Genomic DNA, 57,671 nt, shown 5'->3' on the forward strand with positions numbered 1-57,671 from the left:
CTGCTCGGCGTCACCGACGACGTCACCGAGCGGGCCACCACCATCCGGGTGCTGATGATGGAGCTGAACCGGATCTCCTCGCACCTGGTCTGGCTGGCCACCACCGGCATGGAGCTGGGCGCGATCAACATGATGTTGTACGGCTTCCGCGAGCGGGAGTACATCCTCGACATCTTCGAGACCATCACCGGCCTGCGGATGAACCACGCGTACGTGCGGCCGGGCGGGGTGGCGCAGGACGTGCCGGACGATGCGATCCGCAAGATCCGCGACTTCCTGGTGCTGATGCCGAAGAAGCTCAAGGAGTACGAGAACCTGCTCTCCGGGCAGCCGATCTGGATCGAGCGCACCACTAACGTCGCGGTGCTCGACGTGACCGCCTGCGTGGCGCTCGGCATCACCGGCCCGGTGCTCCGCTCGGCGGGGCTCGCCTGGGACCTGCGCAAGACCATGCCGTACTGCGGGTACGAGACGTACGAGTTCGACGTGCCGACCCACACCGACGGCGACGTGTGGGGCCGCTACCTGGTCCGGCTGGCCGAGATCCGGGAGTCGCTGAAGCTGGTCGAGCAGGCGCTGGACCGGTTGAAGCCGGGCCCGGTGATGGTCGCCGACAAGAAGATCGCCTGGCCGGCGCAGCTCGCCATCGGCGTCGACGGCATGGGCAACTCGCTGGAGCACGTCGCCAAGATCATGGGTCAGTCGATGGAGTCGCTGATCCACCACTTCAAGCTCGTCACCGAGGGCTTCCGGGTCCCGCCCGGCCAGGTCTACGTCGGCATCGAGTCGCCCCGCGGCGAGCTGGGCGTGCACGCGGTCTCCGACGGCGGCACCCGGCCGTACCGGGTGCACTACCGGGAGCCGAGCTTCGTCAACCTCCAGGCCCTCCCGGCGATGGCCGAGGGCGGCCTGATCGCCGACGTGATCGCCGGTGGCGCCTCGCTGGACCCCGTGATGGGTGGTTGTGACCGATGAGCACCACGTTTACCGAAGAGACCCGGCTGCGGGCGCGGGAGATCATCGCCCGGTACCCGGCGGACCGGTCCCGTTCGGCGCTGCTGCCGCTGCTGCACCTGGTGCAGTCCGAGGAGGGGTACGTCTCCCCGGCCGGCGTCGAGTTCTGCGCCGAGGTGCTCGGGCTGAACAAGGCCCAGGTCGGCGCCGTCGCCACCTTCTACACCATGTACAAGCGCAAGCCGACCGGTGACTACCTGGTCAGCGTCTGCACCAACACGATGTGCGACGTGCTGGGCGGCCAGGCGGTGTACGACACGCTCGCCGAGCACCTGGGCGTCGGGCACGAGGAGACCACCGCCGACGGGAAGATCACCCTGGAGCACGCCGAGTGCCTGGCGGCGTGCGACTACGGCCCGGTGATGACCGTCAACTACGACTTCTTCGACAACGTGGAGCCGCAGGGCGCGCTCGGCGTGGTGCAGGAGTTGCAGGCCGGCGGCCGGCCGATGCCGACCCGGGGCGCGCGGCTCTGCACGCTCAAGGAGATGGCGGTCCAGCTCGCCGGCTTCGCCGACGAGCGGGACGGCGCGGTGGCCGACGGCGGGCCGGGCGAGCCGAGCCTGCGCGGCCTGCGCCTGGCCGAGCAGCACGGCATCTCGGTGCCGGGCTTCGACCCGAGGACGCCGATCCGCAGCAAGGCCGAGGCCGACCGGGCCGCCGCCGAGGCGAAGGCGAAGGCCGAGGCCGGGAAGCCGGCCCCCGCGCCGGCCAAGGCAGTCGAGCCGGCGAAGGCCGACACCACGGCGAAGGCCGACACCCCGGGCAACGCGGGCGCGGCCGAGCCGGCGACGCCGGCGGCGGCCAGCGGCACCACCGCGCCGGACGTGAAGGCGCCGGACGACAAGTCGCCGCAGGTGCGCACCGCCGAGACCCGGCAGCCGGACGCGCGGACCCCGGTCGCGGACGCGCCCGGCACCAAGGTCCCGACGGACGGCCCGGCCCCGGCGCCCCGCGACGCGCGGGCGGCGGAGGCGGCCGGCGCGGCGGCGAACCCGCCGGCCGGTGACGGCAAGCCCGCCGGCGACGCGGCCGGCGCCCAGGAGCGCAACCTCAAGGACGCCGAAGCCGGTACGGACGCCGACGGCGCCGACCCGGCGGACGCGAGCGGAACGGGGGTCCGGAAGTGACCACTCCTCGGCCGGAGACGCTGGCCAAGCTCACGCCGGTGCTCACCAAGCGCTGGCTGTCGCCGGACGCCTGGCGGCTCGGCACCTACGAGAAGCTGGACGGCTACGCCGCCCTGCGCAAGGCGCTCAAGGCGCACCCGGACGACCTGATCCAGCTCATCAAGGACTCCGGGCTGCGCGGCCGGGGCGGCGCGGGCTTCCCGACCGGGCTCAAGTGGGGCTTCATCCCGCAGGGCGACGGGAAGCCGCACTACCTGGTGGTGAACGCCGACGAGGGCGAGCCGGGCACCTGCAAGGACCTGCCGCTGATGACCCACGACCCGCACTCGCTGGTCGAGGGCGTCATCATCGCCTCGTACGCGATCCGGGCCAACCGGGCCTACATCTACATCCGCGGCGAGGCCGTGCACGCCGCCCGCCGGCTGCGCAGCGCGGTCGCCGAGGCGTACGCCAAGGGCTACCTCGGCCGGAACGTCCTCGGCTCGGGCTTCGACCTGGACCTGGTGGTGCACTCCGGCGCCGGGGCGTACATCTGCGGTGAGGAGACCGCGCTGCTGGACTCGCTGGAGGGCTTCCGGGGCCAGCCCCGGCTGCGCCCGCCGTTCCCGGCGACCCACGGCCTGTACGCCAGCCCGACCGTGGTCAACAACGTCGGCACCATCGCCAGCGTGCCGTACATCGTGCTGGGCGGCGCGGAGTGGTGGAAGACCATGGGCACGGAGAAGTCGTCCGGCCCGATGATCTACTCGCTCTCCGGCCGGATCGCCAACCCCGGCCAGTACGAGGCGTCGATGGGCATCACGCTGCGCGAGCTGATCGAGCTGGCCGGCGGCATGCAGCCCGGGCACGAGCTGAAGTTCTGGACCCCGGGCGGCTCGTCGACGCCGCTGCTGACCGCCGAGCACCTGGACGTGCCGCTGGACTTCGAGGGGGTGGCGGCGGCCGGCTCGATCCTGGGCACCACGGCCACCCAGATCTTCTCGGACCAGGACTGCCCGGTGTACGCGACCTACCGGTGGCTGGAGTTCTACCACCACGAGTCGTGCGGCAAGTGCACCCCGTGCCGGGAGGGCAACTACTGGATGGTCCGGGTCTACCGGCGCATCCTGGCCGGCCAGGGCACCCACGAGGACCTGGACACCCTGCTCGACACCTGCGACAACATCCTCGGCCGTTCGTTCTGCGGTCTGGGTGACGGCGCGACCAGCTCGGTGACCTCGTCGCTGAAGTACTTCAAGCAGGACTACCTCGACTACATCGAGGGACGTACCGCACCGAAGCTGTCGGAGAAGACCCTGGTAGGGGCGCACTGATGACGGACGTAGCCAAGCAGACCGAGACCGTCACGCTGACCATCGACGGCGTCGAGGTCACCGCGCCGAAGGGGGCGCTGCTGATCCGGGTCGCCGAGCAGTTGGGCACCGAGATCCCGCGCTTCTGCGACCACCCGCTGCTGGCCCCGGCCGGCGCCTGCCGGCAGTGCCTGGTGGAGGTGGAGGGCCAGCGCAAGCCGGTCGCCTCCTGCACCCAGACCGTCGCCGACGGCATGGTGGTGCGGACCCAGCTCACCTCGCCGGTCGCGAAGAAGGCCCAGGAGGGGGTGATGGAGCTGCTGCTCCTGAACCACCCGCTGGACTGCCCGATGTGCGACAAGGGCGGCGAGTGCCCGCTCCAGAACCAGGCGATGTCCACCGGCCGGACGGACTCGCGCTTCCACGAGCACAAGCGGGAGTACCCGAAGCCGCTGCCGATCAGCACCCAGGTGCTGCTCGACCGCGAGCGCTGCGTGCTCTGCCAGCGGTGCACCCGATTCTCCGAGGAGATCGCCGGCGACAAGTTCATCGACCTGATGGGCCGCTCCTCGCACGAGGAGATCAACATCTACCGGGACGACGCGTACGGTGAGGAGGGCGACGAGGGAGACGTCCCCTTCAACTCCTACTTCTCCGGCAACACCGTGCAGATCTGCCCGGTGGGCGCGCTGACCGGCTCGCAGTACCGCTTCCGCTCCCGCCCGTTCGACCTGGTCTCCTCGCCCAGCGTCTGCGAGCACTGCTCGGCCGGCTGCGCGCAGCGCACCGACTGGCGGCGGGGCAAGGTGCTGCGCCGGCTGGCCGGCGACGACCCGGCGGTGAACGAGGAGTGGAACTGCGACAAGGGTCGCTGGGGCTTCCAGTACGCCCGCGCGTTCGACCGCCTCACCACCCCGCTGGTGCGCGACGAGAAGACCGGTGAGCTGCGCGAGGCGTCCTGGAGCGAGGCGTTCACCCGGGCCGCCGAGGGGCTGCGCGCGGCCCGCGACGACGCGACCGGCACGGCGGTGCTCACCGGCGGCCGGCTCACCGTCGAGGACGCCTACGCGTACGCCAAGTTCGCCCGGGTCGCGTTGCACACCAACGACATCGACTTCCGGGCCCGTCCGGTCTCCCGCGAGGAGGCCGACTTCCTGGCCAGCAACGTCGCCGGGGTCACCGACGTGACCTACGCGGACGTGGAGAACGCGCCCGCCGTGGTGCTGGTCGGCCTGGAGCCGGAGGAGGAGTGCCCGATCCTCTTCCTGCGGCTGCGCAAGGCGTACCTGAAGAAGACGCTCACCGTGTACGCGATCGCGCCGTTCGCGACCCGCGGCCTGGAGAAGCTCGGGGCCAAGCTGGCCCGGGTGGTGCCGGGCGAGGAGGCCAGCGTGCTGGCCGAGCACGCCACGGTGGCCGAGGCGCTGGGGCAGCCGGGCGCGATCCTGATCGTCGGCGAGCGGCTGGGCGCGGTGCCCGGCGGCCTGTCGGCGGCGGCGGACGTGGCCCGGCGTACCGGCGCCCGGCTGGCCTGGGTGCCGCGGCGCGCGGGTGACCGCGGCGCGGTCGACGCGGGCTGCCTGCCGAACCTGCTGCCCGGCGGACGGGTGGTCACCGAGCCGGCCGCCCGCGCGGAGCTGGGCGAGACGTGGGACCTGCCGGCCGGGGTGATCCCGAGCCAGGCGGGCCGCGACACCGACGGCATCCTCGCCGCGGCGGCCGACGGCAAGCTCGGCGCGCTGGTGGTGGCCGGCGTCGACCCGGCCGACCTGGCCGATCCGCGCCGGGCCGAGGCGGCCCTGGACGCGGTGCCGTTCCTGGTCAGCCTGGAACTGCGGATGAGCGCGGTGGCCCGCCGGGCCGACGTGGTCTTCCCGGTCGCCCCGGTGGTCGAGAAGGCCGGCAGCTTCCTGGACTGGGAGGGCCGGCTGCGGACCTTCGAGCGGGTGCTGGACACCGGCGCGATGACCGACGGCCGGGTGTTGGACGCGATCGCCGCGCAGCTCGACGTGCGGCTCGGCACCGGCGACGTGCTGAGCGTGCGCCGCGAGCTGGGCGCGCTGCCCCGGACCCGCACCGAGCGGCCGTCCGCCCCCTCGGTCGAGCCGGCCGCCGTGCCGCAGCCCGGACCGGGCGAGGCCGTGCTGGCGACCTGGCACCAACTGCTCGACCTGGGCAGCCTCACCGACGGCGACGAGCACCTCGCCGGCACCGCCCGCCTGCCGGTCGTCCGGCTGGGCAAGGGCACCGCCGAGACGCTCGGCGTGGCCGACGGCGACCCGGTCACGGTCGGCACCGACCGCGGCGCGGTCACCCTGCCGGCGGCGATCACCGAGATGCCGGACGGTGTCGTCTGGTTGCCGACCAACTCACCCGGTTCGACCGTGCGGCGCAGCCTCGGCGCGACGTCCGGTCACGTCGTCAAGGTGACCGCGGCGCCCGTCGCCGCGGATGCCGCCGCACGGCCGGGTCCGCTCCTCAACGCAGGGGGTGCACACCAGTGAACGCGGTCTACCTCGCGGCGCAGGACCCGACGCTGGCCGACTTCGGCAAGGACCCATGGTGGCTGGTCCTCGGGAAGATCGTCTTCGCGTTCGCGTTCGGCCTGCTGGCCACGCTGCTCGGCGTCTGGTTCGAGCGGCGGGTGGTCGGCCGGATGGCGGTGCGACCCGGCCCGAACCAGGTCGGCCCGTTCGGCCTGCTCCAGACGCTCGCGGACGGCCTGAAGATGGCGTTCAAGGAGGACATCCTCCCGCGCGCCGCCGACAAGGTGGTCTTCTTCTTCGCGCCGACCATCTCGGTGATCTCCGCGGTCACCGCGCTGTCGGTGATCCCGTTCGGCCCGAAGGTGAGCATCTTCGGCCACTGGACGCCGCTCCAGGTCACCGACGTGTCGGTGGCGGTGCTGGTGATCCTGGCCTGCTCCTCGATGGGCGTCTACGGGATCGTGCTCGGTGGCTGGGCCTCCGGCTCGACGTACCCGCTGCTCGGCGGTCTCCGCTCCAGCGCCCAGATGATCTCGTACGAGGTCGCCATGGGGCTGAGCATCGTGGCGGTCTTCATGACCGCCGGCACGATGTCGACCAGCGGGATCGTCGCCAAGCAGGCCGACGGCACGCAGCTCAGCATCGGTGGCTTCGACCTGCCCACCCCGGGCTGGTACGCGATCCTGCTGCTGCCCAGCTTCATCATCTTCTTCATCGCCATGGTCGGCGAGACCAACCGGGCCCCGTTCGACCTGCCGGAGGCGGAGTCGGAGCTGGTCGCGGGCTTCATGACGGAGTACAGCTCGCTGAAGTTCGCGCTGTTCATGCTCTCCGAGTACGTCGCCATGGTGACCATGTCCGCGGTCACCACGACGCTGTTCCTCGGCGGCTGGCGGGCCCCCTGGCCGATCACGCTGTGGTCGGGCGCCAACGAGGGTTGGTGGCCGATGCTGTGGTTCTTCGGCAAGGTGATCCTGCTGGTCTTCGTGTTCGTCTGGCTGCGCGGCACGCTGCCCCGGCTCCGGTACGACCAGTTCATGCGCTTCGGTTGGAAGGTGCTGCTGCCGATCAACCTGGTCTGGATCCTGGTGCTCGCCGGGCTCCGCTCGATCGAGGACTGGCAGACCCGGGACCGGTTGCTCGTCACCGCCATCGGCGCGGGCGTGCTGCTGCTGGCCACGCTCTTCTGGCCGAGCCGGAAGAAGCAGCCGAAGCCGTCGCCCCAGGAGCAGGTGGACAGCCGGCCGTACGGCAGCTTCCCGCTGCCACCGATGGATCTTCAGGTTCCGCCGAGCCCGCGTACCAAGCGCGTGGTCGCCGAGCGGGAGCCGGCCAACGTCGTCGCCGGCTCCGAGTCCAGGGAGGTGTGACGTGGGCGCGATCACCGGAACGTTCAAGGGCTTCGGGGTCACCTTCTCGCACATGTTCAAGAAGGTCGTCACCACCGACTACCCGTTCAAGCCGCCGGTCTCGGCGCCGCGCTACCACGGGCGGCACATCCTCAACCGGCACCCGGACGGGCTGGAGAAGTGCATCGGCTGCGAGCTGTGCGCCTGGGCCTGCCCGGCCGACGCGATCTACGTGGAGGGTGGCGACAACACCGAGGAGCAGCGTTTCTCCCCGGGTGAGCGGTACGCCAGCAACTACCAGATCAACTACGCCCGGTGCATCTTCTGCGGGCTCTGCATCGAGGCCTGCCCGACCCGTTCACTCACCATGAGCAACGAGTACGAGCTGGCCCGGGACAACCGGCAGGACCTGATCTTCACGAAGGAGCAGCTGCTCGCGCCGCTGCTCGAAGGCATGGAGCAGCCGCCGCACCCGATGCGGCTGGGCGACAGCGAGAAGGACTACTACGTCGGTGCGCTGGAGAATCCGGGCACCTCGGCCGGTGCCGAGCACTCGTCGATGGGCCCCGGCCGGTACCAGGTGGAGGAGCACCCCGGCGTGACCTTCCCCGGCGCCGAGCAGGCCGCGCAGCGGTCCGAGGCGGGCAAGGGAGCAGGGGTATGACCACTTCTACGGTGCTCGCCGCGGCGGGCGACGTGACCGGGGGTGAGGAGGTCACGTTCTGGATCCTCGCCCCGCTGGCCCTGATCGGGGCGCTCGGCATGGTGTGGGCCCGCAACGCGGTGCACTCCGCGCTCTGGCTGGTGCTGACCATGCTCTGCCTGGGCGTGTTCTACGTGCTCCAGGCCGGCCCGTTCATCGGCATGGTGCAGATCATCGTCTACACCGGCGCGATCATGATGCTCTTCCTGTTCGTGCTGATGCTCGTCGGCCGGGACGCGTCCGACTCGCTGATCGAGACGTTGCGCGGCCAGCGGGTCGCCGCGGTGGTGCTCGGGCTCGGCTTCGCCGGCCTGGTCGGCACCGGTCTCTACCGCGCGCTCGACGGCGTGCAGGCGGTCGGGCTCGACCAGGCGAACGCCGAGGGCAACGTGCAGGGCATCGCCCGGCTGCTGTTCACCAAGTACGTCTTCGCCTTCGAGCTGACCTCGGCGCTGCTGATCACCGCCGCGGTGGGCGCGATGGTGCTGGCGCACGTGGAGCGGCGCAAGGAGGACCGGATGGACCAGGTCGCCACCATGAAGGCGCGGTTCCGGCCCGGTAACTACCCCGGCCCGAAGCCCGGCCCGGGCGTCTTCGCCACCTCCTCCTCGGTGGCCACGCCGGCCCGCCTGCCGGACGGCCGGCTGACCGACCGTGGCATCCCGGAGATCATGCCGGTGCGCGACATGACGTCGGAGGAGACCGCACTGAAGGGCACTGACAAATGACGCCGGACTACTACCTGATCCTCGCGGCGGTGCTGTTCACCATCGGCGCCGTGGGCGTGCTGGTCCGGCGCAACGCGATCGTGCTGTTCATGTGCGTCGAACTGATGCTCAACGCGGCCAACCTGACCCTGGTCACGTTCAGCCGGATCAACGGTGACCTGAACGGCCAGATCATGGCGTTCTTCGTGATGGTGGTGGCGGCGGCCGAGGTCGTGGTCGGGCTCGCGATCATCATGGCGATCTTCCGGACCCGGCGCTCGGCCAGCGTCGACGACGCCAACCTGCTGAAGTACTGAGGGGCCAGTCGTGGAACAGACTGTGGAATTCGCTACGGCGGATGGGCTGCTGGGCAGTGTCTGGCTGCTGGTGGCGATCCCGCTGGTCAGCGCGGCGGTCCTGCTGCTGCTCGGCAAGCGGGCGGACCGCTGGGGCCACTGGCTGGGCGTGGCGGCCATCGGCGCCGCGTTCGTGCTCGGCCTGACCTACTTCTTCCAGCTCCGAGGCCTGGAGAACAAGCAGGTCCAGTCAAGCCTCTGGCAGTTCATCACGGTCGGCGACCTGAAGGTGGACTTCGGTCTGCTCTTCGACCCGCTGGCCGCGGTGTTCGTGCTGCTGATCACCGGGGTGGGCTTCCTGATCCACCTCTACGCCGTGGAGTACATGGCGCACGACGAGGGCCGGCGACGGTTCTTCGGGTACTTCAACCTGTTCGTCGCCGCGATGCTGCTGCTGGTGCTCGGCAACAACTACGTGATGCTCTACTTCGGCTGGGAGGGCGTCGGCCTGGCGTCGTACCTGCTGATCTCCTTCTGGTACGGCCGGCCGAGCGCGGCCACCGCCGGCAAGAAGGCGTTCCTGATGAACCGGGTCGGCGACGCCGGCCTGGCCATCGGCATCTTCGTCATGTTCGCCATGCTCGGCACCACTCAGTACGACGAGGTGTTCAACGGGGTCGGCTCGCTGACCTCCACCACCGTGCTCGTGCTCGGCCTGCTGCTGCTCCTCGGCGCGGCCGGCAAGTCCGGCCAGTTCCCGCTCCAGGCGTGGCTGCCGGACGCGATGGAGGGCCCGACCCCGGTCTCCGCGCTCATCCACGCCGCCACCATGGTCACCGCCGGCGTCTACCTGATCGCCCGCTCCAACCCGATCTTCTCGGCGAACGAGACGCTCCAGCTCGTGGTGGTCAGCGTCGGTGCGCTCACGCTGCTGATGGGTTGCGTCATCGGCGCGGCGAAGGACGACATCAAGCGGGTGCTGGCCTGGTCCACGGTCAGCCAGATCGGCTACATGTTCCTCGGCGTCGGCCTGGGTGGCGGCGCGTACGCGCTGGCCATCATCCACCTGCTGGCGCACGGCTTCTTCAAGGCCAACATGTTCCTCGGCGCCGGCTCCGTCATGCACGGGATGAACGACCAGGTGGACATCCGCCGCTTCGGCGGCCTGTCGAAGTACATGAAGGTCACCTGGCTGACGTTCATGATGGGCTGGCTGGCCATCATCGGCATCCCGCCGCTCTCCGGCTACTTCTCCAAGGAGCCGATCATCGCGTCCGCGTTCGAGCGGGAGGGCTGGACGGCCTGGCTGTTCGGCATGGCCGCGCTGCTCGGCGCCGGGCTCACCGCGTTCTACATGACCCGGCTCTTCGTGCTCACGTTCCACGGCCCGAAGCGGTGGACCGAGGACATCGAGCACCCGCACGAGTCGCCGAAGCTCATGACGATCCCGCTGATCCTGCTCGCCGCCGGCTCGGTGGTGGCCGGTGGTCTGATGACGCTGAACGACAGCGTGGTGTCCTGGCTGACCCCGGTGCTCGGCGAGGAGGCGGGTGGCGAGGCGCACGGCGTGCTCTCGCACACCGTGATCACCATCCTCTCCATCCTGATCACCGTGCTCGGTGCCGGGCTGGCCTGGTTCCTGTTCCGCAACGGCACGGCCACCGAGCCGCAGCCGGCCGGCGTGCTGGTCACCGCCGCCCGCAAGAACCTCTACACGGACACCGTCAACGAGGCGGTCTTCGAGAAGCCGGGCATCTTCCTCACCCGGGCGCTCGTCTTCCTCGACAACCGGGGCGTCGACGGGCTGGTCAACGGCCTGGCCGCCGCGGTGGGCGGGGGCTCCGGCCGGCTCCGGCGGCTCCAGACCGGCTTCGTGCGGTCGTACGCGACCTCGATCCTGACCGGCGCGCTGCTCGTGGTGGCGGCGTTCCTGGCGGTACAGGCGGGGTGGCTGGCGTGATCGACCTCAACGCGGCCGCCCCCGCCGGCGGGCCACGCAGTCACGACGGAGGTAAGGCCGAATAATGTCCAACTTCCCGTTCCTCTCGGTGCTGACCGTGGCGCCGCTGGTCGGCGCGCTGGTGGTGGCGCTGCTGCCACGTCGGCGGCCGGACCTGGCCAAGCTGGTGGCGTTCGGCTGGTCGCTGTTGGTGCTGGTGCTGTCGGTGGTGATGTGGTTCGCCTTCTCCGCCGACGGTGACCGGTTCCAGTTCCGCGAGTCGTACGCGTGGATCCCGAACTGGGGGGTGCGGTTCACCTTCGAGGTGGACGGCATCGCGCTGGTCATGCTGATGCTGATCGCGATCCTGGTGCCGCTGGTGATCCTGGCGTCGTGGCACGACGCCGAGCAGTCGAAGCGTTCGGTTCCTGTCTACTTCGCGCTGCTGCTCGTCCTCGAGTGCACGATGATCGGCGTCTTCGCCGCCGCCGACGTCTTCCTGTTCTACGTGTTCTTCGAGGTCATGCTCGTCCCGATGTACTTCCTGATCGGCAGCTACGGCGGCCACCAGCGGCAGTACGCGGCGGTGAAGTTCTTCCTCTACTCGCTGGTCGGCGGCCTGTTCATGCTGGCCGCGGTGATCGGTCTCTGGGTGGTCGGCGGGAAGACGTTCGACTGGCAGGCGTTGAGCCAGGCCGAGTTCGCCACCAACACCGCCCGCTGGCTGTTCCTCGGCTTCTTCCTCGCGTTCGCGATCAAGGCGCCGTTCTTCCCGTTCCACACCTGGCTGCCGGACGCCGGTGGCGCCGCGCCGGCCGGTGCGGCGGCGCTGCTGGTCGGTGTGCTGGACAAGGTCGGCACGTTCGGCATCCTGCGCTACTGCCTCCCGCTGTTCCCGGAGGCGTCCCGCTGGTTCGCGCCGTACGCGCTGGCGCTCGGCGTGATCGGCATCATCTACGCGGCGCTGCTGGCGGTCGGGCAGAACGACCTGAAGCGGCTGGTGTCGTACACCTCGATCGCGCACTTCGGCTTCATCGGGGTGGGCATCTTCGCGTTCACCACCCAGGCCGGCACCGGCGCGGTGCTCTACATGCTCAACCACGGTCTCGCCACCGGCCTGCTCTTCCTGGTGGTCGGCATGCTGATCGCCCGGCGTGGCTCGGCGCTGATCAGCGACTTCGGCGGCGCGGGCAAGCTGGTGCCGGTGCTGGCCGGCGTGCTCTTCTTCGCCGGTCTGGCGTCGCTGGCGCTGCCCGGCACCGCGCCGTTCGTCTCCGAGTTCCTGGTGCTGATCGGCACGTTCACCGTCAACAAGCCGGTCGCGGTGATCGCCACGCTCGGCATCATCCTGGCGGCGGCGTACGTGCTGTGGATGGTGCAGCGCACCACCCAGGGCACGCTGAACCCGGCGCTGACCGAGGTCGAGGGCATGCGTCGGGACCTCAGCCTGCGCGAGAAGGTCGTCGTCGCGCCGTTGATCGCGCTGATCGTGCTGCTCGGCTTCTATCCCAAGCCGGTCACCGATGTCATCAACCCCGCCGTCCAGGCGACCATGCAGGACGTCGGCAAGTCCGATCCCGCCCCTGAGGTCGGCAGCGTCCAGGAGGCTTCAAAGTGAGTGAACTGAAGCTGCCGTCGATCGACTACGCGGCGCTCGCTCCCATCCTGATCATGTTGGGCGCCGCCCTGCTGGGCGTCCTGGTCGAGGCGTTCGTGCCGCGCCGGCTGCGCAACGCGGTGCAGCTCGCGCTCGCCCTGGTGGCGGCGCTGGCCGCGATCACCATGGTGATCGTGAAGTCCGACGCCCGGCTGGTCACCGCCGGCGGTGCGATCGCGGTGGACGGGCCGACGCTCTTCCTCCAGGGCGCCATCCTGGTGCTGGCCGTGATGGCGCTGCTGCTGGTCGGCGAGCGCACGGTGGAGCGGGGCGGCGCCTTCGTGGCGCACGCGGCGGTCACCGCCGAGTCGCCCGAGGACCGGAAGCAGGCCGACGGCGTCGGCGGGGCCACCGAGGTCTACCCGCTGATCTCGTTCGCGATCGGCGGCATGCTGATCTTCGTGGCGGCGAACGACCTGCTGACCATGTTCATCTCGCTCGAGGTCTTCTCGCTGCCGCTCTACCTGCTCTGCGCGCTGGCCCGCCGCCGGCGGCTGCTGAGCCAGGAGGCGGCGATGAAGTACTTCCTGCTCGGCGCGTACGCCTCGGCGTTCTTCCTGTTCGGTGTGGCCCTGATCTACGGCTTCACGTCGGGCATCCCGGGCCGGGGCGCCGGTGTCGACTTCGCCACCGTGCACGCCGCGGTCGGCGAGTCCTCGTCCAGCCAGGTGCTGCTCTTCGCCGGCATGGCGCTGCTCGCCATCGGTCTGCTCTTCAAGGCCGCCGCCGCGCCGTTCCACGTCTGGACGCCGGACGTCTACCAGGGCGCGCCGACGCCGGTGACCGGCTTCATGGCGGCCTGCACGAAGGTCGCCGCGTTCGGTGCGCTGCTGCGGGTGTTCCACGTCGCGTTCGCCGGGGCCTCCTGGGACTTCACGCCGGTGATCGGTGTGGTGGCGGTGCTGACCATGCTGGTCGGCGCCGTGCTGGCGGTCACCCAGACGGACATCAAGCGCCTGTTGGCGTACTCGTCGATCGCGAACGCCGGTTACCTGCTGGTGGGTGTGCTGGCCCCCAGCAAGGAGGGGCTGTCGGGCACGATGTTCTACCTGGCCGCGTACGGCTTCTCGGTGCTCGCCGCGTTCGCCGTGGTGACGCTGGTGCGGGACGCGGACGGCGAGGCCACCCACCTGTCCCGCTGGGCCGGGCTGGGCCGCCGCTCGCCGTTCTTCGCGGCGATCTTCACGTTCATCCTGCTGGCGTTCGCCGGCATCCCGCTCACCAGCGGCTTCACCAGCAAGTTCGCGGTCTTCGGCCCGGCGCTGGAGGCCGACCAGGCCTGGCTGGTGATCGCCGGCGTGCTGACCAGCATGGTGCTGGCCTTCCCGTACCTGCGGGTCGTGGTGATGATGTGGCTGTCGGAGCCGGGCGAGGCGACTCCGACGGTGACCGTGCCGGGCGCGCTCACCTCGGCCGCCCTGATGATCGGCGTGCTCGCCACGCTCGTCCTCGGTGTGGTCCCCGGGCCCCTGCTGGACCTGACCACCGGTGCCGCCGAATTCGTCCGATGACGGAAGTGGTTCCACCCGGGGGCCGGTACGCCGTGGCGTACCGGCCCCCGGTCCGTATCCCCCTCACCGAGCAGGTCGAACGGGTGTGGCATGGTTGAAGACGTGGTGAACCCGGCTGGCGAGCGTTCAGGTCAGTTCGGCGCGCTCGGCCTGCACCTCGCCGACCCGCGCGTCGAAGCGTCCGTGCTGGGCGTCCTCGACCGGGTCGAGGCACAACTGTGGTCCGGCGTGGCCAGCGCGGACCCGCTGGTGGCCGACGCGGCCCGGCACCTCATGGAGGCCGGCGGCAAGCGGTTCCGGCCGCTGCTGGTGGCGTTGGGCGCCCAGTTCGGCGATCCGGAGGCCGCCCAGGTGGTCCCGGCCGCGGTGGTGATGGAACTCACCCATTTGGCCACGCTCTACCACGACGACGTGATGGACGAGGCGGCCGTGCGGCGGGGCGCGCCGAGCGCCAACTCCCGCTGGAGCAACTCGGTGGCCATCCTGGTCGGCGACTTCCTCTTCGCGCGGGCCGCGGACATCGCGGCCGACCTGGGCCCGGAGGCGGTCCGGTTGCAGGCGCGCACGTTCGCCCGCCTGGTGCACGGTCAGATCGCCGAGACGGTCGGCCCGCGCGGCACCGACCCGGTCGCGCACTACCTGCATGTGATCGCTGAGAAGACCGGTTCGCTGATCGCCACCTCGGCCCGCTTCGGCGGCATGTTCGGTGGCGCGTCCGCCGCGCACATCGAGGCCCTGGCCGGGTACGGCGAGGTCATCGGCGTCGCGTTCCAACTCTCCGACGACCTGCTGGACATCGCCAGCGAGTCGGTGCAGTCCGGCAAGACGCCCGGCACCGACCTGCGCGAGGGCGTGCCCACCCTGCCGGTGCTCTACGCGCTCGCCGGCGACGACTCGGACGCGGCCAGCGTCCGGCTGCGGGAGATCCTGGCCACCGGCCCGCTCGTCGACGACGCGCTGCACGCCGAGGCGCTCACGCTGCTCCGTGAGTCCCCGGCGCTCAAGCGTGCCCGGGAGACGGTGCGCAGCTATGCCGAGGATGCCCGCGCCCACCTGGCTCCGCTCCCGGAGGGCCCGGCCCGCCGCGCCCTCGAATCCCTCTGCGACTACATCGCCGACCGCACCAGCTGACCCGCTCCGGTCGTCAGGCGGTCGATTACCCCGATGCGTCCGGACCGCGGACGCTCGGTGCCGTTACCGGCCGTTACCGAGCGTGATCTGCGCCGGGGACAAGTTCGCAGCGGAGTCATATACCACACGGTCATAAATATGACCCCTGGTCATAGCCGTCCGAGGCAGTATGGCCCGGTGGCCCGGTGGCCCGGTGGCCCGGTGGCCCGGTGGCCCGGTGGCCCGGTGGCCCGGTGGCCCGGTGGCCCGGTGGCCCGGTGGCCCGGCGGAACAGCGGAACAGCGGAAGGGTGCGGCGCGCCGGCAGGGCGGGGTGTGTCGGGACGGACGGGCTCAGGCGGGGCGGGACAGCAGGCGGGCGCCGAGGAGCATGAGCAGGGCCGCGAGGAGCATGGCGCCGGCCGCGGTCAGCCACATCACCGGATAGCCGGCCGTGCCGGCCAGTGCGCCGAGACCGAGCGGGCCCAGGCAGCCGCCCGCGTACACGCCGGTCTGGGTGATCGAGGTGGCGGCGGCCGGGGCCCGCGGGTGGAGCCGGACCACCGCGAAGGTCAGCAGCCCCGGCCAGGCCCAGCCGAGCCCGAAGCCGAGCACCACGCCGGCGACCAGCGGCACCGGGCCGGCCACGGAGAGCAGGACCAGCCCCACCGAGCCGGTCACCAGCAGCGCGGCGACGACGCCGACGTGCCCGCCGGCCCGCCGGTCGGCCAGCCACCCCACGCCGACGCGGGCGGACACGCACACCGCGCTGCCCAGGGTGAGCGTCAGGCCGGCCAGGCCGGGGGAGAGCCCTCGCGCGGCCGACGAGTCGACCAGGAACGTGCCCAGCGCGTTCGCCGCGCCGGCCGCGAGCGTCGCGGCCAGCCCGACCACCACCAGCGCGGCCCGGCCGCCGCCCCGGGCGGTGGAGGCGGACCGGGTACGCCGGTCCCGACCGGACCGGGGTACGGCTGGCAGCGCGGCCAACGCTGCCCCGGCTGCCGCCACGAACGCCCAGCGCCAGCCGGCGGTCAGCGCGACGGTGGGGACCGCCGCGCCGGCCAGCAGCGTGGAGAGCGGGATGGCGGCCTGCTTCACGCCGAAGGAGAGCCCCTGCCGGTGGGTGGGCACGTGCTCGGCCAGCGCGGCGTTGCTGGCGAGCTGGCCGAGCGCGTTGCCGGCGGCGCTGAGCGCGAGCAGCGCCACCAGCGTGGGGTACGACCGGGCGAGGCCGGCCACGGCCAGCAGCGAGCCGGCGGAGAGCACGATGGCGACGCGGGCCACCGGCGCCGGCCCGTACCGCTCGACCAGGGCGCCGGACGGCACCGAGGCGAGGGCGCTGATACCGAAGTAGACCGAGACGGCCAGGCCCAGCCCGGCCGGACTGAAGCCCAACTCGTCGCCGAGCTGCACGGCGAGGCCGCCGACCAGGAAGACCGGCAGGACGCAGGCGATCGTGGTGACGGTGGCGCCGGCACCGACCCGGACCGGTCGCCCGGCCGTTGGCCGACCGGTTCGCGAAATAGTTTCAATCATTGTCGGTCAACCTACGCCGACCGCGTTTTCGCTGCTGATCGTGTCTGTCGATGCACGTTCTGTGCCCGGTGATCTGACATCCTCGACCCGAACAGGCATTTCGCACCCGGACCTTTTTTCATATGGTGTAAGCCCCGGCGGCGGAGGTGGTTGTGCGCGACCCTCTGGCGGAGCCTTCGGACCTGATCCGCAGCGTCTCCCGCGCGCTTCGAGTGCTCGAGTCGGTCGGCCGTGCGCCGAAGGGCCTCACCGTGAAGCAGATCGCCCGCCGCTGCGAACTGACAGTGGCCACCACCTACCATCTGGTGCGCACGCTCGCGTACGAGGGCTACGTGATTCGGCGCGAGGACGGGACGTACATCGTCGGGCTGGAGATCGCCGACCGCTACCGTGAGCTGGTCACCGCGTTCCGGGGCCCGCCCGCGGTCGGCGAGGCGTTGCGCCGGGCCGCCGCGGAGACCGGCTGGAGCCACTACCTCGGCCGTTTCGTCGGCGGGCAGGTGGCGGTGACCGCGTGTGCCGAGGGGCCGCGCTCGCCGTACCTGGAGGATCTGGTGCCGGGCTTCGCCGAGGGCGCGCACGCCACCGCGCTCGGCAAGAGCCTGCTCGCCACGCTCACCGCCGAGCAGCGCTTCCGCTACCTGCGGGAGTACGGCATGCGGCCGTTCACCACCGCCACCCTCACCACGGTCGAGGCGTTCGAGGCCGACCTGGCCGCCGGCGACCGGCGCGGCATGCAGTTGGAACTGGGCCAGTTCCGGCAGGGCGTGGCGTGCGCCGCGGTGCTCGTCGCCCCGGACAAGGACATCGAGCGGCGGGTGGTGCTGGCCTGCGCGTTGCCGGCCAGCGAGATGATGACCTCGGCACGGGTGGTGCGGGCGAAACTGCTCACCGCCGCGCGGGCGATCGCCGACGGGATCGCCACCGAGAACTGAAAGGGCCACCATCCCGGCCGGATGGTGGCCCTCCAGCGGGCGGTCCAGCGCCGGACCGCCCAGAGGTTGGCTCAGCTGCCGACCGGGCCCCCGTCGAGGCGCCAGGTGACCACCACGCCGGGCTTGGCGAAGTCACCGTCCGGCCAGGTGGAGGCCGGGTTCTCCACGGACGCGCCGGAGATTTCACCCGGGTGCTGCACGGCCACGAACACCGACCGGTTGTCCCGGGTGATGAACGGGCCGCAGGTCTCCGCGCCGAGCGGCACGGTGAGGAACTGCTTCAGGTGGCCGCGCTCCGGGCCCTCGACGGCGGTGGCGAACAGGCCGTCGTTGCCGCCCAGCGCGTTGCCGTCGGTCGAGATCCAGAGGTTGCCGGTGGCGTCGAACGCGACGTTGTCCGGGCAGGAGATCGGCGACACCTTCGTCTTGTCGTACCCGGCGAAGTACGTCGAGGCGTCGGTCGGGTCACCGCAGACGATCGGCAGCGACCAGGTGAACGTCTCGGCGGTGTTGTCGCCGCGCTCCTCGACCAGCTCCAGGATCTGCCCGTGCTTGTTGGCGTTACGCGGGTTCGCCTCGTCGGCCGGCGCCTTGCCGACCTTGCCCCGGTCGCTGTTGTTGGTCAACGCCACGTAGACCTTGCCGGTGAGCAGGCTCGGCTCGACGTCCTCGGGACGGTCCATCTTGGTCGCGCCGACCTTGTCGCCGGCCAGCCGGGTGAACGTCAGCACGTCGGCGGCGGTCATCCCGTCCACGTACGAGCGGTTGCCGCTGACCAGCTTGATCCATCGGCCCCGGCCGCCGAAGCCGCCGTCGGCGGGGAGCGTGCCGCTGCCGTCGATCTCTCCGGCCGGGCTGTCGCCGGTCAGCGCGGCCACGTAGAGCGTGCCCGACTCCAGCAGCGTCAGGTTGTGCTTGCGGGCCACCCAGGAATTGCCCGGCAGGAACTTCTTGTCCGACACGAACTTGTAGAGGTAGTCGAAGCGCTCGTCGTCGCCCATGTACGCGACCACGTGCCCGTTGCGGGCCACGATGACGTTCGCGCCCTCGTGCTTCACCCGGCCCAGCGCGGTGTGCTTGCGCGGACGGGCCTGCGGGTCGAACGGGTCGATTTCGACGACCCAACCGAACCGGTGCGCCTCGTTCGGGTGCTTCGCCAGGTCGAACCGCTCGTCGGCCCGGTCCCACTTGCGGCTGCCGCTCGGGTAGCGCGCGTCGGTCGGGATGCCGTAGCGGGCCAGCTTCGGCTTCAGCTCCTCCGGCGCGCCGTCGCCGCCGACGAAGTACTGGTTGAAGTTCTCCTCGCCGGAGAGCACGGTGCCCCACGGGGTGACGCCGCCGGCGCAGTTGTTCAGCGTGCCGACGACCGTGCGGCCCTTCGGGTCGGCGGCGGTCCGCAGCCACGCCGACCCGGCGGCCGGGCCGGTCAGCTCGAACGTCGTGGCCAGCGCCGTGACCCGACGGTTGTACTCGCGCCGGCCCCGGCGTACCGGCCGCCACTGGCCGGTGTCCGTGACCCGCTCCAGCTCCACCACGGACATGCCGTGCGCGGCCATCGCCACCCGCACCTGCTCCACGGTCAGCGCGTCCTGGCTGGTGAAGCCCGGGAACATGAGGTCCTCGTTGGTGTACTCGTGGTTGACCACGAGCAGCGCGCGCCTACGGTCGATCGGCAGCACGCCGACGAAGTCGTTGTTGTAGCCGAACTGCTTGGCCTGGGCGGCGGCGCTCTGCTGACGCACGTCGAACGCGGGCGCGCCGGGCACCACCTCGTCGCCCCACTTGATGACGACGGCGTGGTCGTACCCGTTCGGCACCACGAGCGTGTCCAGCTTGTTCGGCGGGATCGGCTTGAACGACAGCGCGCCGCTGCCCGGGCGGGCGGACGCGGCGAGAGCCTCGTCCGTGCCCGGGGCGGTCGGGGTGGCCGGCGCGGCGGCGGCCGGCGCCGCGCCGGCGAGCGCGCCCGCGGCGGCCCCACCGAAGCCGAGCACCAGCGCGCCGACCGCGCCGGCCCGGACCACGCCACGGCGGGAGACCTCGGCGTCGACCAGGTCCCCGAAGTACGGGTTGTCGGACGAGTTGGGCACCGGGTGGTCGCAGGCGTTGCCGCACCGGTACAGACAGGTCATCGCGTCGCGGCTGCCGTGGCGGGTGCCACCCAGCAGCGGGAGCAGGCGAGGACGTTCGCTCATGGGGTGGAGCCTCCTGGTCGGACGTCGGACGGCGTGCCGGGCGGTCGGCCCGGACGCGTACCTGCCGGACGGTGCCAGCACGTGGTGAGCGCGCGTCGGCCCGAACCTGAACCGGAGGTGAACAGCTCCGGCGTGACCTGCGGCTGAACCGTTCGGCGGCCCGGCACGTATGGAAGGACGAACGCGCCCGCCCGGACGGGCGAACGCATCGCCGGTCTCCCCGCCGCCGGAAGCGAGGTACCGCCATCAGCGACCACGACGCCCAACTGCTGCGCGCGCTGCACGACGAGCACGCCGACGCGCTGTTCGCGCACGCCCTGCGACTGGTCAACGGCGACCGGCCGCGCGCCGAGGACCTGGTGCAGGAGACGCTGCTGCGGGCCTGGCGGCACCCGGAGTCGCTGGACCCACGGCGTGGCTCGGTCCGCGCCTGGCTCTTCACCACCGCCCGGAACCTGGCCATCGACGCCTGGCGTCGCCGCTCCGCCCGGGTGGGCGAGGTCTACACCGACGAGCTGCCGGAAACCGCGGAGACGGTCGACGAGACGGAGCGCGCGGTGGAGGCGTGGACGGTGGCCGAGGCGCTCAACCGCCTCAGCCCGACCCACCGCGAGGTGCTCGTCGAATGCTTCTACCAGGGCCGGTCGGTGGCGGAGGCGGCGGCCCGGCTGGGCGTACCGCCGGGCACGGTGAAGTCGCGCACCCACTACGCGCTGCGCTCACTACGGTTGGCGCTGGCCGAGATGGGGGTGACCGGATGACCCGCTGCGAGTTCGCGCACGACGACGGCGCGTACGTGCTGGGCGCCCTCGCCCCGGCCGACCGCGCCGCCTACGAGCGGCACCTCGGCGGGTGCGCGCAGTGCCGGGAGGCGGTGGCCGAGATCGCCGTGCTGCCCGGTCTGCTGGGTCGGCTCGACCCGGCCGGGTTGGAGCAGTTCCTGGAGGTCGGCCCGGAGACCTCACGGCTGCCCGCGCTGCTCGACGCCGCGCGGGCGCGCAAGCGCCGCGACCGGTCCCGCGCCCGACGACGGTACGCGTCGACAGCGCTCGCCGCCGCCGTGCTCGCGGTGCTGGCCGGCGTGGGCGTGACGCTGGTCCGGCCGCCGGCCGAGCCGGCTCCCCGGCCGGTGGCGCTCACCTCGATGCGGCCGGTCGCCGGGACCGCGCCGGTGCACGCCGAGGTGGGGCTGACCGAGACGCCGTGGGGCACCGAGGTCACCATGCACTGCGGCTACGACAGGCGGGCCGGGCACCGCGAGGCGTACACGTTCCGGCTGGTGGCGCACGGCCCGGACGGCGCGACCGAGCAGATCGGGTCCTGGCTGGCCGCGCCCGGCGACGACCTGCGGTTCTCCGGCGTCACCCGCTTCACCAGGGGTGACCTGGTCCGCCTGGAACTCCTCCGTGGCGACGAGACTCCCATCCTCGCCTACGACCTCCGCTGACCACCCACCCACGCCCCCGTCTGTTGCGCGCTGATTCACGGAAAGCGTGGCTGTTTCGGGCCCCACAGCCCCGCTTTCCGGGAATCAGCGCGGAAGGGGGGAGGGGAGTGGGGCGCGGGTGCGCCGGGCCTGGCGGGTGTGGTTCAGGGCGTCGACGGTGAAGACGACGAGGGCGAGCCAGACCAGGGCGAAGCCGGCCAAGCGGGCCGGCGGCATCGGCTCGTGGAAGAGCAGCACGCCGCAGCCGAGCTGGAGGATCGGGGCCAGGTACTGCAACATGCCGACGGTGGACAGCGGCAGCCGGTTGGCCGCGCCGGCGAAGAACAGCAGCGGGATCGCGGTGGCGGCGCCGGCCAGCACCAGCAGCGCGGTGTGTCCGGCGGAGACGTGCCCGAACGTCGAGTCGCCGCGCGTGGCGAGCCAGCCCAGGTACGCCAGGGCGGGCAGCGCCAGCACCGCCGACTCGACGAAGAGCCCCTCGGCGGCGGGCAGCCCGAGCTGCTTCTTGACCAGGCCGTACCCGGCGAAGCTGAACGCGAGCGTGAGCGCCAGCCAGGGCAGGCGACCGTAGTCGACGGTGAGCACCGCCACCGCGAGCGCGCCGACGCCGAGCGCCACCCACTGCGCCGGGCGCAGCCGTTCCCGCAGCGCGAACACGCCGAGCAGCACCGACACCAGCGGGTTGATGAAGTAGCCGAGCGCGGTCTCCACCACCCGGTCGGAGTTCACGCCGTAGATGTAGGTGCCCCAGTTCACCGCGATCAGCGCGGCGGCGAACGCGATCCCGGCCAGCGCGCGGGGCCGCCGGGCCAGCGCCCGCAGGAAGCCGACGTGGCGCATGGCGGCCAGCAGCAGCGCCACGAACACCACCGACCAGATGATCCGGTGCGCGAGGATCTCCACCGGCCCGGCCGGCCGGAGCAGTTTCAGGTAGATCGGGAAGAAGCCCCAGAGCAGGTACGCGCCGATGCCGTACAGGTAGCCGAGGCGGAGCTGGTTCACCGCTCCACCGTAAGTGGTGAAGCCGGCCGCTGGTCCTTTCCGGTGACCGGCGTCACCGCTCGTCCAGCTCCATGTACCGGTCCGCTGCCACCGGCTGGAAGCCCAGTTTCCCGTACACGCCGTGCGCGTCCACGGTGGCCAGCATGATCCGGCGTACGCCCAGTTCGGCCATGTGGTCGCGGACGCCCGCGGTCAGCCAGGTGCCCAGCCCGCGACCCCGCTCGGCCCGGTCCACGTAGACGTCGCACAGCCAGGCGAACGTGGCCCGGTCGGTCACCACCCGGCCGACCGCGACCTGCCGGCCGTCACCGGGACGGTAGACGCCGAAGCCGATCGAGCCGGCGAACGCGCGCTCGACCGTCTCCCGATCCCGCCCCCGCGCCCAGTACGCGTCCGTGGCGAGCCAGGTGTGCACGCGGCCCAGGTCGAGCCGGTCGGGGTCGGTGCTGAGCTGGTAGCCGTCGGCGCGGGTCAGAGTGAACACCCGGCCGAGGCTAGTGCCGCTCCGGGGGCCGCTCGCCAGCCAATTCCCGCGCACTGGCCTGCCCGCCCGGACGCAGTGCCGGGCGGGTGGCGAGGACGTCTCAGTCGCGGTCGAGGACCGCGCCCAGGATCCAGGTGACGATGCCGACGAGAAGCGCGCCGAGCACCGCCGCCGGCCAGAACCCGTCCACGTGGAAGGGCAGCCCGGCCTCCCCGGCGATCCAGCTCGTGAGCAGGAACAGCAGCCCGTTCACCACAAGCGCGATCAGCCCGAGGGTGAGTAGGTAGAAGCCGCACCCCACGGTCTTGATGATCGGCTGGAGCACCGCGTTGACCACGCCGAAGATCACCGCGACGAGCAGCAGCGTCGTCACCGTCTCGGTGGCGGACCCGGAGTCGAGCGTGATGCCCGGGATGAGCAACGTGGCGAGCCAGAACGCCACCGCCGTCGACGCCACCCGGATCAGAAGACCCTTCAGGAAATCCATGGCCGGGATCGTGCCACGCCCCTTCCACCGGCGGAAGCGCCTGCGCCTCAGCGGCGGGCCGGACGACCGACCAACTGCGACTCGACCGGGGTCGGTGACAGCAGGGCCCACCGCAGCGCCCGCCGGTTGACCACCGCCACCATGTCGTCGCGGATCCGGGTGAGCCAGCCGGCGGAACCGCCGAGCCCCAGCGCGGTGCCGGCCAACTCGGCCTCGGCCGGGTCGAGCGGCTGGAGCACGGCCAGGTCGGCGCGGGCCAGCGCCGGCGCGTCCGCCGGGGTCAGCTCGTCGCGAACCACCAGCACCGACTGCCAGGCCGCCGCCGGACCGACCTCCGGCGGCACCGGGCCGGCGTCGACCACCAGCAGCAGCGGCCGCAGCGGCGAGCCGGGCGCGCCGCCGACCGGCCGCCCCGGGGGGAGCAGCGGCACCCCGTCGCCGGGCCCGCCGACCCCGCGCGCGAACGCCTCCCAGGCGCGCGGCCTGGTGGTCTGCACCGCCACCCGGGCACCGAGCGCCAACGCCCGCAGCACCAGCAACTGCGCGGCGGGCACCCCGCCGACGAGCAGCACCCGGGTCGTCGCCGGGCGGAACAGGCGGACGGTGAGCGGGCCGCCGCGCCGGTTGGCGCCCACCATCAGGCCGGACCCGCCGACCGGCAGGTCCGGCGCGGCCGGCGGCGACCCGGCTGGGGGTACACCGCCCCCGGTCACCGCCAGCGGCAGGGTGGCGGCCAACCCGGTGAGGTGCTCGCCGTCGAGGCGGTGCAGTTCCGCCCCCGCGTCCCCGGCCGCCCGACGGAGCGCCCGTTCGGCGACCGCCAACTCCGCCGCGCTTCCGGCTGCCACCCGGACGGTCAGCTCGGCCCGGGTCGGCGCGGCGTCGGCGCGGGGGCCGACGCAGAGCGCGACAGTGGTGGCGGTGGCCGGCACGGCCAGCAGCCGGGGCACCAGCCCCCGGGCGGCCTCGTCCCGCGGATCCGGCCAGCGACGCAGCCGCCAGGTGGCCTGGGTCAGCCCGCCCACGGTGAGCAGCGGCCAGGTCTCCCGGGCCGGGGCGCCGGTCTCGTGATGGGCCAGCTCGTCGACCACCCGCAGGGCGGCCGGGGCGCCGAGCGGCCGGCCGCTCAGCGGACCGAGCCGGCGGACGATCCGCCGGACCGTCCCGGAGAGCGCCCGCAGCAGCTCCTCGTCCGACCAGCCGTCGGCCCGCAGCACCCGCACGGCCAGCACCACCCGCGTACGCCCGGCCACCCGGCCGTCGGTGAGCTGGCGGTAGGACGTTCCGGCCGGCCCGGACGCGACGGGCGCCACGGGGGCCGGGGAGGCCGAGAAGACCAGCTGGAGCCGGACCGGCGGACTCTCCGGGCCGACGGGTGGGAGCAGGTCGGGCGGGGCCGGGAGCGTCTGCGGGTGGTCGCCGAGCAGGTCGTCCGGATCGCCGAGCTCCAGCAGCGCGGTCAGCCCGGCGGCGTCGTGCAGCACGGCGGCCGGACCGCCGGCCAGCTCCGCGGCGTGCACCACCGTGCCCGGCACGACCAGGTCCAGCAACGCCGAGGGCCCGGTCGCCGCCGGCAGGGCACGGCGACGGCTCAGGTACGCCGCGCCGACGGTGAGCCACTCGTGCAGCCAACGGCCCCGGAACCGGACCCACGCGGCGGGCACCAGCAGTGCCGCGCAGCACAACGCCACGGCGGTCGGCGCGACGCCCCGCCCCAGGGCGGCCAGCAGGACGGCGGCCGCGACCTGTGTGGTCACGATCTGTCCGGCGCGCAGCCGCCGGAGCCTCCACTGTGGGGGTGGGGCCGGCGCGGGCGCGGGCCGCTCCGTCGTGCTCGCGGTCACCGCACCTCCTCGTCGGGCCGCCGGGTGACGCCGCCGTGGCACATCGTAGTGGCGTCGTTGTCCACAGGGGAGGCCCCGGGGGTAGCAGAACCGGACTGGGGCCGCTACCGTCAGCGACGAAAATCGTTGCGCGTGCGCCCGCCGTCTCCCTCCCCCTTCCGGCGGCCGCGAGCGCCGCGCCGACGAGTCCACGGTGGTCACCTCGGGTGGCCAGCCACGACCGAGGAGACGAGGTGACGTCCGGGATGTCCCAGACCCAGGCAGAAGCCGCGGTGATGCAGCAGACCGCCGCGAAGTTCGAGCAGGTCGACCAGTCGCTGCAGACCATGCTCAGCGGCCTGATGGCCGAGCTGGAGGTGCTGCAACAAGCCTGGCGAGGCGCCGGCGGGCGCTCGTTCGCACAGGTCAAGCAGCAGTGGGCGCAGGACCAGGCGACCCTGCAACGGGCCCTGCGCGAGACCGCCACCGCGATCCGCACCGCCGGCCGCCAGTACGACGTCTCCGACACCGAGGCCGCCGGCCGGGTGGCCGGCACCAACCGCGGCATCCAGCTGCCGCTCTAGACCATCGGAAGGATCGAACTCATGGAGCACGGTGTGCTGGTCGTCAACTTCGCCGCCCTGCAACAGGCCGCCGCGGACATCCAACGGGCACTGACCACCCTGGAAAGCCAGCTCGGGCAGCTCGAACGGGACGCGGCACCGCTCGTGGCGAGCTGGAACGGTGAGGCGCGCGAGGCGTACGAGCAGCGGCAGTCCCGCTGGCGGGCTGCCTCGCAGGACATGCAGGCGATGCTGCGCGACATCAAGCTCGCGGTGGAGGACTCCGCGGCCGACTACCTCGACACCGAGAAGCGCAACGCGAACCTGTTCCACTGAGACGGGCAGGGCGGCCCGGGTGCCCGCACCCGGGCCGCCCCGTCGTCGGGTCAGGTGGGGTTGGCGGGGTGCCAGCGTCGGCGGGTTCCCCGGGGTAGCACCACGGCCAGCAGCGCCACGAGTGCCGCCGCGCCACCTGTCACGCCGGCCACCAGGAGCGCCCGGTCCCGGGCCGTGGCCCGGCGGGACTGGCGGGCGAGTGTGGCCGGGTCCGGCCGGTCCGCCGGGAGCGCGGCAACACGCCCGGGCCGGGCGTCCGCCCCGGCGGGCGACTCGGTCACCGCGCGGTACGGGTTGAGCACCCCGGCGCCGTAGCCCTCGCCCCGCCCCGGTGCCGGGTCGGCGCCGGCCACGATCCGCCCGGCGACCTCGGCCGCGTGCAGCCCGGGGCGATACTGCCGCAGCAACGCGGCGGTGCCGGCGACGAACGGCGTGGCGTAACTGGTGCCCTCCGCCCGACGACGGCCCTGCCGGGGCGCCGCCATCAACACCTCGCTGCCCGGGGCGACCAGGTCGACGTACGGGCCGGTCTGGGAGAACGCGGCTCGCGTCCCGTCCCGCCCGATCGCGCCGACGCCGAGCACCCCGTCGTACGCGGCCGGGAAGGGGCGGGGATCACCGCTGTCGTGCAGGTTGCCGGCGGCGGCCACCACCACCACGTCCCGCCGCACCGCGTAGGCGACCGCGGCGCGCACCGCCGGGTCGTCCGCGTACAGCACGACCGAGAGGTTGAGCACGTCGGCGTCGTGGTCCACGGCCCATCGGACGGCCCGGGCGAAGTCGGCCGCGTCGACCGTACGCCCCGACTCCCGCCCGTCGACCACCTGCTGTTCGCTCACGCGTACCGGCAGGATGCGCGCGCCCGGCGCGAGGCCCCGGAACGCGACACCCGGCCGTGGCGCGGCGGCGATGATGCTCGCCACGCCGGTGCCGTGCCCGGCGCAGTCGCGGGTGCCGTCCCCGCCCGGGTCGAGGAAGTCGGTGCCGGCCAGCACCCGGCCGGCGAGCTGCGGATGGGACCGGTCCACCCCCGAGTCGACCACCGCCACCACCACGCCCGCGCCGGTCGCGAGCGGGGCCAGCCGGTCCGGCGCGTACCGTTGCTGGGGCCACGGCTGCTCGGCCACCGGGCGGGCCGGCACGGGCGGCGTGGCGCAGCCGGACGGCGCGCGGGCCGCCGCCGGGGCCGCCGGCAGGCCGGAGACGAGGAGGGTCGCCAGCGCGACCGCGGTGGAGCGCGCGAGGGGCCGGGGCATCGACGACCTCCGTATCGTGTCGACTCCGGAACGGGATGTTAGCGCCTCGCCGACGCCGTGGCCGACCGTCGATGGCCAGGCATTGTGATCTTGTTACCACCTTGTAGGTTGTAGGCGATGCCTGTGGCCTGTGCGCGGAAGGAGAGGTGGCCCGTGACCGGATGGGAGCCGGCCACCGAGGCCGAGGTGGCGATGCGGGACGCGCTACGCGCGCAGGACCAGCAGCAATACTTCCGCGTGCTGACCCGTGTCGATCTGGTGCTGCCGATCGCCGGCGGCCCGACCGCGGGGTGGGGCACCTGGACCTCCGAGGGTCGCACGCACGTGCTGGCGTTCACGTCGGTCGCCGCGCTGCGCGCCAGCCTGGGCGAGAACGCCGGCGCCACGCGTCTCGTCGCGTACCCGGACCTGGCCGCCGGCTGGCCCAACCAGGAGTGGTGGCTGGCGGTGAACCCGGGCCTGCCGATCGAGGGCTACCTGCCCGCCTGGTACGTCGCCCAGCTCGCCCGGGGCGACGTCCGGCTGCCCGGCCGGACCATGGGTGCCCGAGCCCGTCTGGAGCGGGTGGAGAGCGCCGCCCGGGCCGCCCGCGACGGCGTCCCCGGGCCGGTGCGTGACAGCGTTCCCGGGCCGGTGCGTGACAGCGTTCCCGGGCCGGTGCGCGACAGCGCCCCCGGGCCGGTGCGCGACGTCGGTGCCGAATCCGACCGCTTCGGTGTCCCGGAACCCGCCCGCGAGGCGCCGTCCGTTCCGGTTCCCGCCGCCGCGACATCCCCGACCCCGTCGGGCCGTGGCGGGCGGGTGGCGGAGACCGAGGAGCCCGCCACCGTACCCATGCGATCCGTTCCCCTCCTCGGCCGCCGCGCCCCGACAGCGCCGCACCGCCGCCCGGCGCCCGGTGACCACGGCCGCGCCGGGGCCGACCCGGACGCGCTCGACGGCTGGCTCACCGACCTGCGTCGCCGTCCCGACGAACCAGACCCGTTCGCGGCCGGCCGGGCGACGCCGGACGAGCCGCCTGTGCCCCCGGCCCCACCACCGGCCCGCTCCTTCTTCGAGCCCACCTCGGGCCGCGCGACCCGGCGGCCCTCGCCGCTGGACACCCCCAGGCGGTCCGGCGAGCGTTCGACGCCGCCCTCCCGGTTCGCCGGCGGCCAACCGTTCCCCCGGCGCCGGCCGCTGAACGAGCCGGTCCGCGAGGACCAGACCCGACCGTTCCGGGTGGGAGCGGACGAGCCCGCGCCGACGCCGGCCGAGCCGGCAGCCCCGTTCCAGCCGGCCCGCCCGCCCGAGGACACCCCTCGGACACTGCCCCGCAGGCACTCCGGTCCGCCCGCTCCCGACCGGTGGGCCGGAACGCGCACCGACCGCGACGCTCCGGGCTGGACCCCGCTCGACGACCCGACGGAAGCCGAGGAGCTGCCACCGTCGATGGCCGAGCCGGTGTCCGCTCCGCCCGCGCCGCGCCGCGGCTTCACGCCGATCGTCATCGAGGGCACCGTCATCGAGGCCCGTGACCTGACCGCACCCGCGGCGACCGGGCCAGCTTCCGAGGGGTACGCCGCCACCGGCCCAGTCGTGTCCCGGGTGGACGCCGCCGAGCCGGTCGGGTCGCCGGCCGTCGACGTCGACGAGCCCGCGCGGGCCGACGACCGCAGGGCACCCGAACCATTCGTCACCGAGCTGTCTGTCGCCGGGCTGTCTGTCGACGAGCCGTCCGTCGCCGGGCTGTCTGTCTCTGAGCCGTTTGTCTCTGAGCCGTTTGTCTCCGAGTCGTCCGTTGCCGGGCAGAAGTCGACCGCGCCGTTCTCCGCCGGGTCGTTCTCCACCGGACCGGTGGCTGCCGAGCCGTTCGACGCCGGGTCGTCGGCCACCGCACCGTTCGCCACCGGGTCGCGCTCGGACCGGGTCGGGTCGGCGTGGGAGACGACGACGGCACCGCTCTCGCCGGCCGCCGCCGAGCCGTTCCCGTCCCCGGCCAGCGAGCCGACCAGATCGGTGTTCGATCCGCTCCGCACGGCCGAGGCATCCGTCCCGGCGGACGCGGCACCGCTGCCGACCGGACCGGACGAGCCGACGGTGTCGCTCGCCCGGCCGGCCACGTACCCGGACGAGCCGACGGTGTCGCTGTTCGAGCCGACCACACCGCTGTTCACGCCGTCGTCGTCGCCCCCGTCTTCGCCGACGCCTCCGTCTTCGCTGTCCCAGTCGACGCCGCCGGCATCGACGTCGCCAACATCGGCGTCGCCATCGGACGAGGCGGGCACCCCGGTGACGTCCTCCGCCGGGGAACCCGTCAGGTCGCTGTTCGAACCGTTGTCATCCCCGGTCGCGCCCGTTCCGGCCGAGCCGACGGTGTCCCTGTCCACGCCGGTCACGGATGAGCCGACGACGTCCCTGTCCACGCCGGCCATGGATGAGTCGACGACGTCCCTGTCCAGCCCGGTCACGGACGATTCGACGACGTCCCTGTTCGCGCCGGTCACGGACGAGCCGACGGTGTCCCTGCCCGCGCCGGCAACCTCGGACGAGGCCACCACGTCGTTGTTCGCGCCGGCCGGGGACGAGCCGACCACGTCGTTGTTCGCGCCGGCCGGGGACGAGCCGACCACGTCGTTGTTCGCGCCGGCCGGGGACGAGCCGACCACGTCATTGTCCGCGCCGCTCGCGGCGGAGCCGACGGTGTCCCTGTTCGCGCCGGTCAGTCGCCCGGCGGCGGACGAGCCGACCACGTCACTCTTCGCGCCGGCCAGCCGGCCGGCGGCGGACGAGCCGACCACGTCGTTCTTCGCGCCGTCGCCGTCCGAGGAGCCGTCCCCGTCGTCAAAGACGGGGCTGGAGACGGAGCCGATCCCATACGTCGCCGCCGAGGAGCCGCGCGTCGAGCCGGTGACCGACGGCACCGGTCGCCCGGCGGTCGAGCCGGACTTCGTGCCGGCGAACGAGGTGGAGGAGGAGCTGCTGGCGGCAGCCGCCAGCGGTAACACCGACGGCTTCCTCACCACGCTGCTGCTGGCCCGGGTGATGTTGCCGGTCGCGTTCGACTCGGCGGCGGGCAGCCGGCCCGGCGATCCGGGTTTCTCCTGGCGTACCGAGACGGTCGACGGGGTGCGGTACGTGGTTGTCTACACCTCGCCGGAGCGGCTCGCCGATCACGCCGGGGGGCCGGTCGACACGGTACGGGTCAAGTTCGTCCAGCTCATCCGTCAGTGGCCGGACGTGGCCTGGTCGTTCCGGGTCAACCCGGACACGCCGGTCGGCGCGGCGTACCCGGGGGAGCAGGTCCTGGCGCTTGCCAACTGGGCCGCCGAGGTGGGGCTCGGTGACGATCCGGAGACCGAGCCGGAGCCGCCCGCCGCCGGACCGGCACCCACGGCCGAGCCGCGGACGGACGCGCCGGCGGCGAAGCCGACCCGGCCGGTGACCATGCAGAAGGCCATCGCGGCGAGCCAGCTCGCCTACTACCTGGAGCGTGGCTACGACCGGGTGTCCGGCTTCGTGCACCGGGCCGGCGAGCTGGCCCACCTGCGTACGCCGGCGGAGCTGTTCGACGCGCTGGGTCTCGGCCATCCCGGCTCCCCGTTCTCCCGGGACGCCGAGGAGCTGTACCTGCTGCGCTGGCCGGCGTACCGGCCGAGCCTCTACCGGATCCCGTACGGCGGGCAGAACGAGGCCGCGATGCGGGCGATGGAGGGCTGGGTCATCGAGCGGTACCCGTTCCGGGGCAACGGCTTCGCGCCGGGCGAGAGCAGCGACGTGATCGCTGAGTTCAAGGTGGACAGTGCCCGGCTGCCGCACGGCGCCGAGCTGTGGCGGGTCGCCGCCGACGGCGATGCCCGGCTGGTCGCGGTGCTGGACACCGACGCGCTGCTGTGGCGGAAGGCGGACGGGGCGTGAGCCGCGACGGTTACGTGGCCCGGTGGCGCGGCCGGGAGTACCAGGCCAGCCCGGACGGTGACGACGTGCGGCTCTACCAGCCCGAACCGGACGACGGCTTCACGGAGGCGCGCCCCGGCCGGTACGTCCGGGTGGTGCCGGTGGCCGAGGTCGACGACCTGGCGTACGTGCGGACCACCTGCACCTGGCAGGGGCAGCCGTTCATCGTGCTGGCCGAACACGAGGGCTGGCTGCGGGTGGAGTACACAGGTGGGCGCTGGCCGGTGGCGGAGGCGATGGGGCTGGAGGCGTTCGACTTCGGCGTCTACCAGGGCTGGGCGCCCGCGACCGAGGTGGCCGGGCTGGGCGAGCAGCGGGTCTGAGTCAGGACTTCGCCCACCGCAGGATCTCGCCGAGCACCACGTCCCGGGCCTCCACGTGCGGGAAGTGGCCCACTCCGTCGAGCAGCCGCCACTCGTACGGGGCGCTGACGTACCGGCCGGAGCCCTGCGCGGTGCGGGGGAGCGAGGCCCGGTCCAGCGCGCCGTGCAGTTGCAGGGTGGGGGTGACCAGCGGCTTCTGCATCAGCTTGACGAACCGGTAGCCGTGCAGCCGTAGCACCGACCGGAACGCCCAGCGGTAGCCCTCCAGGGCGCAGAACGCGGCCTGGGGGATCTGCATCGCCACCCGGCAGCACCGGGCGTAGTCGTCGAAGTCCGGCCCGTCGACCCAGTCCGGCCCGCCCCAGCGGCGCAGCATCTCCGTCACCTCGGCGGCGCCGTCCCGGGTCAGCACGTGCTCGTAGCGGGGGAGCTGGAACTTCAGCGTGGCCGTGGCGGACGCGAACTGGCCGCGCGGGTCGGCGACGATGGCGGTCCGTAGCCGCAGCGGGTGCGGCGCACCGAGCACCACGAGCCGGCGGACCAGGGTGGGGTGGAACGAGGCGGCGGTCCAGCCGATGAGGCCGCCGACGCCGGTGCCGACCACGGTGGCGGACCGCTCACCGAGCGCGCGGATCAGGCCGGCCACGTCGGCGGCGAGCGTGTAGCCGTCGTACCCCCGGGGTGGCTTGTCGCTCGCGCCGTAACCGCGCAGGTCGACGGCGACCGCGCGGAAGCCGGCGTCGGCGACCGCCGGCAGCATCTCGTGCCAGGCGTACCAGTATTCCGGGAAACCGTGCAGGAAGAGCACCATCGGTCCGGTGCCCGCCTCGACGACGTGGAACCGGCTGCCGTTGGCGCCGACGAACCGGTGCGTCCACGGCCCTTCGGGCAGGACGCAGGATTCGTCGGCGAACCCGTCGCGCTGGTCGGTCATGGGGCACAGCCTAGGGCCGCCGGTCGTCCGCCGGCCCCGCAGGTGCGCAGGATCAGGGGATTCTCCGGGGCGGGGCGTCGGGCGGGTCAGCCCACGCGTTCGATGCGCAGCAGGCCGACCAGCCGTCCGGGCCCGCACTCCACGCCAGCCGGCGGCGGGCCGACGGTGACCCGCACCCAGGTGCCGGCGGGCCAGGTGCCCTGGTCCGGGCCGTACAGGGCGTGTTCCTGGCCGTCGTCGGTGACCAGCGTGTAGCAGGGGCCGCTGCCGCCGTGGCTGAGCCGGCCGGCGAGGACGTTCGGCTTGCGTTGGTCGGTGGGCTGCCGTGGTGGTCCGGTCGGCGGCCGGAGCGTCGGCAGCTCGGTCGCGGAGAGCGGGGGCCGGCCGGTGGAGGCGGCCGGGGCCGGTGCGGTCGGTGTCGGCGCGGTCGGGGACGGTGCGGTCGGGGACGGGGGCTGCGGCGTGGCGCCGACGGGTCCGGTGGGTGCGCCGGCACCGGCGGGGGGTTCGGACACGTCTCCTCCGTTCTCCGGGTTCGCGCAGCCGGCCAGCGCCAGGGCCAGGGGCAGTGCGAGGACCGCGGCGAGGCGGCGGTCGAGGGTTGTGGTCACCCGCTTGGGACGCGCCGCGGGTCGCGACGGTTCCCGCCGGCACAGGGCGAGGCCCGGGCAGGTGACCTGCCCGGGCCTCGTCGTGGTGTGGCGTGGATCAGTGGTTCAGGAGAAGCGGACCTTCAGCGAGGTGCCGTCCTGCTCCAGGACCTTGATCTTGGTGCCGGTGGCCGGGAGCTTGACGCCGTGGTTCGGCAGCTCCGGGTACCAGTACTGCTTGGTGTCGTCGAACAGCGGCTGCGCGGCCTGGCCACGGATGTACTGCGGCTGGCTGTTGAGGTGCAGCGTGAACGAGTCCGCCTTCTTCAGGCCGAACGGCGCGTCGTAGACCTGGACGCGGGCCCGCCAGGGCGCCCCGGTCAGGTTGTAGATCGGCCGCGGGTGGGCGTCGATGATCATGTTCCGACCCTCACCCGGGTGCACGAACGTGTCGTTGTCCGCCCACCGGAGGTTCCAGTAGGAGATCAGCAGACCCTCCTGGTACGCGTAGTGGTCCACGTAGTCCGGGCGGGTGTTCGCGTAACCGAAGAAGTACGGGCCGGTCTTGAGGTACTTGTCGTACGAGACGTACGACCGGTTACCGGCGATGTAGTAGTTGTCGAACAGACGGGTGTAGGTCTCCTCGACGATGCTCCAGCCGTTGAGCGTCCAGCCGGGGGCACCGGCCTCGGCACCATCGGTGAGCAGCGTCTGACCGTCGGCGGTCACGGTGAGGGCGTCACCGTAGAAGCCGCCCTCGGACACGCCACCGTCGGTCTGGTAGCGGAGCCGGAACTGCACGGCCTTGCCGACGACCGAGTCCAGGTTGACGTTGACGTCGACCCAGTTGCCGTCGCTGGAGCCGTCCAGGGCGTAACGCCCGGGGGAGATCTCCTTCAGGGCCTGGCCGTTGGCCGTGCCCGGGAGCGAGACCCAGTTCTGGCCACCGTCGGTGGAGGCCTCGAAGAAGAGGTAGTCGAAGTCCGCCTCGATGCTGTAACGGCCCTTCATCGACACCGCGGCGCTGCTCTTCCCCGTGAGGTCGATGCTCCGCGTCATCGTGGTGTTCAGGTCGTCCTCGTTGCCCGAGAAGAACTGCTTCGTACCCTCGAACGGCTTGCCGTTCTGGAACTCGTACGCCCGCTGCGGCAGCACCACCACGGCGGCCTGCGCCTTGGCGGAGTTGTACTCCTGCGGGCCCAGCTCCAGGGTGCGCTTCTGACCGGCGACGACCACCTCGTAGTCGAGCCAGCCGAGCTGGAGCTTGTTCCAGGCGCCGAGGTCGCCGCCGCGGTCGCCGATGCCGGCGTCGTTCTTGGCGCCGAGCCGGCTCTGGGCCATCAGGGTCCAGTGCTCGTTGTTGTTGTCCCCACCACTGGTGACGTTGTAGTCGTCCGGCAGACCGAGGTCGTGGCCGTACTCGTGGTAGAAGACGCTCCGGCCACCGTTCTCCGGCTGGATCGTGTAGTCACCGATCCAGACGCCGGTGTTGCCGATCTGGGTGCCGCCGGCCGGGAAGTTCTCCGGACCGGTGTTGCCCTGGTCGCTGGCGAACGCGTACCAGCGGTGGCTCCAGATCGCGTCCTCACCCTGGATCGGGTCACCGTCGGCCTGGTCGCCGCCGGCGTGGACGATCTGGAAGTGGTCGATGTACCCGTCCGGCTCGTTGAAGTTGCCGTCGCCGTCGAAGTCGTAACGGTCCCACTCGTCCATCGACTTGACGTCGGCCGCGATCTCCTCGTCGGAGCGGCCCTGGGCCTTCTGGTCGGCGACCCACTGGTTCGCGGCGTCGCGGACCAGCGCCCAGGTGTTGTTGCAGACGTTCGAGGCGCACGGGTAGCCGTTGGAACGGCCGTAGCGGGCCTCGTTGTACTTGACCTTCACCCAGTTGGTGACCTCGCCGTCGACGCTGTACCGACCCGAGGACTGGGCCTCGTAGTACTGCTTCAGCGACTCGTCACCGGGGTTGGTGCCGAAGTACAGCTGCCGGAAGTGGTCGGCGCTGTAGTCCGGCTGCCAGATCGTGGAGTTGTCCACGGCCCGGTTGGGCTCGGGGATCTGGTTGACGCGCGGACCGTCGAACCGGGTCGGACCCGGCACGGCCGGGGCGGTGTCCTGGTCCGGGTAGTTCGGGTGCCGCTCGTCGCCGAACTCCGCGAGGATGACGAAGATCTTGTCGGTCTTCTCGCGGGAGAGCTCGACGTACTGGTCCTCGGTGGGACCCTTGCCGGCCCTGGTGCTCTTGGCGGCCTTGCCCGCCGCGGCACCCTCGGCAGCCTTCTCGCCAACCTTGACGACGGTGCTGCCGTTGATCTTCTGGGCCTTCGCCCGGCCCGACAGGACCTCGCTCAGGCCCTCCTGGCGCAGTGCGCGCCGCTTGTCCTCGAGCGGGTTGGGCAGGTCGTGCTCAGCCTGCGCAGGCTCGGCCACCGACGGGGCGGCGGCTGGCAGCTTCGGCGTCGGCGCGGCGCTGGCGGACGTGCCCGCCATCAGCCCCGTTGCGGTCAGCGAAAGCCCGAGCAGACCCACTGCGACTTTGCGCACGTGGTACCTCCGGTGTGAGGGAACCGGCCCCATGGGGGTACGGGCCGGTGGAACGTCCCACAAGTGGGACCCACGGTGAACATAGACACTGCTGGGACTGCTGTGAAGATGTGTGCGTCGATTTGTAGCAACTTTTTGTTGGGGTTGACTTTCGCCGTCACACTCTGCTTCGTCACCAAGGCGTTGACCAGCGGCGATGGCCGTTCGGCCGAAGGCAGCGAAACGGATGGATATACGGAACGGGCCGGGAGCGCTACCGCTCCCGGCCCGTCCGTCATCCGGCTCGTTCGGCCCGTATTCCGGGCATTCCGGTTCCGGTTTGAAGGTGTCGATCAGCTCCGCGGCGGAACCACGTACACCTGGGCGTACGCGTTGTCCTTGGCGGCGCGCTTGATGATGATCGACGTGCCGTACCCGACGCCCGCGTCACCCGGATTACCGGTGCCGAGCACGATCGCCCCGCCACCCAGCGTCGAACCGTAGTAGTCGGTCGCCGGGGTGCCGTCCGGGTTCACCACCCGGGTCGTGTACTGCTGGTTGCCCTTCGACGGGACCACCACCGAGGCGTCGTTGTCCCGCGCGTACGGCGAACCGTCGCGGATCTCGATGCCCGGGTACCAGCCCTTGTTGTCGGTGAAGCCGCGCACCGGCGCCTGCGCGCCGAACTTCGTGCAGTACTCGCTGTACGGCTCGTCGGCCGCCTCCAGGCACTCCTTGAACGGGTACGTCGGCGTCAGGCCGAACGCGGCGTTCGAGGACTGCGGCCGGCTGGGCAGGTTCTTCAGCACCGACGGGTCCTTCTCGGCCGCCGCGCCCTTGCGACGCAGCGGGTCGTTGTGCGAGTCGACGATCAGCAGCCCGCCCTTGGCGCCGTAGCTGGGCAGCGCGGTCATCTGCGCGGTGACGTGGTTGACGTCGCCCAACTCGGTGTCCCGGTACCAGACCAGCATGCCGGGCGCGTTGTAGGAGATCCGGTCGACCTTCCACGCCTCGTGCGAGTAGACGGTGTCGTAGGCGTACTTCAGGCCCTTGTCGAAGCCGTCGAAGTTGCGCCACTCGGCGAGGTAGTAGTGCGAGCGGACCTGGGTGCCCGAGTCGACGTGCCAGCCCGCGCCGGTGGTGTCGGTGAACGTGCCGCCGGTCTGGGTCCAGCCGGCCGTGCCGCCCTCGACGTCGTCGCTCCACGTGGTGGCGCCGCCGCCGGTCACCGAGAAGTCGTCGGCGAACCAGCCGCGCTCCTGGAACGCCTCGTCGGTGGCGTACCGCAGCCGCACCTGCACGGTCTGCCCGGCGTACGGCGACAGGTCCACGTAGTCGTGGCGCCAGCCGCCGGTGCTGCCGGTCAGGCCGTACTTCTTGTTGCCGAAGTCGACCATCCGGCCGTTCGGGTCGGCGTAGCCGTCATCGGTGGAGACCAGCGCGCCGGAGGAGTCGTACACCTTGCGCTCGGTCCAGGTGGCGCCGCCGTCCGTGGAGACCTCGACGAAGCCGTAGTCCCAGTCCTCCTCGATGACGTAGTCGTTCCACATCCAGAACTTCGCATCGGCGGCGTTCGGGACGCTCACCGTGCGGCTCAGCTTGACGTCCGCCCATGCCTGGTCGGCGCCGGAGTACCACATGTTCGCGCCGCTGTGCGGCTCGGCCAGCGTGATCACCTTGTCCGGCAGGTCGATCTTGATGCCGTCCTCGGTGCCCACCGGCGTACGCGAGGTCTGCCCGAGCTTGACCAGCTTGGCCCGGTCGCCCGGCCCGAACGTCTTCGGCTCGGCCCAGCCCAGCACCCACTTGTCCCAGAGGCCCATGTGGGTGGGGAGCGCCTGGAAGATCTCACCGGAGTGCGAGCCGGACGCCATCAGGTCCCAGAAGTCCACGTCGGAGTCGGCGTTGCCGGACGTGTCGTAGAGGTCCGGCAGGCCCAGGTCGTGCCCGAACTCGTGGGCGAAGACGCCGACACCGGCGTCCTCCGGCTGCACGATGTAGTTCGACACCTTCAGGCTCGTGCCCGGGATGGTGTAGCCACCGGCCACGGTGGAGGAGTGCGCCCAGACCGCGTAGACGCCGACGTCGCCGCCACCGCGGGACTTGCCCTGGTTGGCGTGCACCAGCACCAGGTGGTCGATCACGCCGTCCGGCTCGTGGAAGTTGCCGTCGCCGTCGCGGTCGCTCTGGTCCTCGATGTCGTAGTCGGCCCAGGGGAAGTTCGGGTCGGCGGCGGCCAACGCGTCGATCGCGTCGGTGGCGAGCCGGCCCGCGCCCTGCGGATTGTCCGGGTGACCGTTCATCGACTGCTCACGGCCGGCGACCCAGTTGCCGTTCTCGTCCTGGAAGCAGCGCGAGGCGGCGTACCAGCCCTCCGAGTGCGGCACCGTGATCCACGGGCTGGCCTGCCCGTCCACGGTGTACGCGTTCTTGGACATCTCGAGGTACATGTTGTGCATGGTCCGGCCGGCGAGGCTGATGCCCGGCTTGCCGTCCGGCCCCTTGAGGTCCTTGCGGACCCGCTCGGTGATGCCCTGCTTGGTGTAGAGCATCTTGTCGTAGTGGGCCGGCGAGAAGTCCGGCACCCACATCGAGTTGTTGTCCTTGTGCGGCAGCGTGGCCGGGTTCGGGATGGTGTTGTGCCGCGGCCCGTTCTGCACCGTGCCGGGCACGCAGGTGCGGTCCTCGAAGACCGTCTTCGGCACCATCACGCCGGTGAAGTCGTCGTTGGCCTTGTCGTTGAACTCCACCAGCAGCGTCAGCAGCTTGGCGGTCTGGGTGTTCTTGGCCTTCTTGATCTTGCGGGGGCTCTGGCCGGTCCGGATCGACTTGGCCTCCAGCTTGGCCAGTTCCCGGGCCGCGATCGGGTTGCCGCCGGCGTACTTGCGGTCGTAGGCGCGGGCCTCGTCCGCCGGTGCGGCGAAGACCCCGTCCTTGCCCTTGGCCTCCTTGCCGCCGGTGTCCGGCTGCACCTCCGGCTCGGCGTAGTTGATGTAGAACTCGTCCGCCGCGATGGTGGCCGGCGCGGACCGGGACGGCTGAGCCGACGCACTACCCGTCACGGTCAGCGACGTGGCCGCGAGGGCGATGGCGGGCAGCGCGACGAGTAGTCGTCGGCGGGCCCGGGACTGCGAACTGGCGAGCATGCCACTCCGTTCGTAGGGAATGGTGAGGGACCGGCCGTCTCAGTGACGCGTGTCGAAATTTGCCGGTGCGGCTGAACGTAGCCGACGGGAAGCGCCATCGACAGGGGTGAACAGGCCAGTACTCCTCCGCCGATCGACCGGCCCGGCGCCGGGTACGACGAAGGGCGGGCCGCCGCGCGACCCGCCCCTGCCGTACCGGTGTCGTCAGTCCTCGTCGGACTTGCCGCCACTCATCCCCGACGAGATCAACTCCATCACCGAGGAGTCCTGCAACGTGGTCACGTCGCCCAGCGACCGGTTCTCCGCCACGTCCCGCAGCAAGCGGCGCATGATCTTGCCGGAGCGGGTCTTCGGCAGCTCCGGCACCAGCATGATCTGCCGCGGCTTGGCGATCGGGCCGAGCGTCCGCGCCACGTGGTTGCGCAGCTCGGCGATGAGCTGCTCGCCCGCGTCACCGGTGATCTCCGCGCTGCCGCGCGGAATGGCGAACGCGACGATGGCCTGCCCGGTGGTCGGATCGGTCGCGCCGACCACCGCCGCCTCCGCCACCGAAGGGTGGCTGACCAGCGCCGACTCGACCTCCGTGGTGGAGATGTTGTGCCCGGACACCAGCATCACGTCGTCGACCCGGCCGAGCAGCCAGATGTGCCCGTCGTCGTCCTTCTTGGCGCCGTCACCGGCGAAGTAGACCCACTTGTCGCCGACGTTGGCGCCCGCCCCGAACCGCGACCAGTACGTCTCCAGGAACCGGTTGTCGTCACCCCAGATGGTGCGCAGCATCGACGGCCACGGCTCGGTGAGCACCAGGTAGCCACCCCCGCCGTTCGGCACCGACTCACCCTGGTCGTCGACCACGTCGGCGACCACGCCGGGCAGCGGGGTCATCGCCGAACCCGGCTTCGCCTCGGTCACCCCCGGCAGCGGCGAGATCATCATCGCCCCGGTCTCGGTCTGCCACCAGGTGTCGACCACCGGCAGCTCACCGCGCCCGACGTACTGCCGGTACCAGATCCACGCCTCCGGGTTGATCGGCTCACCGACGCTGCCGAGCAGCCGCAGCGACGACAGGTCGTAGCCCGCCGGGATGTCCTCGCCCCACTTCATCATGGTGCGGATCAGCGTCGGCGCGGTGTACAGGATGCTGACCCGATACTTGTCGACGATCTCCCAGAACCGGCCCTTGTGCGGGGTGTCCGGCGTGCCCTCGTACATGACCTGGGTGGCGCCGTTGGAGAGCGGGCCGTAGACGATGTAAGAGTGCCCGGTCACCCAGCCGATGTCGGCCGTGCACCAGTAGACGTCGGTCTCCGGCTTCAGGTCGAACACCGCGTGCGTCGTGTACGACGTCTGGGTCAGGTAGCCGCCGGTGGTGTGCAGGATGCCCTTCGGCCGGGCCGTGGTGCCGCTGGTGTAGAGAATGAACAGCGGGTGCTCGGCGTCGAACGCCTGCGCCTCGTGCTCCGGCGCGGCGGTCTCCACCGTCTCGTGCCACCAGTGGTCCTTCGCCGACCAGCCGACCTCCTCGCCGGTGCGGCGCACCACCAGCACGTGCTCCACGGACGGGCAGTTCGCCACCGCCTCGTCCACGGTCGGCTTGAGCGCCGACGGCTTGCCCCGCCGGAAGCCGCCGTCCGCGGTGATCACCACCTTGGCGCTGGCGTCCTGGATCCGGTTGGTCAACGCGTCGGCGGAGAAGCCACCGAACACCACGCTGTGCGTGGCGCCGATCCGGGCGCAGGCGAGCATCGCCACCGCCGCCTCCGGGATCATCGGCAGGTAGATCGCCACCCGGTCGCCGGCCGTCACGCCCAGCTCGGTCAGCGCGTTCGCCGCCTGGCAGGTGAGCCGGTGCAGGTCCGCGTAGGTGACCGTGCGGGTGTCGCCCGGCTCGCCCTCCCAGTGGATTGCCACCTTGTCGCCGTGGCCCGCCTCCACGTGCCGGTCCAGGCAGTTGTACGCCACGTTCAGCCGGCCGCCGGTGAACCACTTCGCGAACGGGGCGTTCGACCAGTCGAGCACCTGCTCCCACGGCTCGGCCCAGCTCAGCCGGCCGGCCTGACGCGCCCAGAAGGCGAGCCGGTCGGCGGCCGCCTCCTCGTACGCCTCCGCGGTCACGTTGGCGTTCGCGGCGAGTTCGGCCGGCGGCGGGAACTGGCGCGTCTCGTTCAGCAGATTGGCCAATGCCTCGCTCATACGGTGGCTCCTTCGTCGCGTGACCTGCGTCTCCCTACTCCGGGGAAGGTTAGCCCCGCCGTACCCGACCCGCGACCGCCCGCCCCGCTCCGCGCGCTCAGCGGCTCCCCCTCCGCGCCGAGGTGCAAGGCGGGGGCCCCGCTTAACGCATTCGGTAGAGGAAGGGCCCCTTCTTAACACCCGCGACCGTGTCGCTAGCGTGACGGGGTGACCACCGATCCGCTCGCCCCGCTGCTCGCGCTCGCCGACGTCGCGTCCGCCGTCGAGCAGGCCCGCGACCGGGTCGACCAGGCCCACCGGCACCGCGCGCTGCGCCGCCAGGGCGGTCCGCTCGCCGCCGAGATCAGTCTCCGCTCGGCCGTGGCCAGCGCCGCGCTGGAGGGCCGGGACCACGACCGCGAGGAGGTACGCGCCGGCACCGTCACCGACCCGGTGCTCCAGGGCGCGCTGCGGGTGGCCGGCGCGCTGCCCGGCCTGAGCGACCTCTGGCCGAAGGCGCCCCGACAGGTGCTCGCCCGGCTGCACGTGCTCGCCGCCCGGGACGTGGTGACCGAGGAGGAACTGGGACGCCCGGTCGCCGACCCGGTGGTGGCGGCCCGCCTCGACGGCCTGTCCGGCCTGGTGGCCGGCGGCACGAAGGTACCGCCGTTGGTGCTGGCCGCCGTCGTGCACGGCGAACTGCTGAACCTGCGCCCGTTCCCGGGCCCCTCCGGCGTGGTCGCCCGCGCCGCCGCGCGACTGGTGCTGATCTCCACCGGGTTCGACCCCCGCGGGCTGGTCGCGGTGGACGTCGGGCACCGTGAGCGGGAACCGGAGTACGTCGGCGCGGCCGGCGCCTTCGCCACCGGCACCCCGGACGGCCTGCGCTCCTGGCTGCGGCACTACATGGCCGCGGTGGAGGTGGGAGCGGAGCAGATCACGCTCGTCGGCGACGAGATCCTCGCCGCCTCCTGACGCGCGCTGCCTCCCGGCAGCTTTCCCGGCTCCTGGGCGCGTGCAGCCTTCTTTGGGTGGTGCCTTTTCCGGCGGTCGCGGCCGAACGGGTCAGGCGGTGGGCGCGACGGCCCTGGTACGGCGGTGCCGGCCGTACCAGGCGATGCCGATGGCGACTCCGACACCCACGCCCAGCGCCGCCGCCGCGACCGGTACCGCCGGCCGCTCCCGCAGTCGGCGGCCCAGCGGGATCGGGTGCCGGAACTCCAGCACCGGCCAGGCGTTCTCCAGCGCCAACCTGCGCAGCGCCCGGTCCGGGTTGACCACGGACGGGTGGCCCACGCACTCCAGCAAGGGCCGGTCACTGTACGAGTCGGAGTACGCGTACGACTCGGCCAGGTCGTAGTCGCGCTCCTGGGCCAGCTCACCCACGGCATCGACCTTGCTCGGGCCGGCCGCGTAGAACTCGACCTCGCCGCTGTAGCGGCCCTCGACGACCGCCATCCGGGTGGCGATCACGTCGGTCACCCCGAGCAGCTCGCCGATCGGCCGAACCATCTCCTCGCCCGAGGCGGAGACCAGCACGACGTCCCGGCCGGCAGCCTGGTGCTCCTCGATGAGGGCGGCGGCTTCGGCGTACACATAGGGGTTGATCAGCTCGTGCAGCGTCTCCGCGACGATCTGGCGGACCTGCTCCACCGGCCAGCCCTTACAGAGCGTGGCCAGATAGTCCCGGGTACGGGCCATGGTCTGCTCGTCGGTGCCGCCCAGCCGGAACATCAGCTGCGCGTACGCCGACTTGACCACGTCACGCCGAGTGATCAGCCCGTCCCGGTAGAACGGCCGACCGAACGCCAGAGCGCTCGACTTGGCGATGACGGTCTTGTCGAGATCGAAGAAAGCGGCACCACGGCCCACGGCGCGAAAGTCTAGCCGGACGGGACGCCCACAGCCGCCCGGCCCGGACCCCTAACCTGAGGTGCACCCGGCCGAGTGACCCCGGTCACATGGAAGCGTAAGAAATTAGCTTTGCGTGGAGTGAACACCACTCGACGTATAAGGGTCGGCTGCGGCATGCTTGTCCTCACGACGGGAGTTCACGTCTCGTCGCTACTGGAGGCCTCGGCGGTTGCACCCCCCGTGACCGCTGAGTCGGTTCGGCTCGACCCCCCCGGAGCCGAACCACCCCGACGACCCCCGTCTCCCCCCGACGGGGGTCGTCCCTTTGTGTGGAGCGCTCCCGCCCAGGTGGGAGCGCCTTCCGGCTCGGCCAGTTCGGGCGTCGGTGTGGCGGAGCGGCCGACCCGTCGCCGGGCCGGCCGCTCCCATCGGCGGATCAGCCCTTGATCAGCTTGACGACCGCGGTGTCGTTGACCTCGACGTACTGGTTGTACTCGCTGTCGTAGCCCTGGGCCCTGGTGCTGACCTCCACGTCACCCTTGACGAACGGCACGGTGCCGGTCGGCGAGGCGGTGGCGGTCCAGGCCGCCGGGGTGCCCGGGGCGCAGTCCACGCGGGTGGTGAAGTCACCCCGGACGATGGTCTTCTTGACGATCTCGGTAACCGTGCCGTACAGCGCCACGGAGGTGGGCTGGTTGCAGGTGACCGTGCCGTGCACGACCGCCTTGCCGCTCACCGTGCTGGCCGTGCCCTGGGTGGCCACGGCGAGCGCGAGGTCCAGCGGCACCGGGGCCGGCGAGTTGGCGATGTGCACCTCGCCGCGGGCCGCCGCGGTGCCGCCCTCGCAGTGCTGCTCGAAGGTGGCGTCGAACGTCTGGACGTAGCCGTTCGGTCCGAAGACGGCGTTGAGCACGGTGAACGTGCCGGTCAGCTCGTTGCAGCCGCGGCCGTTCCCGTCCAGGCTCAGGCCGGGGCCCGCGCCGTTGAACGGGTAGCGGGTCGCGTTCTCGTAGGTGCCCGGGGTCAGCGGCTGGCTGCCCGGGGCGTCGAAGTCCAGGTACCACCAGTCGCCGCCGTAGCCGTTGACGTTGACCGACACGTGGCTGGCGTCGGTCGACGCGGAGGTGGTGAGCTGGTCGCCGTCGGCGACCGAATAGGCGTACGACCCGCCGCCGGTGATGTAGTCGCCCTGGTCACCGCTGAAGGTGACCGAACCGGACGCCACCGGCTGCGCCTGTGCCGGCGCGGCAGCGACCAGCCCACCCAGCGCCCCCGTGATCGACAGGCTGGCCGCCAGGGCCGCCCTCCGCCAGGTCTTGTGCATCCCCGCTCCTCTCGGTGAGACAGCTGGGCGGTCGTACCGCCCGAAAGTTGCTGTCGATCAATTACCGCACAGAGTGGTGATGTCGTTACACCGCGAGGACAAAGCGTCCGAAAGGGACAGTCAGCGGATCACGGCGCGCAGCGTCTGCCCGGCCGGCTCGAAGCAGGCGAGCCCGCGGCCCTGCTCGTCTGTCACCACCCACGGGTGGCCCACGTACGTCTGCTGCCGGTAGGACTGCCCCGCCTGGAGCACCGCGTACCGCTGGCGCCGGCCGTCGTAGTCCAACCAGTTGACGACCACGGGCGCGGTCCGGGCGTTGACGAAGTCGACGAAGGTCTCCGGCCCGCCCCCGCTGGAGCGCAGTGTCGACTCCCGGGACGCCGGGAGCGGGGTGAGTTCGCCGGGCCGGGACACCGGCGGCTTCGTCCGGCTGGCCGACGGCTTCGGCGCCGGCGGTCGGGCGGCCGGAGTGGTGCGGCGGGGCGGGGCCGGCGAGCGGGTCGGCAGCACGGCGCGGGTGGAGAGCGACACGGGCGCCGGGGAGTACGACTCGGTCGCCAGGTCCGCGGCCGGCGTGCCGGGCGAGGCCAGGATCGCCTCGGCGCCGCCGGGCGGCGGCAGGTCGGGGCGGCGGGGCATGGCGAAGAAGCTGAGCGTGCCGACCAGCACCACCACCATGACCCCGATCGCCACCGAGGCGAGCGTGGCCGGGGACGGGTCGCGGAGCCAGGCCTCGCCGCCGCTCGGCGGGGCCGGCCGGGCGTGGCGTCGGCCGGACGGGGTTCCGGTGCCGTGCGGTGAATCGGTCATGGCCTCGATTCCGCGAGCGGTGCCGTCCGTTCCACGGCAGGGGGCTCCGATTATGCGGGACGGGCAGCGTTCCCAGTCAATGGCTGGCGGGGCCACCGGTGCCGGCCGGTGAGCTGGGCCGGACCAGTCGTCCGGCCAACGTTCCCCGCCGATCCGGTCGCGCGGACGCATAGCAGATCGACTCGTTCGGCGAGGTCTGTCCACAAGCCCCTCCGTTGTCCACAGGCGAGCGGCTGCGGCACCCACCCGATCGACCCGATGGGCAGGCTCCACCACGGCACGTCCGAGTCCGACCGTTGGAGGCCGCCATGGCGCCCCGCACCCCGCTTCCGCCGTACCGTCGACTGCCCTTGCTCGTCACGGCCGACGGTGACCTGCTCGATGAGCTGTTGCGCCTGGCCGCGGCCGGCGGCACGGAGGTCGAGCTGGCGGCCGACCCGGCGGCCGCCCGCGCCCGCTGGGCGCCCGCGCCGCTGGTGCTGGTCGGCGCCGACCAGGCCGCGGCCTGTCTGCGGGCCCGCCTGCCGCGGCGTCCGCGCACGGTGCTGGTCGGGCGATCCGGCCAGCTCGATCCGGGTACGGAGCTGGCCGAGCTGATCGGCGCCGAGCACGTCGCGGCGCTGCCCGCGGCGGAGCCCTGGCTGGTCGACCGGTTCGCCGAGTGCGTGACCGGGCCGGTCGGCGCGGGCCCGGGCCGGGTCGTGGCGGTGCTCGGCGGGCGCGGCGGCGCGGGCGCCAGCGTGCTCGCCGGCGGGCTCGCGGTCAGTGCGGCCCGGGCCCGGCTCCGCACGCTCCTGGTCGATGCCGACCCGTTGGGCGGCGGCCTCGACCTGGTGCTCGGATGGGAGCAGCTCGACGGGTTGCGCTGGCCCGAGCTGGCCGGCGCCGACGGCCGGGTGGATCCACCGTCGCTGGTCCGCGCGCTGCCCAGCCGTGGCGACCTGGTGGTGCTCTCGTGGGACCGGGGGGACCTGCGGCACCTGCCGGCCGAGGCGATGGCCGCCACTGTCGACGCCGGCCGCCGCGGGCGGGACCTGGTCGTGCTCGACCTGCCGCGGCATCTCGACGACGCGGCGGTGATCGCCCTCCAGGCCGCCGACCGCGCGTTCCTCGTGGTGCCCGCGGAGCTGCGCGCCACCGCCGCCGCGGCCCGGGTGGCCGCCGTGGTGGCACCCCAGTGCGCCGACCTCTCGGTGATCGTGCGCGGTCCGGCTCCGGGTCGGCTCCGGGCGGCCGAGGTGGCCCGCGCGCTCGGCCTGCCGCTCGCCGGCACGCTCCGGCCGGAGCCCGGCCTGTGCCGAGGCCTTGAGCGCGGCGAGGCCCCGGGCGCCACCGGCAAGGGCCCGCTCGCCGTGCTGTGCCAGCGGCTCGTTGACGAGCTGACCGGTCGGTCCGCGGCGGGCGCGGCGTGACCGGCCCGGCCGATCCGGGAGAGCTGGCCGCCCGGGTCCGGCACCGCTTCGCCGCCGACGCCACCCCGGTCACCTCCGCCGCGGTGGTCTACGCGGTACGCGCCGAGCCGGGCGCCGGCGTGCTCGGCGACACCACTCTGCTGCGGATCGCCGACCGGGTGCACGACGACCTCGTCGGCGCCGGCCCGCTCGCGCCGCTCCTCGCCGACCCGCAGGTCACCGACGTGCTGGTGAACGGCGTCCGGGTCTGGGTCGACCGGGGGCGGGGCCTGCACCAGGTGGCCGTTCCGCTCGGCACGGTCGACGACGTACGCCGGTTGGCGCAGCGGTTGACCGCGGCGGCCGGTCGCCGGCTGGACGACGCGTCGCCCTACGCCGACGCGCGACTGCCGGACGGCACCCGGCTGCACGCCGTGCTGCCGCCGGTGGCGACCGACGGCCCCTACCTGTCGCTGCGGACCTTCCGGCAACGGCCGTTCACGCTGGCGGAACTGGTCGACCACGGCACCGTGCCCCGGCCGGTCGCCCCGCTGCTCGACGCGGTGGTGGCCGCCCGGCTCGCGTATCTGGTGACCGGCGGCACCGGCTCCGGCAAGACCACGCTGCTCAACACGTTGCTCGGGCTGGTGCCCGGCACCGAGCGGATCGTGCTGGTGGAGGACGCCGCCGAGCTGCGCCCGGTACACCCGCACGTGATCGGGTTGCAGGCGCGCACCGCGAACGTCGAGGGCGTCGGCGCGGTCGGCCTCAGCGACCTGGTCCGGCAGGCGCTCCGGATGCGACCGGACCGGCTCGTGGTGGGCGAGTGCCGGGGCGCCGAGGTGGTCGACCTGCTGGCCGCGTTGAACACCGGCCACGACGGCGGGGCGGGGACGCTGCACGCCAACGCCCCGACGGATGTGCCCGCCCGACTGGAGGCGCTCGGGATGCTCGGCGGGCTGCCGCGGATCGCGTTGCACGCCCAGGTCGCCGCCGCCCTGCAGGTCGTCCTCCAGGTACGCCGGACCGGCGAGGGGCGGGTGCTCGACTCGATCGGCCTGCTCCTCCCGGGTGGCCCCGACCGGGTGGTGACAGTGGTTCCGGCCTGGATCCGGGGCCGTGGTCTCGGCCTGGCCGCCCGGCCGCTCGGCAACCTGCTGCGCGAGCGGGGCGTGCCCGTGCCGCCGATCCTCTGTGCGGTCTGGCCCGATGCGGCAGGCCCCTCGTGACCGGCCAGCTCGTCACCGGCCAGCTCGTGACCGATCAGGTCGGGCTGGTGGTCATGCTGCTGGTCGGTGCCGCGGTGATGGTCGGCTGGCCGGTACGCGCCGGACGGACCCGACAGCGGGCGGTCCTCGACCCTGGCCCCGGCCGCCGGCCCACCCCTGACCGGCGGCTCACCTCGAGGTCAGGCGGTCGGGCTGCGTTCTCGACACGGCTCGCCCCTGACCGGCGGCCCGCCTCGACGTCGGCGGGTCTTGCTGCGTTCCGGACCGTCTCCGTCCGGCGGGTCCTGCCGGTGGCGGCGCTGCTCGGTGGCGGGGTGGGGGCGCTCCTCGGTGGGCCGGTGGCCGCGCTGGCACTCGCCGTCTACGGCACGCTCGCGGCCCGGGCGGCGGTACGCAGGCGCGCCCGGCAGGCGGCCCAGTCGGAGCACCGTCGTGACCTCGACCGGCTCGGTGCCGTCGCCGCCGATCTGCGGGCCGGTCTGCCCACCGGCCATCTGCTCGACAGCGGTGCGGGGCGGATCGCGCGGCTGACCCGGGCCGCGGTGCGACTTGCCGACCGAACCGGGGCGCCGCTGGCCGACCTGCTCGAACGGATCGAAGCCGACGCGCGCGCGGCCGACCGAGGGCTCGCCGCTGCCGCCGCCCAGGCCGCCGGCGCGCGGGCGACGGCGTGGCTGCTCGCTGCCCTGCCGCTCGGCGGGATCGGTCTCGGTTACGCCATCGGCGTCGACCCGGTGGCCGTGCTCCTGCACACGCCGGTCGGCGGTGGCAGCGCCGTGGCGGCCGTGGCCCTGCAGATGGGCGGGCTGCTCTGGGCGGAACGGCTCGGCGCCGGGCCAGGGCGGGCAGCCTGATGTCACGCGAGGTGGTCGCCGCCGTCTGCCTCGGCGGCGCCGCTTCCCTCCTGCTCGTCACCGGGGCCACCGCCCGGCCGCTCCGGCGGCTGCGCCGGCTCGCGCCGACCCCTCGGCAAGGCCGCCCGAGCTGGTGGCCGGACCGGATCCGGCTGGGTGCCGGCCTGACCGCCGTGGCCGTGGCGGTGGTCGCCGGTGGCTGGGCCGGCCTGCTCATCGGTCTGCTGGCCGGGGTGGCCGCCGACCGTCTGCTGCGCCGGATCGAGCCCCGCGCGGTACGGGAGCGTCGCCTGCGCGAAGCCGCGGACCTGCCGCTCGCCGCCGATCTGCTGGCTGCGGCGCTCCGGGCCGGCGCGCCTGTCGACCGCTCGGCGCTCGCGGTCGCCGAGGCGCTCGGCGGCCCACTCGCTGACCGGCTCGGCCGGGTGGGCCGCACGCTGGGCCTGGGCGGTACGGCGATCGAGGCGTGGGCGCACCTGCGCCCGATCTCCGGGGCGGAGAGCCTGGTGACCGCCGCGGTCCGCTCGTCGAACAGTGGCGCCGCGCTGGCCGGCGCGCTCACCCGACTCGCGGACGACCTGCGGGCGGAGCGCTCGACCGCGGCCGAGGCGGCGGCCCGCCGCGCGGGCGTGCTCATCGTGTTGCCGCTCGGGCTGTGCTTCCTGCCCGCCTTCATTCTCGCCGGTCTGGTACCGGTGATCGTCGCCGTCCTCGGCGACGTGCTGTGAACCATCGAGAAGGGACGTACGACATGCGCAAGCTCCTCACCCGACTGCGGGGTGACGCCGGCATGAACACCGCGGAGTACGCCGTGGGCACCCTCGCCGCGGTCGCTTTCGCCGGCATCCTGCTGAAGGTGCTCACCTCCGGGAACGTGCAGTCCGCGCTGACCGCTGTCATCGACCGGGCCTTGAAGTGACCGGGCGCCGGTGGGCCGGCCGACACCCTGGCCGGTGCGCCCGTGTTCCGGCCGCCCCGGTGGCGAGTGGCGGGGCGGCGTACGCCGTCCGGTGCGGCGCCGCCCGCCGTCGTCCCTGGGAAGTCCGGGAACGGGGGTCGTTCACCGCCGAGCTGGCGGTCGGCCTGCCGGCGTTGATGTTCCTGCTCGTGGCCGGCCTCACCGCGGTCGACGCGGTGACCACGCGTGCCGGCTGCGTCGACGCGGCCCGGGAAGCGGCACTCGCCGCCGCGCGGGGCGAGCCGGGTCTACCAGCCGCCACTCGGTACGCCCCGGCGGGTGCGGAGGTGACGTTGACCGTGACCGGTGACCGGGTGACCGCGACCGTCCGGGCACCTGTCCGGACGTTCGGCACGAGGCTGCCCCAGTCGACCGTCTCCGGCGCTGCGGTGGCCGCCGTGGAACCCGGCGCTCCCGGGCCGGCGTCGTGACACCGCAAACGCTGCGAAAGGCGGACAAACCACAAACGCCGGAGAAGCTGGGAATGCCGGCGGAGCTGGAAACGCCGAGGCGGCTGGGGACGCTGGGGACGTTGCCACCGACCGTCGGCTCAGCCGCCCGTGAGCCGCACCCGGATGAGCTGTCGGACCCGGCCGGGCCGCACCTTGCCAGAGCGGGCCCTGCCGCACCGGGCCTCGCTGGGCCGGGCCCTGACAGGCCGGGCTTCGCCGGGCCGAGTCCTGACGGGCCGAACCTTGCCAGGCCGAGCCCTGACGGGCCACACGCACGCGGACGACCCACCGGCTGGTCGGTGGACGAGCGGGGCGGGGCGACCGTGTGCCTGCTCGCCATCGGCCTGGTGTTCGTGCTCGTCGGGTTGTTCGGCGCCGGGCTCGGGGCTGCCCGGTGCGCGCGCCATCAGGCCCGGGTGGCGGCCGACTTCGGTGCGCTCGCGGGCGCGAGCCGGGTGCTCGACGGGGTGGACGCCGCATGCGGGTCGGCCGACGCGCTGGTGTCCGCCAACGCCGGCCGGATGACCGGCTGCCGGGTCGACGGCCTCGACCTGATCGTCACGGCGCAGGTACGGGTCGCGTCGCTACCGGGGTTGACGCGCGTCGCCACCGCCACGTCCCGGGCCGGCCCGGCGCGCGAACTCGCCGCCACGCCATGACCATCGCCTGCCGCCTGCCGCCTGCCGCCTGCCGCCTGCCGCCTGCCGCCTGCCCCTCGACACTGGTCTAGCTAACGGTTTCGCTACCGGCGGCCGGGCGGCGGTACCACCCGGCACCCGCCCGGCGGTCGGGCGACGGTACCCGCTCGGCGGTCGACCGGTGGAGCCCGCCGCGACGGGCCGCACCGATCGACGCCGGCGTCAGCGGGACTGGAGCGCGTCCAAGCCCACCGCCATGGCGATGACCAGGCGACGGTCGATGTGCGGGTGGTGGATGTCGACGACGTACCGGTCGCGCAGGCCCCACTTCTTGTCGACCGAGAACACCGGCTGGCCGCCGGCCAGGAAGTCGAAGTGGTAAGGCAGCCAGGAGAGCGAGTCGACGAAGCGGCGCAGCAGCGCCACCGGCAGGCTGCGCTCCTGTCCCGTCGCGGGCGGCAGACCGGGCTGCTCGACGTGCCAGGTCGAACGCAGCAGCGACTGGGCGAAGTCCTTGCGGAACAGGCCGATCGGGGTGCCGGCGTGGTCGGTCACGTCGTAGGTGGCGCCGAGGTCGAGCCGTTGGCGGGCCTTGAACCCCAGCAGGGGGTACTGCTTGGTGTCGTCGGTGTAGATGGTCACCTGCTCCTTGAAGGCGAGCCGCTTCTGCTGCGCGAACGCGAGCAGCCCGCCCTCGGAGCCGTCCGGTGCCACGGCGTGCACCTCGTACTGGTTGACCATCATCCGGATCCGCTGGCGGACGATGAACCGGTGCTGGGCCTGCAGGCTGTCGAGCGACATCTGATCTCCTTCGAGGGGTCGCCGGAGTCTCGCACAGCGCCGCCACCAGCGCGCACCTCTGGTCAGCCCCGCCGACGGCCTTGATCGACTCCCGCACGCCGAAGTGACGGCGCCGGTCATCGTCCGACACCGCCCTCGTGGTGAGCTGGCGAGACGCCACCCGACCCGACCGCGTTCATCGCACAGCGGTTCGTGCCGCGACGGCGGTCAGCGCCCGCCGTCGACCGTGGCCTTCATCGCCCACGTGTTGAGCACCTGGTGGATACCGCGCAGGCGTTCGTTGATCTGGTCCAGCCGCTCCGCCTGGGCCAGGTTCGCCAGCGCGGTACCCAGCGCTATCTGCTGGTCCGGGGTGAGGCTTTCCTGGTCGATGGTGTAGAGCAGCTCGACGGTCTCGGCGATCGTGTCGGCCACGGCGGCACCTCCGGCGGGACGGGTCTCGGGGTCGCGTCTGCGCTACCGGAATGATGCATGGAAGCGCTCCCATACATCAATGCCCCGCGACGCCCGTCCTCATGCACCCGTCCCACCCACCAGACTCACTCCTCCCGCCGACCCGCCCGTCGATCTTGCAGATGGCGCCCAGGCGTATCGGACGAACAGGGCGAGGTGTGGGCCGAAACTGCAAGATCTATGGGGCCGGGTGGGGACTGCGGGGTCGAGGAGCGGGGCGGCTCGGCGGTGAGGGAGAGGCCTCGCTCGCTGCGGTCACCGCCTCGGTGAGCCGAGGTGGTGACGCGTGATGCGGCTAGGTCAGTCCGTCGTGATGCGGTCGGTCGCCGGTCGCCGGGTTGCCCGGTCGTCCTGCCGTGGCAGCACCCCGTCACGCTCCTCCTGCGGCCCCGACCCGTCATCCGCCGCGACGTCACCCGGCGAGCCACCGCTCGTCGCCGCGACGACACCCGCCGCGTGAACGCCTACCGCGCCGACACCCGCCGCGTGAACGCCTACCGCGCCGATGCCGGCCGCACTGTCCGTCGCGCTGTCGGCCGCAGTGGCGAGGTTGGTGAGCACCACGTCGAGGACCTTGACGGCTTCCGGCTTGGCCAGCGGGTTGTTGCCGTTTCCGCACTTCGGGGACTGGACGCAGGACGGGCACCCGGTCTCGCACCCGCACTCGACGATCGCGTCGCGGGTGGCGCGCAGCCAGGCGGCGGCCGTCCGGTACGCCCGCTCGGCGAAACCCGCCCCGCCGGGGTGGCCGTCGTAGACGAACACGGTCGGGGCCTCGGTGTCCGGGTGCAGGGCGGTCGACAACCCGCCGATGTCCCAGCGGTCGCAGGTCGCCATCAGCGGCAGCAGGCCGATCGCGGCGTGTTCGGCGGCGTGCAGCGCGCCCGGCACGTCGGCGGCCTCGACGCCGGCACGAGCCAGCGACTCCGGCGAGAGCGTGAACCAGACCGCGACCGTACGCAGTTCGCGCGCGGGCAGGTCCAGCGGGCGGGTGTCGATCACCTCGCCGGTGGCGATGCGCCGGCGCTGGTACGACACCACCTGGCTGGTCACGTCCACCTCGCCGAGGAACAGCCCGACCGGGCCGGCGTCGACGTACGAGCGGACGGACACCACGGACAGCGAGGTGACGTCGCGCGCGTGGGTGGACCAGTCCGGCTCCTGGGCGTGCACCAGCGCGCAGCCGTCGGCCAGGTCGAGTGTGTCGACCACGTACGAGACGCCCTGGTGCAGGTAGACCGCGCCGGTGTGGAGCAGGAAGTGCGCGGAGCCGCCGTCGACGGTGCCGAGCAGCCGCCCGGTGGACTCCTCGACCACGCAGACCGGTGCGCCGCCCTCGCCGCGCAGGTCCACCTCGGGGCGTTCCCGGTGCCGCCAGTACCAGCCGGTGGGCCGCTGCCGCAGCGCGCCGGCCTCGACCAGCGAGTCCACCGCCTCCTTCGCGCCGTCGCCGAACAGGTCCAGGTCGGCGGCGGTGAGCGGGGCCTCGTGGGCGGCGCAGGCGAGTTGCGGCGCGAGCACGTACGGGTTGGCCGGGTCGAGCACGGTGGCCTCGACGGGACGCCCGAACAGCGCCTCCGGGTGGTGCACGAGGTAGGTGTCGAGCGGGTCGTCGCGGGCCACCAGCACCGCGAGCGCCTCGTCGCCGGAGCGCCCGGCCCGGCCGGCCTGCTGCCAGAGCGAGGCGCGGGTGCCGGGCCAGCCACAGATCAGCACCGCGTCCAGCCCGACCAGGTCGACGCCGAGTTCGAGCGCGTTGGTGGAGGCGAGCCCGAGCAGGTCGCCGTGCAGCAGCGCCCGTTCCAGCTCGCGACGCTCCTCGCGCAGGTAACCGGCCCGGTAGGCGGCGACCCGGTCGCCCAGCCCCGGCACCGCCTCGTCGAGCGACCGTCGCGCGTTCGCGGCGACCACCTCGGCGCCCTTGCGGGACCTGACGAACGCGAGCGTGCGGACCCCCTCGACCACGCTGTCGGCGAGCAGGTCGGCGGTCTCCCGCAGCGCGGACCGGCGCACTGACATCAGGTCGGCCTCCGGCGTGGCATCACCCGAAGGCAGCAGCGGCGGCTCCCAGAGCGCGAACGCCACCCCGCCGCGCGGCGACGTGTCCTCGGTGACGGCGGTGACGGGCAGGCCGGTGAGCCGCCCGGCCGCCGTCGCCGGGTCGCCCGACGTGGCCGAGGCCAGCAGGAAGACCGGCGTACGCCCGAAGCGGGCGCACTGTCGACGCAACCGCCGCAGCACGTGCGCGACGTGTGAGCCGAAGACGCCCCGGTAGGTGTGGCACTCGTCGATGACGACGTACGCGAGCCGGCGCAGGAAGCCGGACCAGTGGGCGTGCCCGGGCAGGATGCCGTGGTGCAGCATGTCCGGGTTGGTGAGCACGAACCGGGCGTGCCGACGGATCCACTCCCGTTCGGTGCGCGGGGTGTCGCCGTCGTAGGTGGCCGGGCGTACCCCGTCGAGGTCCAGGCCGGCGACGGCGCGGAGCTGGTCGGCGGCGAGCGCCTTGGTCGGGGCCAGGTAGAGCACCGTGGCGCGCGGGTCGGCGAGCAGCGTGCTCAGCGCGGGTAGCTGGTACGCCAGCGACTTGCCGGACGCCGTGCCGGTGGCGACGACGACGTGCTGGCCCGCGTACGCCAGCTCGGCGGCCTCGGCCTGGTGCCGCCACGGCGCGACCACGCCGCGTCGCGCGAACGCCGCCCGCAGCTCGGCGGGCGCCCAGTCGGGCCACGGCGCCGGCTCGCCGACGCGGGCCGGCACCCGCTCGACGTGGGTGACCGGGTCGGTGGCGTGGCGCAGCCGTAACCGGCGCAGCAGCTCGTCCGGCGTACGCCTCGGGCCGGGGCTGTCGTCGGTCACGTCCTGCACTCTCGCACTGGTGTTCGGAATTGGGAACCGCCGGGTCGGGGTATGGGGAGGGCCGGGCCGGTGACCCGAAGCGGTCGCACGGGGGGATGGTTAGATGCCCAGGAGAGTTTACCGAGGAGGGGCCGATGGAGCTGTCGCTGGCGACCCGCACCGTGGGGGAGCACACGGTGCTCGAGGTCGGCGGTGAGGTGGATGTCTACACCGCACCCCGCCTGCGGGAACGGCTCATCGAGTTGATCGACGGTGGGGCCCGCCACGTGGTGGTGGACCTGGGTCGGGTGGACTTCCTCGACTCGACCGGGCTCGGCGTGCTGGTCGGCGCGCTCAAGCGGCTCCGGTCGGCCAGCGGCTCGTTCGCGCTGGTCTGCGACAAGGAGCCGCTGCTCAAGATTTTCCGCATCACCGCCCTGGATCAGGTCTTCCCGTTGCACCCGACGGTCGACGCGGCCATCGCCGCCGACACCACCGGCGCGTGATGGCCACCGTCAAGCTCTCCTTCTCGCCGGCGCCGGTGCACGTGCGCACCGCCCGCCTGGTCGGTGTCGCGGTGGCCCGGCGGGCCGGGGTCCGTGAGGACCTGCTCGACGAGGTGCGGCTGGCCATCGGTGAGGCGTGCACCCGCGCGGTCGCGCTGCACCGGCAGTACGGGCTGGCGGAGCTGGTCTACGTGGAGATGTCCGACGGTGGGCCGTACACGGTGCGGGTGGTGGACCGGGCCCCGATCGAGGCCGGTCTCGGGTTGGCCGCGCTGGGCCCGGACGAGTTGGCGAAGGAGTCGCTCAGCGAGGACGCGCTGACCACCGGCGTGGGGTTCGCCCTGCTCGCCGGTTTCGTGGAGGACCTCCAGGTCCGCCCGGTCGACGAGGGCGTCGGCACCGAGGTCCGGATGGCCTGGCCGACCGGCCGCGGCTGATCAGATCGTTCCGCAGGCCGCGTTCCCCGCACGGGGAGCGCGGCCTCGTCGTGTTGACCGGCCCATATATCAGATTTCCTCGCATAACACAGTTACGAAGATCATCGAGACACGGTGCCCCCTCGATGTGACCCTCACCACGCCGGAGGGCTACAGTACCCGGGTTGTCAGCAAGTGATCGCTCCCCGCAGCCAGCGGGAACGGGTGGATGGCGCGCGCTGGCGAGTTCGCATCCAGGCGTCGGCCCGTGCGTCTCCACGAGCCGACGCGAGTGTTCGGTACAGGAGGACACAGATGTCCGGGACCTTGGCCGCCGACGGCGGCGCCCTGTCCCTTACCGGAGCCAACGTGACGTACGTCGTCATCGCCGCGGTCATCGCGCTGGTGGCGCTCGTCTTCGCCGCCGCCTTGACCAAGGCGGTACTGGCAGCCGGTACGGGAACCACCAACATGCAGGAGATCTCCGGGGCGGTGCAGGAGGGCGCGTCGGCGTACCTGCTGCGGCAGTTCCGCACCCTGGCGATCTTCGTGGTGATCGCCGTCGTGCTGCTGTTCCTGCTGCCGGTGCACGACACCGACGGGAACCAGACGCTGGTGAAGATCGGCCGGTCGGCGTTCTTCGTGGTGGGTGCGCTGTTCAGCGCGTTCATCGGCGGCGCCGGCATGTGGCTGGCCACCCGCGCCAACCTGCGGGTCGCCGCCGCCGCGCGGGAGCGCGAAGGTGGCCGCGAGGGCGCCATGAAGATCGCCTTCCGCACCGGCGGCGTGGTCGGCTTCCTCACCGTCGGCCTCGGCCTGTTCGGGGCGGCGCTCGTCGTCATCCTGTTCCGGGGCGACGCGCCGACCGTGCTGGAGGGCTTCGGCTTCGGCGCCGCGCTGCTGGCCATGTTCATGCGGGTCGGCGGCGGCATCTTCACCAAGGCCGCGGACGTCGGCGCGGACCTGGTCGGCAAGGTCGAGCAGGGCATCCCGGAGGACGACCCGCGCAACGCCGCCACCATCGCCGACAACGTGGGCGACAACGTCGGTGACTGCGCCGGCATGGCGGCCGACCTGTTCGAGTCGTACGCGGTCACGCTGGTCGCCGCGCTGATCCTGGGCCGGGCCGCGTTCGGCGAGGACGGCCTGGTCTTCCCGCTGATCATCTCCACCATCGGCGTGCTGGTCGCCATCGTCGGCGTGTTCATCACCCGGCTGCGCGCCAGCGACCGCAACGGCCTGACCGCGATCAACCGGGCCTTCTACCTCTCCGCGGTGATCTCCGCGGTGCTGGTGGCGATCGCCGCGTTCACGTACCTGCCGGCCACGTTCGGCGAGCTGGAGGGCGGGCTGACCGACGTCGACCGCAACCCGCGGCTGGTGGCCATCGGCGCGGTCGTGATCGGCATCGTGCTGGCCGCCGCGATCCAGGCGCTGACCGGCTACTTCACCGAGACCAACCGCCGCCCGGTGCAGGACATCGGCAAGAGCTCGCAGACCGGCGCCGCCACCGTCATCCTGGCCGGCATCAGCATCGGCCTGGAGTCGGCTGTCTACTCGGCGCTGCTGATCGGCGCCGGCGTCTTCGGCGCGTTCCTGCTCGGCGGCAGCTCGATCACGCTGTCGCTGTTCGCGGTCGCGCTGGCCGGCACCGGCCTGCTCACCACCGTCGGCGTCATCGTCGCGATGGACACGTTCGGCCCGATCTCGGACAACGCGCAGGGCGTCGCCGAGATGTCCGGCGACATCGACGAGCACGGCGCGCGCACGCTGACCGAGCTGGACGCGGTCGGCAACACCACCAAGGCGATCACCAAGGGCATCGCGATCGCCACCGCGGTGCTGGCCGCGACCGCGCTGTTCGGCTCGTACACCGACACGCTGCGGACGTCGTACGCCGACGCGGGCGTGGGCGACGTCGGCACCGAGATCCTCAACGCGCTGAACGTGGCCAACCCGCGCAACCTGGTCGGCCTGATCATCGGCGCGGCCGTCGTCTTCCTCTTCTCCGGTCTGGCCATCAACGCGGTCTCCCGCTCGGCCGGCGCCGTGGTGATGGAGGTCCGCCGGCAGTTCCGCGAGCTGCCCGGCATCATGGACCGCACCCAGCGGCCCGAGTACGGCAAGGTCGTGGACATCTGCACCCGGGACGCGCAGCGCGAGCTGCTGACCCCCGGCCTGCTGGCCATCCTGGCCCCGATCGCGGTCGGCTTCGGCCTCGGCCCGGGCGCGCTCGCCTCCTACCTGGCCGGCGCGATCGGCGCGG

At 72.7% G+C, this 57,671-nt stretch carries 47 protein-coding genes and 1 pseudogene (2 of these 48 running past the window's edge); 30 read left to right on the top strand and 18 right to left on the bottom strand.

Annotated elements, in window-relative coordinates:
- The 12 genes from C8054_RS00550 to C8054_RS00605 form a co-directional block, all read left to right on the top strand.
- Window positions 1-975 carry the 3' portion of an NADH-quinone oxidoreductase subunit D gene (locus tag C8054_RS00550; RefSeq protein WP_107154672.1) on the top strand. 351 nt of this gene lie to the left of the window's left edge, so 975 of the gene's 1,326 nt are visible here — the last part of the coding sequence; its start codon lies off the left edge, out of view; its stop codon occupies window positions 973-975.
- Window positions 972-2,144, top strand: coding sequence for an NADH-quinone oxidoreductase subunit NuoE (nuoE, locus tag C8054_RS00555; RefSeq protein WP_107154673.1), 1,173 nt, complete (start codon window positions 972-974; stop codon window positions 2,142-2,144). Before C8054_RS00550 ends, nuoE begins: the two co-directional genes overlap by 4 nt.
- On the top strand, window positions 2,141-3,457 hold the full coding sequence (nuoF, locus tag C8054_RS00560; RefSeq protein WP_107154674.1) for an NADH-quinone oxidoreductase subunit NuoF: 1,317 nt from the start codon (window positions 2,141-2,143) through the stop codon (window positions 3,455-3,457). Before nuoE ends, nuoF begins: the two co-directional genes overlap by 4 nt.
- Window positions 3,457-5,940: an NADH-quinone oxidoreductase subunit G gene (locus C8054_RS00565; protein WP_107154675.1), complete on the top strand. Its 2,484-nt coding sequence runs from the start codon at window positions 3,457-3,459 to the stop codon at window positions 5,938-5,940. Before nuoF ends, C8054_RS00565 begins: the two co-directional genes overlap by 1 nt.
- Window positions 5,937-7,292, top strand: a complete 1,356-nt coding sequence (gene nuoH / locus C8054_RS00570; protein ID WP_107154676.1) for an NADH-quinone oxidoreductase subunit NuoH — start codon at window positions 5,937-5,939, stop codon at window positions 7,290-7,292. Before C8054_RS00565 ends, nuoH begins: the two co-directional genes overlap by 4 nt.
- A 1-nt stretch (window position 7,293) precedes the next feature.
- On the top strand, window positions 7,294-7,935 hold the full coding sequence (nuoI, locus tag C8054_RS00575) for an NADH-quinone oxidoreductase subunit NuoI (protein WP_107154677.1): 642 nt from the start codon (window positions 7,294-7,296) through the stop codon (window positions 7,933-7,935).
- Window positions 7,932-8,702, top strand: a complete 771-nt coding sequence (locus tag C8054_RS00580) for an NADH-quinone oxidoreductase subunit J (protein ID WP_107154678.1) — start codon at window positions 7,932-7,934, stop codon at window positions 8,700-8,702. The genes nuoI and C8054_RS00580 overlap by 4 nt, the downstream gene beginning before the upstream one ends.
- Window positions 8,699-8,998, top strand: coding sequence for an NADH-quinone oxidoreductase subunit NuoK (gene nuoK, locus C8054_RS00585; RefSeq protein WP_089154544.1), 300 nt, complete (start codon window positions 8,699-8,701; stop codon window positions 8,996-8,998). Before C8054_RS00580 ends, nuoK begins: the two co-directional genes overlap by 4 nt.
- Window positions 8,999-9,008: 10 nt before the next feature.
- A complete protein-coding gene (gene nuoL / locus C8054_RS00590) occupies window positions 9,009-10,937 on the top strand; it encodes an NADH-quinone oxidoreductase subunit L (RefSeq protein ID WP_107154679.1) in 1,929 nt (642 codons plus the stop codon).
- 64 nt (window positions 10,938-11,001) lie between these two features.
- Window positions 11,002-12,534, top strand: coding sequence for an NADH-quinone oxidoreductase subunit M (locus tag C8054_RS00595; protein WP_107154680.1), 1,533 nt, complete (start codon window positions 11,002-11,004; stop codon window positions 12,532-12,534).
- Window positions 12,531-14,084, top strand: a complete 1,554-nt coding sequence (gene nuoN / locus C8054_RS00600) for an NADH-quinone oxidoreductase subunit NuoN (RefSeq protein ID WP_107154681.1) — start codon at window positions 12,531-12,533, stop codon at window positions 14,082-14,084. Before C8054_RS00595 ends, nuoN begins: the two co-directional genes overlap by 4 nt.
- Before the next feature lie 90 nt (window positions 14,085-14,174).
- The gene (locus C8054_RS00605) at window positions 14,175-15,215 is read left to right on the top strand and encodes a polyprenyl synthetase family protein (RefSeq protein ID WP_107154682.1); all 1,041 of its coding nucleotides are present in this window, start codon (window positions 14,175-14,177) and stop codon (window positions 15,213-15,215) included.
- A gap of 332 nt (window positions 15,216-15,547) precedes the next feature.
- Here C8054_RS00605 and C8054_RS00615 read toward each other — a convergent pair whose 3' ends face one another.
- Window positions 15,548-16,729 (bottom strand): MFS transporter, encoded by a 1,182-nt coding sequence (locus C8054_RS00615; protein WP_107154683.1) that lies wholly within the window; start codon window positions 16,727-16,729, stop codon window positions 15,548-15,550.
- Window positions 16,730-16,881: 152 nt separating this feature from the next.
- Here C8054_RS00615 and C8054_RS00620 point away from each other — a divergent pair, with 152 nt between their 5' ends.
- Entirely contained in the window at window positions 16,882-17,664 is a 783-nt protein-coding gene (locus C8054_RS00620; protein WP_107154684.1) for an IclR family transcriptional regulator, read from the top strand.
- Window positions 17,665-17,735: 71 nt separating this feature from the next.
- Here C8054_RS00620 and C8054_RS00625 read toward each other — a convergent pair whose 3' ends face one another.
- Complete coding sequence (locus C8054_RS00625) at window positions 17,736-19,859, bottom strand: PhoX family phosphatase (RefSeq protein WP_107154685.1); 2,124 nt, start codon at window positions 19,857-19,859, stop codon at window positions 17,736-17,738.
- 245 nt (window positions 19,860-20,104) lie between these two features.
- On the opposite strand from C8054_RS00625, the gene C8054_RS00630 reads away from it, so the two are divergent.
- Window positions 20,105-20,620, top strand: coding sequence for a sigma-70 family RNA polymerase sigma factor (locus C8054_RS00630; RefSeq protein ID WP_107154686.1), 516 nt, complete (start codon window positions 20,105-20,107; stop codon window positions 20,618-20,620).
- The gene (locus C8054_RS00635) at window positions 20,617-21,306 is read left to right on the top strand and encodes an anti-sigma factor (protein ID WP_107154687.1); all 690 of its coding nucleotides are present in this window, start codon (window positions 20,617-20,619) and stop codon (window positions 21,304-21,306) included. Before C8054_RS00630 ends, C8054_RS00635 begins: the two co-directional genes overlap by 4 nt.
- Before the next feature lie 84 nt (window positions 21,307-21,390).
- On the opposite strand, the gene rarD is transcribed toward C8054_RS00635, so the two are convergent.
- The 4 genes from rarD to eccE form a co-directional block, all read right to left on the bottom strand.
- Complete coding sequence (gene rarD / locus C8054_RS00640) at window positions 21,391-22,308, bottom strand: EamA family transporter RarD (protein WP_107154688.1); 918 nt, start codon at window positions 22,306-22,308, stop codon at window positions 21,391-21,393.
- A gap of 52 nt (window positions 22,309-22,360) precedes the next feature.
- Window positions 22,361-22,792: a GNAT family N-acetyltransferase gene (locus tag C8054_RS00645; protein WP_107154689.1), complete on the bottom strand. Its 432-nt coding sequence runs from the start codon at window positions 22,790-22,792 to the stop codon at window positions 22,361-22,363.
- 100 nt (window positions 22,793-22,892) lie between these two features.
- On the bottom strand, window positions 22,893-23,279 hold the full coding sequence (locus tag C8054_RS00650; RefSeq protein ID WP_107154690.1) for a phage holin family protein: 387 nt from the start codon (window positions 23,277-23,279) through the stop codon (window positions 22,893-22,895).
- A gap of 47 nt (window positions 23,280-23,326) precedes the next feature.
- Complete coding sequence (gene eccE / locus C8054_RS00655) at window positions 23,327-25,123, bottom strand: type VII secretion protein EccE (protein WP_107154691.1); 1,797 nt, start codon at window positions 25,121-25,123, stop codon at window positions 23,327-23,329.
- Window positions 25,124-25,368: 245 nt separating this feature from the next.
- Here eccE and C8054_RS00660 point away from each other — a divergent pair, with 245 nt between their 5' ends.
- Both C8054_RS00660 and C8054_RS00665 read left to right on the top strand, forming a co-directional pair.
- Window positions 25,369-25,686, top strand: a complete 318-nt coding sequence (locus tag C8054_RS00660; RefSeq protein ID WP_107154692.1) for a WXG100 family type VII secretion target — start codon at window positions 25,369-25,371, stop codon at window positions 25,684-25,686.
- A gap of 21 nt (window positions 25,687-25,707) precedes the next feature.
- Window positions 25,708-26,001 carry a WXG100 family type VII secretion target gene (locus C8054_RS00665; protein ID WP_107154693.1) on the top strand — a complete coding sequence of 98 codons (294 nt, stop codon included), beginning with the start codon at window positions 25,708-25,710 and terminating at the stop codon, window positions 25,999-26,001.
- 50 nt (window positions 26,002-26,051) lie between these two features.
- On the opposite strand, the gene mycP is transcribed toward C8054_RS00665, so the two are convergent.
- A complete protein-coding gene (gene mycP, locus C8054_RS00670) occupies window positions 26,052-27,257 on the bottom strand; it encodes a type VII secretion-associated serine protease mycosin (protein ID WP_107154694.1) in 1,206 nt (401 codons plus the stop codon).
- A 2,925-nt stretch (window positions 27,258-30,182) separates the two neighbouring features.
- Here mycP and C8054_RS32470 point away from each other — a divergent pair.
- Window positions 30,183-31,154: pseudogene (locus tag C8054_RS32470) on the top strand (SseB family protein); the annotation flags it as partial.
- The gene (locus C8054_RS00680; protein ID WP_107154695.1) at window positions 31,151-31,516 is read left to right on the top strand and encodes a hypothetical protein; all 366 of its coding nucleotides are present in this window, start codon (window positions 31,151-31,153) and stop codon (window positions 31,514-31,516) included. The pseudogene C8054_RS32470 and the gene C8054_RS00680, both read left to right, overlap by 4 nt.
- Window position 31,517: 1 nt before the next feature.
- On the opposite strand, the gene C8054_RS00685 is transcribed toward C8054_RS00680, so the two are convergent.
- The 5 genes from C8054_RS00685 to acs form a co-directional block, all read right to left on the bottom strand.
- Window positions 31,518-32,450, bottom strand: coding sequence for an alpha/beta fold hydrolase (locus C8054_RS00685; protein ID WP_107154696.1), 933 nt, complete (start codon window positions 32,448-32,450; stop codon window positions 31,518-31,520).
- Between the two features lie 86 nt (window positions 32,451-32,536).
- Window positions 32,537-32,965: a hypothetical protein gene (locus tag C8054_RS00690; RefSeq protein ID WP_146179828.1), complete on the bottom strand. Its 429-nt coding sequence runs from the start codon at window positions 32,963-32,965 to the stop codon at window positions 32,537-32,539.
- 201 nt (window positions 32,966-33,166) lie between these two features.
- Entirely contained in the window at window positions 33,167-35,569 is a 2,403-nt protein-coding gene (locus C8054_RS00695) for an immune inhibitor A domain-containing protein (RefSeq protein WP_107154698.1), read from the bottom strand.
- Between the two features lie 347 nt (window positions 35,570-35,916).
- The gene (locus C8054_RS00700) at window positions 35,917-38,709 is read right to left on the bottom strand and encodes an immune inhibitor A domain-containing protein (RefSeq protein WP_107154699.1); all 2,793 of its coding nucleotides are present in this window, start codon (window positions 38,707-38,709) and stop codon (window positions 35,917-35,919) included.
- Window positions 38,710-38,913: 204 nt separating this feature from the next.
- Window positions 38,914-40,902 carry an acetate--CoA ligase gene (gene acs, locus C8054_RS00705; protein WP_107154700.1) on the bottom strand — a complete coding sequence of 663 codons (1,989 nt, stop codon included), beginning with the start codon at window positions 40,900-40,902 and terminating at the stop codon, window positions 38,914-38,916.
- A 207-nt stretch (window positions 40,903-41,109) separates the two neighbouring features.
- On the opposite strand from acs, the gene C8054_RS00710 reads away from it, so the two are divergent.
- Entirely contained in the window at window positions 41,110-41,856 is a 747-nt protein-coding gene (locus C8054_RS00710) for an oxidoreductase (protein ID WP_107154701.1), read from the top strand.
- Between the two features lie 90 nt (window positions 41,857-41,946).
- Here the strand turns inward: C8054_RS00710 and C8054_RS00715 are convergent, their stop codons facing one another.
- From C8054_RS00715 to C8054_RS00725, 3 genes are all read right to left on the bottom strand, one after another.
- Window positions 41,947-42,753: an HAD family phosphatase gene (locus C8054_RS00715; protein ID WP_107154702.1), complete on the bottom strand. Its 807-nt coding sequence runs from the start codon at window positions 42,751-42,753 to the stop codon at window positions 41,947-41,949.
- 418 nt (window positions 42,754-43,171) lie between these two features.
- Entirely contained in the window at window positions 43,172-44,059 is an 888-nt protein-coding gene (locus C8054_RS00720; protein ID WP_107154703.1) for a hypothetical protein, read from the bottom strand.
- Window positions 44,060-44,179: 120 nt separating this feature from the next.
- Window positions 44,180-44,869 (bottom strand): hypothetical protein, encoded by a 690-nt coding sequence (locus tag C8054_RS00725; protein ID WP_107154704.1) that lies wholly within the window; start codon window positions 44,867-44,869, stop codon window positions 44,180-44,182.
- Window positions 44,870-45,177: 308 nt separating this feature from the next.
- On the opposite strand from C8054_RS00725, the gene ssd reads away from it, so the two are divergent.
- From ssd to C8054_RS00760, 7 genes are all read left to right on the top strand, one after another.
- Window positions 45,178-46,281 (top strand): septum site-determining protein Ssd, encoded by a 1,104-nt coding sequence (gene ssd, locus C8054_RS00730; RefSeq protein ID WP_107154705.1) that lies wholly within the window; start codon window positions 45,178-45,180, stop codon window positions 46,279-46,281.
- The gene (locus tag C8054_RS00735; RefSeq protein ID WP_107154706.1) at window positions 46,278-47,489 is read left to right on the top strand and encodes a TadA family conjugal transfer-associated ATPase; all 1,212 of its coding nucleotides are present in this window, start codon (window positions 46,278-46,280) and stop codon (window positions 47,487-47,489) included. The genes ssd and C8054_RS00735 overlap by 4 nt, the downstream gene beginning before the upstream one ends.
- Window positions 47,486-48,343: a type II secretion system F family protein gene (locus C8054_RS00740; RefSeq protein ID WP_233219411.1), complete on the top strand. Its 858-nt coding sequence runs from the start codon at window positions 47,486-47,488 to the stop codon at window positions 48,341-48,343. Before C8054_RS00735 ends, C8054_RS00740 begins: the two co-directional genes overlap by 4 nt.
- Window positions 48,343-49,071 (top strand): type II secretion system F family protein, encoded by a 729-nt coding sequence (locus C8054_RS00745; RefSeq protein ID WP_107154707.1) that lies wholly within the window; start codon window positions 48,343-48,345, stop codon window positions 49,069-49,071. The genes C8054_RS00740 and C8054_RS00745 overlap by 1 nt, the downstream gene beginning before the upstream one ends.
- A 23-nt stretch (window positions 49,072-49,094) precedes the next feature.
- Window positions 49,095-49,262 (top strand): DUF4244 domain-containing protein, encoded by a 168-nt coding sequence (locus C8054_RS00750; RefSeq protein ID WP_013283643.1) that lies wholly within the window; start codon window positions 49,095-49,097, stop codon window positions 49,260-49,262.
- Between the two features lie 152 nt (window positions 49,263-49,414).
- Window positions 49,415-49,732: a TadE family type IV pilus minor pilin gene (locus tag C8054_RS00755; RefSeq protein WP_107154930.1), complete on the top strand. Its 318-nt coding sequence runs from the start codon at window positions 49,415-49,417 to the stop codon at window positions 49,730-49,732.
- Window positions 49,733-50,052: 320 nt separating this feature from the next.
- Window positions 50,053-50,412, top strand: coding sequence for an Rv3654c family TadE-like protein (locus tag C8054_RS00760; RefSeq protein WP_107154708.1), 360 nt, complete (start codon window positions 50,053-50,055; stop codon window positions 50,410-50,412).
- A gap of 201 nt (window positions 50,413-50,613) precedes the next feature.
- Here C8054_RS00760 and C8054_RS00765 read toward each other — a convergent pair whose 3' ends face one another.
- The 3 genes from C8054_RS00765 to C8054_RS00775 form a co-directional block, all read right to left on the bottom strand.
- Window positions 50,614-51,192 (bottom strand): hypothetical protein, encoded by a 579-nt coding sequence (locus C8054_RS00765; RefSeq protein WP_107154709.1) that lies wholly within the window; start codon window positions 51,190-51,192, stop codon window positions 50,614-50,616.
- A 207-nt stretch (window positions 51,193-51,399) separates the two neighbouring features.
- Window positions 51,400-51,606: a hypothetical protein gene (locus C8054_RS00770; RefSeq protein WP_107154710.1), complete on the bottom strand. Its 207-nt coding sequence runs from the start codon at window positions 51,604-51,606 to the stop codon at window positions 51,400-51,402.
- A 339-nt stretch (window positions 51,607-51,945) separates the two neighbouring features.
- On the bottom strand, window positions 51,946-54,504 hold the full coding sequence (locus C8054_RS00775) for a DEAD/DEAH box helicase (protein ID WP_107154931.1): 2,559 nt from the start codon (window positions 54,502-54,504) through the stop codon (window positions 51,946-51,948).
- 134 nt (window positions 54,505-54,638) lie between these two features.
- Between C8054_RS00775 and C8054_RS00780 the strand changes: the two genes are divergently transcribed.
- The 3 genes from C8054_RS00780 to C8054_RS00790 all read left to right on the top strand — a co-directional run.
- Window positions 54,639-54,989 (top strand): STAS domain-containing protein, encoded by a 351-nt coding sequence (locus C8054_RS00780; RefSeq protein ID WP_107154711.1) that lies wholly within the window; start codon window positions 54,639-54,641, stop codon window positions 54,987-54,989.
- On the top strand, window positions 54,989-55,426 hold the full coding sequence (locus C8054_RS00785) for an ATP-binding protein (protein WP_107154712.1): 438 nt from the start codon (window positions 54,989-54,991) through the stop codon (window positions 55,424-55,426). The genes C8054_RS00780 and C8054_RS00785 overlap by 1 nt, the downstream gene beginning before the upstream one ends.
- A 294-nt stretch (window positions 55,427-55,720) precedes the next feature.
- Window positions 55,721-57,671, top strand: the 5' portion of a protein-coding gene (locus C8054_RS00790; protein WP_107154713.1) for a sodium-translocating pyrophosphatase. 398 nt of this gene lie beyond the right edge of the window; 1,951 of the gene's 2,349 nt are visible here — the first part of the coding sequence; the start codon lies at window positions 55,721-55,723; its stop codon lies off the right edge, out of view.

The sequence above is a fragment of the Micromonospora sp. RP3T genome (assembly GCF_003027925.1).
GTDB lineage: Bacteria > Actinomycetota > Actinomycetes > Mycobacteriales > Micromonosporaceae > Micromonospora.

Bases quoted from the DNA above. Each gene is read 5' to 3' on its own strand.
- nuoE (WP_107154673.1), top strand. From the start codon at position 972: ATGAGCACCACGTTTACCGAAGAGACCCGGCTGCGGGCGCGGGAGATC.
- C8054_RS00565 (WP_107154675.1), top strand. From the start codon at position 3,457: ATGACGGACGTAGCCAAGCAGACCGAGACCGTCACGCTGACCATCGAC.
- C8054_RS00580 (WP_107154678.1), top strand. From the start codon at position 7,932: ATGACCACTTCTACGGTGCTCGCCGCGGCGGGCGACGTGACCGGGGGT.
- nuoK (WP_089154544.1), top strand. From the start codon at position 8,699: ATGACGCCGGACTACTACCTGATCCTCGCGGCGGTGCTGTTCACCATC.
- C8054_RS00595 (WP_107154680.1), top strand. From the start codon at position 11,002: ATGTCCAACTTCCCGTTCCTCTCGGTGCTGACCGTGGCGCCGCTGGTC.
- C8054_RS00605 (WP_107154682.1), top strand. From the start codon at position 14,175: ATGGTTGAAGACGTGGTGAACCCGGCTGGCGAGCGTTCAGGTCAGTTC.
- C8054_RS00615 (WP_107154683.1), bottom strand. From the start codon at position 16,729: ATGATTGAAACTATTTCGCGAACCGGTCGGCCAACGGCCGGGCGACCG.
- C8054_RS00625 (WP_107154685.1), bottom strand. From the start codon at position 19,859: ATGAGCGAACGTCCTCGCCTGCTCCCGCTGCTGGGTGGCACCCGCCAC.
- C8054_RS00635 (WP_107154687.1), top strand. From the start codon at position 20,617: ATGACCCGCTGCGAGTTCGCGCACGACGACGGCGCGTACGTGCTGGGC.
- C8054_RS00650 (WP_107154690.1), bottom strand. From the start codon at position 23,279: ATGGATTTCCTGAAGGGTCTTCTGATCCGGGTGGCGTCGACGGCGGTG.
- C8054_RS00660 (WP_107154692.1), top strand. From the start codon at position 25,369: ATGTCCCAGACCCAGGCAGAAGCCGCGGTGATGCAGCAGACCGCCGCG.
- C8054_RS00665 (WP_107154693.1), top strand. From the start codon at position 25,708: ATGGAGCACGGTGTGCTGGTCGTCAACTTCGCCGCCCTGCAACAGGCC.
- mycP (WP_107154694.1), bottom strand. From the start codon at position 27,257: ATGCCCCGGCCCCTCGCGCGCTCCACCGCGGTCGCGCTGGCGACCCTC.
- C8054_RS00685 (WP_107154696.1), bottom strand. From the start codon at position 32,450: ATGACCGACCAGCGCGACGGGTTCGCCGACGAATCCTGCGTCCTGCCC.
- C8054_RS00700 (WP_107154699.1), bottom strand. From the start codon at position 38,709: ATGCTCGCCAGTTCGCAGTCCCGGGCCCGCCGACGACTACTCGTCGCG.
- acs (WP_107154700.1), bottom strand. From the start codon at position 40,902: ATGAGCGAGGCATTGGCCAATCTGCTGAACGAGACGCGCCAGTTCCCG.
- C8054_RS00720 (WP_107154703.1), bottom strand. From the start codon at position 44,059: ATGCACAAGACCTGGCGGAGGGCGGCCCTGGCGGCCAGCCTGTCGATC.
- C8054_RS00725 (WP_107154704.1), bottom strand. From the start codon at position 44,869: ATGACCGATTCACCGCACGGCACCGGAACCCCGTCCGGCCGACGCCAC.
- ssd (WP_107154705.1), top strand. From the start codon at position 45,178: ATGGCGCCCCGCACCCCGCTTCCGCCGTACCGTCGACTGCCCTTGCTC.
- C8054_RS00745 (WP_107154707.1), top strand. From the start codon at position 48,343: ATGTCACGCGAGGTGGTCGCCGCCGTCTGCCTCGGCGGCGCCGCTTCC.
- C8054_RS00750 (WP_013283643.1), top strand. From the start codon at position 49,095: ATGCGCAAGCTCCTCACCCGACTGCGGGGTGACGCCGGCATGAACACC.
- C8054_RS00765 (WP_107154709.1), bottom strand. From the start codon at position 51,192: ATGTCGCTCGACAGCCTGCAGGCCCAGCACCGGTTCATCGTCCGCCAG.
- C8054_RS00780 (WP_107154711.1), top strand. From the start codon at position 54,639: ATGGAGCTGTCGCTGGCGACCCGCACCGTGGGGGAGCACACGGTGCTC.
- C8054_RS00785 (WP_107154712.1), top strand. From the start codon at position 54,989: ATGGCCACCGTCAAGCTCTCCTTCTCGCCGGCGCCGGTGCACGTGCGC.